Source organism: Rhodococcus tibetensis (assembly GCF_024438035.1).
Classification (GTDB): Bacteria; Actinomycetota; Actinomycetes; order Mycobacteriales; family Mycobacteriaceae; genus Rhodococcus_F; species Rhodococcus_F tibetensis.
This window is the reverse complement of record NZ_JANFQF010000006.1, coordinates 173,015-230,458: the sequence shown is the minus strand read 5'-3', so window position 1 is coordinate 230,458 and position 57,444 is coordinate 173,015. Positions and strand designations below refer to the sequence as shown.

Annotated in this window: 58 protein-coding genes (2 of these 58 only partly in view); 14 read left to right on the top strand and 44 right to left on the bottom strand. The window is 66.0% G+C overall.

Going from position 1 to position 57,444, the window contains the following annotated elements; genetic code table 11:
* From NOF53_RS09550 to pgsA, 4 genes are all read right to left on the bottom strand, one after another.
* Positions 1-773, bottom strand: partial view of a PspA/IM30 family protein gene (locus NOF53_RS09550; protein ID WP_255967631.1) — the 5' portion only. It extends 49 nt beyond the left edge of the window; the window shows 773 of its 822 coding nt (coding positions 1-773); its start codon is at positions 771-773; the stop codon falls past the left edge of the window.
* Between the two features lie 155 nt (positions 774-928).
* Positions 929-1,291, bottom strand: a complete 363-nt coding sequence (locus tag NOF53_RS09545; RefSeq protein WP_255967629.1) for a helix-turn-helix domain-containing protein — start codon at positions 1,289-1,291, stop codon at positions 929-931.
* A 70-nt stretch (positions 1,292-1,361) separates the two neighbouring features.
* Positions 1,362-1,862, bottom strand: coding sequence for a CinA family protein (locus tag NOF53_RS09540; protein WP_255967627.1), 501 nt, complete (start codon positions 1,860-1,862; stop codon positions 1,362-1,364).
* Entirely contained in the window at positions 1,859-2,521 is a 663-nt protein-coding gene (pgsA, locus tag NOF53_RS09535) for a CDP-diacylglycerol--glycerol-3-phosphate 3-phosphatidyltransferase (protein WP_255967625.1), read from the bottom strand. Before pgsA ends, NOF53_RS09540 begins: the two co-directional genes overlap by 4 nt.
* Positions 2,522-2,638: 117 nt before the next feature.
* Here pgsA and NOF53_RS09530 point away from each other — a divergent pair, with 117 nt between their 5' ends.
* Entirely contained in the window at positions 2,639-3,163 is a 525-nt protein-coding gene (locus tag NOF53_RS09530) for an amino-acid N-acetyltransferase (protein ID WP_255967623.1), read from the top strand.
* Positions 3,164-3,235: 72 nt separating this feature from the next.
* Complete coding sequence (locus NOF53_RS09525) at positions 3,236-3,520, top strand: YciI family protein (RefSeq protein WP_255967621.1); 285 nt, start codon at positions 3,236-3,238, stop codon at positions 3,518-3,520.
* A gap of 31 nt (positions 3,521-3,551) precedes the next feature.
* Here the strand turns inward: NOF53_RS09525 and NOF53_RS09520 are convergent, their stop codons facing one another.
* The 6 genes from NOF53_RS09520 to thyX all read right to left on the bottom strand — a co-directional run bounded on the left by NOF53_RS09520 (position 3,552) and on the right by thyX (position 11,808).
* Entirely contained in the window at positions 3,552-4,535 is a 984-nt protein-coding gene (locus NOF53_RS09520) for a TerC family protein (protein ID WP_255967619.1), read from the bottom strand.
* 207 nt (positions 4,536-4,742) lie between these two features.
* Positions 4,743-7,376 carry a DNA translocase FtsK gene (locus NOF53_RS09515; RefSeq protein ID WP_255967616.1) on the bottom strand — a complete coding sequence of 878 codons (2,634 nt, stop codon included), beginning with the start codon at positions 7,374-7,376 and terminating at the stop codon, positions 4,743-4,745.
* Between the two features lie 78 nt (positions 7,377-7,454).
* Positions 7,455-8,078, bottom strand: coding sequence for a TIGR03085 family metal-binding protein (locus NOF53_RS09510; RefSeq protein ID WP_255967615.1), 624 nt, complete (start codon positions 8,076-8,078; stop codon positions 7,455-7,457).
* 25 nt (positions 8,079-8,103) lie between these two features.
* Positions 8,104-10,107 (bottom strand): RNase J family beta-CASP ribonuclease, encoded by a 2,004-nt coding sequence (locus tag NOF53_RS09505; RefSeq protein ID WP_255967614.1) that lies wholly within the window; start codon positions 10,105-10,107, stop codon positions 8,104-8,106.
* Positions 10,104-11,012 carry a 4-hydroxy-tetrahydrodipicolinate synthase gene (dapA, locus tag NOF53_RS09500; RefSeq protein WP_255967612.1) on the bottom strand — a complete coding sequence of 303 codons (909 nt, stop codon included), beginning with the start codon at positions 11,010-11,012 and terminating at the stop codon, positions 10,104-10,106. The genes NOF53_RS09505 and dapA overlap by 4 nt, the downstream gene beginning before the upstream one ends.
* Before the next feature lie 43 nt (positions 11,013-11,055).
* Entirely contained in the window at positions 11,056-11,808 is a 753-nt protein-coding gene (thyX, locus tag NOF53_RS09495; RefSeq protein ID WP_255967610.1) for an FAD-dependent thymidylate synthase, read from the bottom strand.
* A gap of 153 nt (positions 11,809-11,961) precedes the next feature.
* Here thyX and NOF53_RS09490 point away from each other — a divergent pair, with 153 nt between their 5' ends.
* Together NOF53_RS09490 and NOF53_RS09485 are read left to right on the top strand one after the other, a co-directional pair.
* On the top strand, positions 11,962-12,441 hold the full coding sequence (locus NOF53_RS09490; RefSeq protein WP_255967608.1) for a toxin-antitoxin system HicB family antitoxin: 480 nt from the start codon (positions 11,962-11,964) through the stop codon (positions 12,439-12,441).
* Positions 12,442-12,544: 103 nt separating this feature from the next.
* The gene (locus tag NOF53_RS09485) at positions 12,545-12,979 is read left to right on the top strand and encodes an SRPBCC family protein (RefSeq protein WP_255967606.1); all 435 of its coding nucleotides are present in this window, start codon (positions 12,545-12,547) and stop codon (positions 12,977-12,979) included.
* Between the two features lie 3 nt (positions 12,980-12,982).
* On the opposite strand, the gene NOF53_RS09480 is transcribed toward NOF53_RS09485, so the two are convergent.
* Together NOF53_RS09480 and NOF53_RS09475 are read right to left on the bottom strand one after the other, a co-directional pair.
* Positions 12,983-14,215 carry a winged helix-turn-helix domain-containing protein gene (locus tag NOF53_RS09480; protein ID WP_255967604.1) on the bottom strand — a complete coding sequence of 411 codons (1,233 nt, stop codon included), beginning with the start codon at positions 14,213-14,215 and terminating at the stop codon, positions 12,983-12,985.
* Positions 14,216-14,255: 40 nt separating this feature from the next.
* Complete coding sequence (locus tag NOF53_RS09475) at positions 14,256-15,293, bottom strand: NAD(P)-dependent alcohol dehydrogenase (protein WP_308213794.1); 1,038 nt, start codon at positions 15,291-15,293, stop codon at positions 14,256-14,258.
* Between the two features lie 82 nt (positions 15,294-15,375).
* On the opposite strand from NOF53_RS09475, the gene NOF53_RS09470 reads away from it, so the two are divergent.
* Positions 15,376-16,044 carry a TetR/AcrR family transcriptional regulator C-terminal domain-containing protein gene (locus NOF53_RS09470; protein ID WP_255967602.1) on the top strand — a complete coding sequence of 223 codons (669 nt, stop codon included), beginning with the start codon at positions 15,376-15,378 and terminating at the stop codon, positions 16,042-16,044.
* Positions 16,045-16,063: 19 nt separating this feature from the next.
* Here NOF53_RS09470 and NOF53_RS09465 read toward each other — a convergent pair whose 3' ends face one another.
* From NOF53_RS09465 to NOF53_RS09425, 9 genes are all read right to left on the bottom strand, one after another.
* Positions 16,064-16,522 (bottom strand): flavodoxin family protein, encoded by a 459-nt coding sequence (locus tag NOF53_RS09465; RefSeq protein WP_255967600.1) that lies wholly within the window; start codon positions 16,520-16,522, stop codon positions 16,064-16,066.
* 28 nt (positions 16,523-16,550) lie between these two features.
* Positions 16,551-17,033: a hypothetical protein gene (locus NOF53_RS09460; RefSeq protein ID WP_255967598.1), complete on the bottom strand. Its 483-nt coding sequence runs from the start codon at positions 17,031-17,033 to the stop codon at positions 16,551-16,553.
* A complete protein-coding gene (gene dapB, locus NOF53_RS09455; protein ID WP_255967596.1) occupies positions 17,030-17,788 on the bottom strand; it encodes a 4-hydroxy-tetrahydrodipicolinate reductase in 759 nt (252 codons plus the stop codon). The genes NOF53_RS09460 and dapB overlap by 4 nt, the downstream gene beginning before the upstream one ends.
* Positions 17,789-17,908: 120 nt before the next feature.
* On the bottom strand, positions 17,909-19,015 hold the full coding sequence (locus NOF53_RS09450) for an alcohol dehydrogenase catalytic domain-containing protein (protein ID WP_255967594.1): 1,107 nt from the start codon (positions 19,013-19,015) through the stop codon (positions 17,909-17,911).
* A gap of 32 nt (positions 19,016-19,047) precedes the next feature.
* Entirely contained in the window at positions 19,048-20,394 is a 1,347-nt protein-coding gene (locus tag NOF53_RS09445; protein ID WP_255967592.1) for a M16 family metallopeptidase, read from the bottom strand.
* A 113-nt stretch (positions 20,395-20,507) separates the two neighbouring features.
* Entirely contained in the window at positions 20,508-21,179 is a 672-nt protein-coding gene (locus NOF53_RS09440; RefSeq protein ID WP_255967590.1) for a HemK2/MTQ2 family protein methyltransferase, read from the bottom strand.
* Between the two features lie 201 nt (positions 21,180-21,380).
* Complete coding sequence (locus NOF53_RS09435) at positions 21,381-23,654, bottom strand: polyribonucleotide nucleotidyltransferase (RefSeq protein WP_255967588.1); 2,274 nt, start codon at positions 23,652-23,654, stop codon at positions 21,381-21,383.
* A gap of 313 nt (positions 23,655-23,967) precedes the next feature.
* Positions 23,968-24,237, bottom strand: a complete 270-nt coding sequence (gene rpsO, locus NOF53_RS09430; protein ID WP_213571708.1) for a 30S ribosomal protein S15 — start codon at positions 24,235-24,237, stop codon at positions 23,968-23,970.
* Between the two features lie 112 nt (positions 24,238-24,349).
* Complete coding sequence (locus NOF53_RS09425; RefSeq protein ID WP_255967582.1) at positions 24,350-25,324, bottom strand: bifunctional riboflavin kinase/FAD synthetase; 975 nt, start codon at positions 25,322-25,324, stop codon at positions 24,350-24,352.
* Positions 25,325-25,486: 162 nt separating this feature from the next.
* Between NOF53_RS09425 and NOF53_RS09420 the strand changes: the two genes are divergently transcribed.
* Positions 25,487-26,200 (top strand): metal-dependent transcriptional regulator, encoded by a 714-nt coding sequence (locus NOF53_RS09420; protein ID WP_255967580.1) that lies wholly within the window; start codon positions 25,487-25,489, stop codon positions 26,198-26,200.
* Position 26,201: 1 nt separating this feature from the next.
* On the opposite strand, the gene truB is transcribed toward NOF53_RS09420, so the two are convergent.
* The 11 genes from truB to rimP all read right to left on the bottom strand — a co-directional run bounded on the left by truB (position 26,202) and on the right by rimP (position 37,376).
* A complete protein-coding gene (gene truB / locus NOF53_RS09415) occupies positions 26,202-27,116 on the bottom strand; it encodes a tRNA pseudouridine(55) synthase TruB (RefSeq protein WP_255967578.1) in 915 nt (304 codons plus the stop codon).
* Between the two features lie 92 nt (positions 27,117-27,208).
* On the bottom strand, positions 27,209-27,862 hold the full coding sequence (gene npt / locus NOF53_RS09410; protein ID WP_255967576.1) for a 4'-phosphopantetheinyl transferase Npt: 654 nt from the start codon (positions 27,860-27,862) through the stop codon (positions 27,209-27,211).
* A complete protein-coding gene (locus NOF53_RS09405; protein WP_255967574.1) occupies positions 27,859-28,788 on the bottom strand; it encodes a metallophosphoesterase family protein in 930 nt (309 codons plus the stop codon). Before NOF53_RS09405 ends, npt begins: the two co-directional genes overlap by 4 nt.
* Before the next feature lie 59 nt (positions 28,789-28,847).
* Complete coding sequence (locus NOF53_RS09400; protein ID WP_255967572.1) at positions 28,848-30,212, bottom strand: MATE family efflux transporter; 1,365 nt, start codon at positions 30,210-30,212, stop codon at positions 28,848-28,850.
* 12 nt (positions 30,213-30,224) lie between these two features.
* Positions 30,225-31,226: a DHH family phosphoesterase gene (locus NOF53_RS09395; protein WP_255967570.1), complete on the bottom strand. Its 1,002-nt coding sequence runs from the start codon at positions 31,224-31,226 to the stop codon at positions 30,225-30,227.
* A gap of 11 nt (positions 31,227-31,237) precedes the next feature.
* Entirely contained in the window at positions 31,238-31,726 is a 489-nt protein-coding gene (gene rbfA / locus NOF53_RS09390) for a 30S ribosome-binding factor RbfA (protein ID WP_255967568.1), read from the bottom strand.
* Positions 31,727-31,841: 115 nt separating this feature from the next.
* Positions 31,842-32,132 carry a DUF503 domain-containing protein gene (locus tag NOF53_RS09385; protein ID WP_109330827.1) on the bottom strand — a complete coding sequence of 97 codons (291 nt, stop codon included), beginning with the start codon at positions 32,130-32,132 and terminating at the stop codon, positions 31,842-31,844.
* Positions 32,133-32,233: 101 nt separating this feature from the next.
* Entirely contained in the window at positions 32,234-35,272 is a 3,039-nt protein-coding gene (infB, locus tag NOF53_RS09380; protein WP_255967565.1) for a translation initiation factor IF-2, read from the bottom strand.
* Positions 35,273-35,377: 105 nt separating this feature from the next.
* Complete coding sequence (locus NOF53_RS09375; RefSeq protein ID WP_255967563.1) at positions 35,378-35,731, bottom strand: YlxR family protein; 354 nt, start codon at positions 35,729-35,731, stop codon at positions 35,378-35,380.
* Positions 35,732-35,775: 44 nt separating this feature from the next.
* On the bottom strand, positions 35,776-36,807 hold the full coding sequence (nusA, locus tag NOF53_RS09370) for a transcription termination factor NusA (RefSeq protein ID WP_255967561.1): 1,032 nt from the start codon (positions 36,805-36,807) through the stop codon (positions 35,776-35,778).
* A complete protein-coding gene (gene rimP, locus NOF53_RS09365) occupies positions 36,804-37,376 on the bottom strand; it encodes a ribosome maturation factor RimP (protein WP_255967559.1) in 573 nt (190 codons plus the stop codon). The genes nusA and rimP overlap by 4 nt, the downstream gene beginning before the upstream one ends.
* A gap of 211 nt (positions 37,377-37,587) precedes the next feature.
* On the opposite strand from rimP, the gene NOF53_RS09360 reads away from it, so the two are divergent.
* From NOF53_RS09360 to NOF53_RS09340, 5 genes are all read left to right on the top strand, one after another.
* Positions 37,588-38,121 carry a hypothetical protein gene (locus NOF53_RS09360; RefSeq protein WP_255967557.1) on the top strand — a complete coding sequence of 178 codons (534 nt, stop codon included), beginning with the start codon at positions 37,588-37,590 and terminating at the stop codon, positions 38,119-38,121.
* Positions 38,118-38,561, top strand: coding sequence for a ferritin-like domain-containing protein (locus NOF53_RS09355; protein WP_255967556.1), 444 nt, complete (start codon positions 38,118-38,120; stop codon positions 38,559-38,561). The genes NOF53_RS09360 and NOF53_RS09355 overlap by 4 nt, the downstream gene beginning before the upstream one ends.
* A gap of 99 nt (positions 38,562-38,660) precedes the next feature.
* Positions 38,661-39,146, top strand: coding sequence for a nuclear transport factor 2 family protein (locus NOF53_RS09350; protein WP_255967555.1), 486 nt, complete (start codon positions 38,661-38,663; stop codon positions 39,144-39,146).
* Positions 39,143-39,970: an SDR family NAD(P)-dependent oxidoreductase gene (locus tag NOF53_RS09345; RefSeq protein ID WP_255967554.1), complete on the top strand. Its 828-nt coding sequence runs from the start codon at positions 39,143-39,145 to the stop codon at positions 39,968-39,970. Before NOF53_RS09350 ends, NOF53_RS09345 begins: the two co-directional genes overlap by 4 nt.
* An 80-nt stretch (positions 39,971-40,050) precedes the next feature.
* Positions 40,051-40,698, top strand: a complete 648-nt coding sequence (locus tag NOF53_RS09340; RefSeq protein WP_305086682.1) for an FHA domain-containing protein — start codon at positions 40,051-40,053, stop codon at positions 40,696-40,698.
* On the opposite strand, the gene NOF53_RS09335 is transcribed toward NOF53_RS09340, so the two are convergent.
* The 4 genes from NOF53_RS09335 to NOF53_RS09320 all read right to left on the bottom strand — a co-directional run bounded on the left by NOF53_RS09335 (position 40,699) and on the right by NOF53_RS09320 (position 46,251).
* Positions 40,699-41,661, bottom strand: coding sequence for an alpha/beta fold hydrolase (locus NOF53_RS09335; protein WP_255967552.1), 963 nt, complete (start codon positions 41,659-41,661; stop codon positions 40,699-40,701).
* 213 nt (positions 41,662-41,874) lie between these two features.
* Positions 41,875-42,336: an Hsp20/alpha crystallin family protein gene (locus tag NOF53_RS09330; RefSeq protein WP_255967551.1), complete on the bottom strand. Its 462-nt coding sequence runs from the start codon at positions 42,334-42,336 to the stop codon at positions 41,875-41,877.
* A gap of 370 nt (positions 42,337-42,706) precedes the next feature.
* Positions 42,707-44,437, bottom strand: coding sequence for an acyl-CoA dehydrogenase family protein (locus NOF53_RS09325; protein ID WP_255967550.1), 1,731 nt, complete (start codon positions 44,435-44,437; stop codon positions 42,707-42,709).
* Positions 44,438-44,505: 68 nt separating this feature from the next.
* Positions 44,506-46,251 carry a proline--tRNA ligase gene (locus tag NOF53_RS09320; RefSeq protein WP_255967549.1) on the bottom strand — a complete coding sequence of 582 codons (1,746 nt, stop codon included), beginning with the start codon at positions 46,249-46,251 and terminating at the stop codon, positions 44,506-44,508.
* 77 nt (positions 46,252-46,328) lie between these two features.
* On the opposite strand from NOF53_RS09320, the gene yaaA reads away from it, so the two are divergent.
* Positions 46,329-47,072: a peroxide stress protein YaaA gene (gene yaaA / locus NOF53_RS09315; protein ID WP_255967548.1), complete on the top strand. Its 744-nt coding sequence runs from the start codon at positions 46,329-46,331 to the stop codon at positions 47,070-47,072.
* Between the two features lie 51 nt (positions 47,073-47,123).
* Here yaaA and NOF53_RS09310 read toward each other — a convergent pair whose 3' ends face one another.
* Genes NOF53_RS09310 through NOF53_RS09295 form a run of 4 tightly spaced genes read right to left on the bottom strand, consistent with a single transcriptional unit; the run spans position 47,124 to position 50,593 of the window.
* Positions 47,124-47,510 carry a universal stress protein gene (locus tag NOF53_RS09310; protein WP_255967546.1) on the bottom strand — a complete coding sequence of 129 codons (387 nt, stop codon included), beginning with the start codon at positions 47,508-47,510 and terminating at the stop codon, positions 47,124-47,126.
* On the bottom strand, positions 47,507-49,066 hold the full coding sequence (locus tag NOF53_RS09305; protein ID WP_255967544.1) for a tripartite tricarboxylate transporter permease: 1,560 nt from the start codon (positions 49,064-49,066) through the stop codon (positions 47,507-47,509). The genes NOF53_RS09310 and NOF53_RS09305 overlap by 4 nt, the downstream gene beginning before the upstream one ends.
* Before the next feature lies 1 nt (position 49,067).
* A complete protein-coding gene (locus NOF53_RS09300; RefSeq protein WP_255967542.1) occupies positions 49,068-49,607 on the bottom strand; it encodes a tripartite tricarboxylate transporter TctB family protein in 540 nt (179 codons plus the stop codon).
* Positions 49,604-50,593: a Bug family tripartite tricarboxylate transporter substrate binding protein gene (locus tag NOF53_RS09295; protein WP_255967736.1), complete on the bottom strand. Its 990-nt coding sequence runs from the start codon at positions 50,591-50,593 to the stop codon at positions 49,604-49,606. The genes NOF53_RS09300 and NOF53_RS09295 overlap by 4 nt, the downstream gene beginning before the upstream one ends.
* A 66-nt stretch (positions 50,594-50,659) precedes the next feature.
* Between NOF53_RS09295 and NOF53_RS09290 the strand changes: the two genes are divergently transcribed.
* Positions 50,660-52,276: a sensor histidine kinase gene (locus NOF53_RS09290; RefSeq protein ID WP_255967541.1), complete on the top strand. Its 1,617-nt coding sequence runs from the start codon at positions 50,660-50,662 to the stop codon at positions 52,274-52,276.
* A gap of 30 nt (positions 52,277-52,306) precedes the next feature.
* Positions 52,307-52,981, top strand: coding sequence for a response regulator (locus tag NOF53_RS09285; RefSeq protein WP_255967735.1), 675 nt, complete (start codon positions 52,307-52,309; stop codon positions 52,979-52,981).
* Between the two features lie 35 nt (positions 52,982-53,016).
* On the opposite strand, the gene NOF53_RS09280 is transcribed toward NOF53_RS09285, so the two are convergent.
* The 4 genes from NOF53_RS09280 to NOF53_RS09265 form a co-directional block, all read right to left on the bottom strand.
* Entirely contained in the window at positions 53,017-54,543 is a 1,527-nt protein-coding gene (locus NOF53_RS09280) for a flavin-containing monooxygenase (RefSeq protein WP_255967539.1), read from the bottom strand.
* An 81-nt stretch (positions 54,544-54,624) separates the two neighbouring features.
* Complete coding sequence (locus NOF53_RS09275) at positions 54,625-56,022, bottom strand: MFS transporter (RefSeq protein ID WP_305086714.1); 1,398 nt, start codon at positions 56,020-56,022, stop codon at positions 54,625-54,627.
* Between the two features lie 131 nt (positions 56,023-56,153).
* Positions 56,154-57,380, bottom strand: a complete 1,227-nt coding sequence (gene cobA / locus NOF53_RS09270) for a uroporphyrinogen-III C-methyltransferase (RefSeq protein WP_255967535.1) — start codon at positions 57,378-57,380, stop codon at positions 56,154-56,156.
* A 47-nt stretch (positions 57,381-57,427) separates the two neighbouring features.
* Positions 57,428-57,444 carry the end of a cobalamin biosynthesis protein gene (locus NOF53_RS09265; RefSeq protein ID WP_255967533.1) on the bottom strand. Its footprint extends 364 nt past the window's final position, so the window shows 17 of its 381 coding nt (coding positions 365-381); its start codon lies beyond the right edge, outside the window; its stop codon occupies positions 57,428-57,430.

Here is a 57,444-nt window from a genome sequence, read left to right as displayed (position 1 = left end):
GTGGCGGGAGTGGCCGGGGCAGCGGACGCCCCACCGGAAGGGAGCGCATCACCCTTCATCGAAGCGCGAATCTGCTCGAGGCGGCTGTGGCCTGCCATCTGAATGCTGGCCTGCTGAACTTCCATCATGCGACCGGAGACCGAGTTCTGGGCCAGCTCAGCGGAACCGAGTGCGTCGGCGTAGCGGCGCTCGATCTTGTCACGCACGGCGTCGAGGCTGGGTGTGTTGCCGGGCGCCGACAACGTGCTGTCCATCGAACGCAGGGACTCACTGACCCGCTCCTGCATCTTGGCCTGCTCCAGCTGGCTGAGCAGTTTGGTGCGCTCTGCAACCTTGGACTGCAGTGCCATCGCGTTCTGCTCGACGGCCTTCTTCGCCTGTGCAGCGGCCTGCAGGGACTGGTCGTGCAACGCTTTGAGGTCTTCGACGCCCTGCTCGGCCGTGACCAACTGAGCGGCGAACGCCTCGGCGGCGTTGGTGTACTGGATCGCCTTCTCGGTGTCACCGGCAGCGTGCGCCTGATCAGCCAGGTTGACTGCCTGCCGGGCATTGGCGTTGAGCTTTTCGACCTCGTCGAGTTGACGGCTCAGCTTCATCTCGAGCTGGCGCTGGTTGCCGATGACAGACGCGGCCTGCTGAGAAAGGGCCTGGTGCTGGCGCTGCGCATCTTCGATCGCCTGCTGAATCTGAACCTTGGGGTCAGCCTTCTCATCGATCTTGGAATTGAAGAGCGCCATCAGGTACTTCCATCCCTTGACGAAAGGATTAGCCATGGGTTTGATCCTGCCTCCATCTGTTGCGCCGCGCGATGCGCGACCCGATGCGCGACCGTCACGCACCGGAACAAGGGCTGCGCCCCGACTGCCTGTCTGACCACCGAAGACGAGATCGGCGTTAAGTGAAATCTATCGGTTCGGCGGGTGGGGTGCTACGCGGCAGCGAGCGCCTGCGCCGTCGGCGCCGGAATCACAACCCTCGTGTCGCGGGCAATGGTCGTCGAACCAGGCCGTGCGGACACCTCGACCGCGGCCGATTCGGCCGCACGCTCGGCCGACGATCGATCGGACAGCGACTCGCTGACGTCGACCAGGACGTCGGACAGTGGAACTTCCAAGGCATCGCAGATCGCCGCCAAAAGCTCGCTCGAGGCCTCTTTCCGCCCTCGCTCGACCTCGGACAGGTACCCGAGGCTCACTCGCGCACTGTTCGACACCTCACGCAGGGTCCGGCTCTGCGAAACGCGCGTGCGCCGAAGACTGTCACCGATTGCCTCACGCAATAGCAGCGCCATCTCGCTCCTCCTTCATCCGTCACCTGTCTCGCCTACTCAACGCGCGAACAGGACCGATTGGTTCCCGACCTTAGCCTGCGGATGTTTCCTGCATGCGATCGAGGAGTTCCGACACGGCAGCAGAAACCGCTGATTTACGGATTCCCCATCTGTCGCCTGCCAATCGGAGCTTGTGCACCGAGTGTCCGCCGATACCGGAGATACCCAGGAACACCGTGCCTACCGGATGCCCGTCCTGCGTGTCCGGGCCTGCGACACCGGTCAGTCCTATTCCCCAATCGGCAGTGCAGCGGGAGCGCGCAGCCTCGGCAAGTCCGCTCGCGGTGGACGCGGAGACGGGTCCGTCTGCAGCAAGCGACACGGGGTCCACGCCCGCGAGCGTCTCCTTGAGGTCTGTGGCATAGACCACGAGGCCGCCGCGGAGGACCTTGCTGGCGCCCGGCACTCCGGCGATGGTCGCCGCGAGAAGTCCCGCCGTCAGCGATTCGGCGGTAGCCACTGTATCGCCGCGCCGGGACAGCAGGTCCACCAGTTCGCTCACGCGGGTGCCCGGGGTCAACGGGTCGGTCATGCCCCGGTGCCCGCATTCATCTCGACCTTGTGGACTCCGGCGCGCAGGCGAACGGCCTGGACGACATAGTCGAGCCCGGTGATTACGGTGAGCGCCACCGCAGCGCCCATCAGCACCCAGCCGGCGAGGTCGAAGGCGTCGGGTAGCGGCAGGAGGTAGAAACCGATCGCGATCGACTGCACGAGCGTCTTGAGCTTGCCTCCGCGGCCCGCGGGAATGACGGCGTGGCGCAGAACGGCGAAGCGAAGCAGGGTGATGCCCAGTTCACGTACCGCGATGATCACCGTCACCCACCAGGGCAGGTCGCCCAGAACGGAGAGACCGACCAGCGCGGCACCGATCAGCGCCTTGTCCGCAATGGGATCGGCGAGCTTGCCGAAATCGGTGACCAGTCCATATTTGCGCGCCAGCTGACCGTCGATCCGGTCGGTGATGGCCGCCACCGCGAAGACACCTGTCGCCGCCAGCCGCCACAGGGTCTCGTGACCGTCACCGATCAGCAGTACGACCAGGAAGACGGGCACCAGCAAGATCCGCAGGATCGTCAGAACGTTGGCGATGTTGAGGAGTGGTACGTGCGTATCACTCGCCGGCTCCACTGTGGGATTCGGAGCCGTCGGGTCCTCTGCCGCGGGCCGATCCTCACGCTGCGTACTCATCGGCCCACCGCAGCGTCGAACTGCACCCCTGGACGTCCTGGGGATCGGGGCGAAGTCGTACGTGGTACCGGCACGTGCCTAAGAATATCGGTACGGCGGTTGGCTAATGTTCACGACATGACATCTCGGACGCCGAACACCGTCGACAATCAGCTGATCGTGCGGCGAGCACGAACCTCCGACGTGCCCGAGATCAAGCGCCTGATCGACATCTACTCCGGCAAGATCCTGCTCGAGAAGAATCTCGTCACGCTGTACGAGTCCATCCAGGAGTTCTGGGTTGCCGAGCGCGAAGAAACCGTAATCGGTTGTGGCGCAATGCATGTACTGTGGGCCGACCTAGGCGAGGTGCGCACCATCGCGGTCGATCCTCAGGCAAAGGGTCAGGGTGCGGGCCATCAGGTGGTCGCCAAACTGATAGAGGTCGCGCGCGAGCTCGAACTCGAGAGACTCTTCGTCCTCACCTTCGAGGTCGATTTCTTCGGCAAACACGGGTTCGTCGAGATCGACGGCACACCCGTGACGGCCGAGGTCTACGCCGAGATGTGCCGCTCGTACGACACCGGTGTCGCCGAATTCCTCGATCTCAGCTATGTCAAACCGAACACCCTCGGGAACACCCGGATGCTCCTCACGCTCTGACGCATCCCGGCATCCGGGACGAAATCACGCGCGTCCCACCTCAATTTTTCCCAGCCCACAGAGAGCGAGAACATGTCCCTGTTCGTAGTGGAGTACACCTATTCGGACGAGACCGCTGCCGGCCGCGACGAACATCGCGCCGCCCACCGGGCCTGGCTCGGTGAGCTCGTCGAGCGCAAGACCGTCCTGTCGTCGGGTCCGTTCGCGGACGGCAGCGGTGCCTTCATCATCGTCGACGCCGCCGATGCAGAGACCGTGAAGTTGCTGTTCACCCACGACCCCTTCGCTGTCCACAATTTGGTGACGGCGTCCCGGATCGTCGAGTGGATCCCGGTACTCGGCGAATTCAGTCTCTGATCCGCCGAGTACCGGCCTCCGCCAGCGAACGCTACTTCGCGGGGGTCATGTTCCGCGTCTTCAAGAGGCTGGCCACAGTGGTGACGGCCAGCACCCCGACGATGACGGTCAGCGACATCCCTGTCGTGATCTCTGGGACCGCGACGTGGTCCCCGCCGTTGACGAAGCCGAGAGTGTTCTCGTGGAGGGCGTGCAACACGAGCTTGACGCCGATGAACGCCAGAATGATCGACAGGCCGTAGGACAGGTACACGAGCCGGTCGAGCAGCCCGCCGATCAGGAAGTACAGCTGACGCAGTCCCATGAGCGCGAACGCGTTGGCCGTGAAGACCAGGTACGGCTCCTGGGTGAGGCCGTAGATCGCCGGAATCGAGTCGAGGGCGAACAGCACATCGGTGAATCCGATGGCGACGAGCGCGAGTAGCAGCGGTGTGACCACCCGCTTGCCGTTGATCCGCGTAACGAGCTTGTCGCCGTCGTAGGAATCCGTGGTGGGGAGGATCTTCTTGGCGACCGCGACGATCTTGCTGTCGCGTTCCTCCTCCACCTCCTTCTCGTGCCCGTGGTCACGGACCAGCGTGTACGCGGTGTAGATGAGGAACGCACCGAACAGGTAGAACACCCAGCTGTAGGTGTTGATAGCCGCCGCACCGACGGCAATGAAGATGCCGCGCATCACCAATGCCATGACGATGCCGATCAGCAGCACCTTCTGCTGGTACTCCCGCGGCACGGAGAACGTCGCCATGATGATGACGAAGACGAAGAGGTTGTCGACCGACAACGCCTTTTCGGTGACGTAACCGGCGAAATACTCCCCGCCGTACTGGCTGCCCCAGAGCCACATCACGATCAGTCCGAACAGAATGGCGATGCCGATGTAGACCGTCGACCAGAAGGCCGACTCGCGGAACGTCGGGGCGTGCGGGGTGCGTACGTGGGCGAAGAAGTCGAAGACGAACAGTCCGAGAATCACCACACACGTGATGACCCAGACAAGCGGTGAGACATGCATATAGACAGACCTCCGGTAGACCTCATTCGGTACCGGAGGTCTCTCCCGCCGAGTCGCACCGAGGTCCGACCGACTGGCAGCCCCGGATCGGCAATGGTGCCGACCGTGCTGACGATGCTGCCACAGAGGTGGGGATACTCCCCTCCAAGTCGCTGACCATTCAACCACACCGCGCCGAAATCGTACATTCCGGGAGCGGCACGCGAGCTACTCGTCGGCAGGTGCCTCGTTCGGATCTCCACCGCGGATCGACCACAACAGGCCGTCCAACTCGTCGGGCTTGATCAAAACCTCACGCGCCTTGGACCCCTCGCTGGGTCCGACCACTCCCCGCGTCTCCATCAGATCCATCAGACGACCGGCCTTCGCGAACCCGACACGCAATTTGCGCTGCAGCATCGACGTGGAACCGAACTGGCTGGACACGACGAGTTCGACCGCCTGCAACAGCACGTCCATGTCGTCCCCGATGTCGGGGTCGACGTCCTTCTTCTCCCCCACCTTCGCTGCCGTGACGCCTTCGGTGTACTCCGGCTCCGCCTGGTTCTTACTGAAATCGACCACCGCCGAGATCTCTTCGTCGGTGATGAAGGCTCCCTGCAGACGGGTCGGCTTGCCTGCACCCATGGGCAGGAACAAACCGTCGCCCATACCGATCAGCTTCTCGGCACCGGGCTGATCCAGGATGACTCGTGAGTCGGTGAGTGAGGACGTCGCGAACGCGAGCCGCGACGGCACGTTCGTCTTGATCAGGCCCGTCACCACGTCCACCGACGGCCGCTGCGTGGCCAGCACGAGGTGGATGCCGGCTGCACGCGCCTTCTGGGTGATGCGCACGATCGCTTCTTCGACGTCCCGCGGAGCCGTCATCATGAGGTCGGCCAACTCGTCGACGATGGCGAGGATGTACGGATACGGGCGATAGACCCGTTCGCTGCCGAGGGGTGCGGTGATCTCGCCCGACCTCACCTTGGAGTTGAAGTCGTCGATGTGGCGCACCCGATTGGCCTGCATGTCCTGGTAGCGCTGTTCCATCTCCTCCACCAGCCACGCCAGCGCGGCTGCGGCTTTCTTGGGCTGGGTGATGATGGGCGTGATGAGGTGCGGAATACCCTCATATGGCGTCAATTCGACCATCTTCGGGTCGATGAGGATCATCCGCACTTCGTCAGGCGTGGCGCGTGAGAGCAGTGACACCAGCATCGAGTTGACGAAGCTGGACTTACCGGAGCCGGTGGACCCGGCCACCAGCAAGTGGGGCATCTTTGCCAGGTTCGCGCTGACGAAGTTGCCCTCGATGTCCTTACCGAGACCGATCACCAGAGGATGGTGATCCTTCCGCGTAGTGGGTGCGGTGAGGACGTCGGCAAGGCGCACCATCTCGCGGTCGGAGTTGGGCACCTCGATACCGACGGCCGATTTTCCGGGGATCGGTGCCAGCAGGCGCACGTTGTCGGTGGCGACGGCGTACGCGATATTGCGGGCCAGAGCGGTGATTTTCTCGACCTTGACGCCGGGACCGAGTTCCACCTCGTACCGGGTGACGGTGGGGCCTCGGGTGAACCCGGTGACCGCTGCATCGATCTTGAACTGTTCGAGGACCTCCGTGATCGCCTCGATCATCGCGTCGTTGGCCGAACTGCGCTTCTTCGGCGGATCACCGTCGATCAGCAACGACGTCGGAGGCAGCGTGTAGTCGCCCTCCACCACCCGGTCCGTCACGAACTTGTCGACCTCCGGCAGGGGCGGCTCCGGTTCGGGTTCCGGCTTGGGCGCGACCACCGGCTTGGTTTTTGCGCGGGCCGGTTTCGGTACCGGAACCGGCGGCGGCACCACCGGCTCCGCGGCGGTTTCGGCATCCCACAGTCCGAGTACTTCCGTCTTCGCCGTGTCGCTGACGGTGTACTCGTCGGTGGGATAGTTGTCGGCCGGCGCCCCCTTCGCTCCAGGCGCGTAGTCGTCCACCGGATAGCCGTCCGCGTCGAACAGCGTCGGGTCGTACTCCCCGTCGTCGTAGTACTCGCTGTCGTAGTCGGCATAGTGGTCACGGCCGAACGAGGTCCCGAAATACGCCTGCAATTTGCCGGGGACCTCGCGCACCGTGGTGCCGGTAACCAGCAGGATGCCGAACAGCGCTGCCATGAGGAGTAAGGGAGCCGACAACCACACGGTCAGCCCGTCGGTCAACGGACCACCTGCCGCGTAGCCCACGAAACCCGCGCCCTGCGCGCGGCCGTCGGCGTCGGTGGGAGCGCCACTCGCGATGTGCCAGAGACCCAGTGCGGGTAGCCCCACCAACAACGACCCGAGCACCAGTCGCGGCCGGATCTCGGGCTTCGGCTCCGTTCTCATGAGTACGACGGCAACGCCGACGCCGATCACGGGTAGCACCGCGGAGGCGCCGCCGAACACCGCACGGACACCCGTTTCGATCCATTCCCCCACGGGGCCGCCCGCGGAGAACCAAATACCTCCCGCGATGACAACACTCATGGCGATGAGCCCGAGGGCAATTCCGTCGCGCCGGTGTCCTTGTTCGATCTCGCCAGCCTTGCCCACGGTGCGGGTGGTGGCCCCGACGCCTTTGGCCACGAGCGACCATCCGGCACCGATGCCGCGGCCCACCGATTTCAAGGGACTCGAGGCGGTGGACTTCTTCGCAGCCGATTTCCTGGCGCCGCCGCGGGCAGCACCGGCGCGCGGTGAGGTGGGCTTGCGGGGAGTGCTGACAGTCCGGGTCGTTCGCGACTTCGGCTTGGACGGAGACGACGCTCCTCGCACGCCCGTCCTCGCCGTGGACGTCGTCGTGCTCGAACCGCGGGCGCTCGCCTTACCTGCCATGGTTGTCAGATTAGTCGCTGCGGCACCTTCCGGACCATCCGCAACACACGTAACACCCGTGGAGCTGTACCGAGCGCCTCAGAAACTGCGGTCCAGTGACATGACGGCGGCGGCGTCCTCGGCGTCCCCCTCGGTCTCGATCCGGACGGCGTCCCGGCCGAAGGCATGAAGCACCAGTTCTGCTGGTTCACCTCGGAGAATGACCCGCCGGGTCCCGGCGTTGCGCACCGTGGCCTGCTCGCCGGACGGGCGTGCGAGCACCACTGTGACCGAGGCGCTGCGGTAGCCGAGGCGCGCCACCTTGCGTGCCAAACCCCACAGAGCGTCCTGGCGCGGTGCCGGGAGAACCCGCGGCTCCCACCCTTCGTGGGCACGGCGAACGTCCTCGTGGTGGACGAACATCTCCCCCATGTTCACCTGGGCATCGACCCAGTACATCGGCGACCACCGAGGTGGACCGGTCCGGACCTCGTCCAGCAGCCGGCTCCACGGGCGCATCGCCGTCTCGTTCTGGACCCGCTCCGTGTAACCGGCGAGACGGCTGACGAGAATCCCGGGGGTCGTGTCGAGGCGTCGTTCGCGCACGATCAGGTGTGCGGCCAGGTCCCGGTTGGTCCACGTCCCGCAGAGGGTCGGGGCGTCGGGACCGAATTCGGCCATCGAATCGACGAGGGCGAGGCGTTCATCTCGGGCGAAGGTCACCTGACCGAATGTACCTGCCGGAGAACTACTTGCCCTCGGCAGACGGCACCGCGATGACGGTCGGGACGATCATCGGCCGGCGACGGTACTTGTCCGCCACCCATTTGCCGACGACGCGCCGGATCGCCTGGGCGATGCGGTGAGCGTCGTTGATGCCCTCGGTGGCCAGTCGCAGGAGTTCCGCCTCGACCAGCTGAGCCGCAGCCTTGAGGGCAGTCGGGTCGTCGGAGAATCCGCGTCCGGACACCTCCGGCGTGCTGACCGCACGACCCGTGTGATCGTCGATCACGACGTTGATCGCGATGAAACCGCCCTCGCCGAGAACCAGTCGATCGGACAACGTGGAGTCGCCGACGTCGCCGACCGACAGACCGTCGACATAGACGTGTCCGACCGGGACCTGCCCGACGATCTCGGCGAGACCGTCCACCATGTCGACCACCACACCGTCTTCGGCGAGCACGATGCGCTCTTCCGGGACGCCGGTGGCCTTCGCCAGCGCAGCATTGGCGCGCAAATGCCGCCATTCGCCGTGCACCGGCATGGCATTCGTAGGCCGGACCGCGTTGTACAGGTAGAGGAGCTCGCCTGCCGACGCGTGACCGGAGACGTGCACCTTGGCGCTTTGCTGCGTGACCACGGTGGCACCGCGCTTGGCGAGACCGTTCACCACCGCGAAGACGGAGTTCTCGTTACCGGGAATCAGTGACGAGGCCAGGACCACCAGGTCATTCGCCCGGATGTTGATCTGACGGTGTTCACCGCGCGCCATCCGCGACAACGCCGACAGCGGTTCACCCTGCGAGCCGGTGGAGATCAGCACGAGGCGATCGTCGGGCAGGTTCGCCGCGGTGTCGATGTCGACCACCAGACCGTCCGGCACGGTCAGGTAGCCGAGATCCTGCGCTATCTGCATGTTGCGGACCATGGAACGGCCCACGAACGCGACCCGGCGGTTGTAGCGGTGTGCCACGTCGACCACCTGCTGGATACGGTGCACATGGCTGGCGAACGACGCCACGATCACTCGCTGCTTCGCCTTGCCGATGACATTGTCGAGTACGCCGCCGATCTCACGTTCCGGTGTGACGAATCCGGGGACCTCGGCGTTGGTCGAGTCGACCAGGAAGAGATCGACCCCTTCATCACCCAGGCGGGAGAATCCGGCGAGGTCGGTGAGCCTGCCGTCGAGCGGAAGCTGGTCGAGCTTGATGTCACCGGTGTGCAATACGACTCCGGCATCGGTGCGGATGGCAACCGCGATCGCGTCGGGAATCGAGTGGTTGACGGCGAAGTATTCGCATTCGAACGGCCCGTGTGCCGTGCGCTGCCCCTCGGTGACCTCGACGAGGTTAGGACGCTGGCGGTGTTCCCGGCACTTGGCTGCGACGAGCGCGAGGGTGAACCGTGACCCGATGACCGGCAGATCCGGTCGCAGGCGGAGCAGGAACGGGATCGCGCCGATGTGATCCTCGTGACCGTGCGTGAGGACGACGGCCTCGACATCGGCCATGCGATCCTCGATGTGCCGGAAGTCCGGCAGGATCAGGTCGACACCAGGCTGCTGATCCTCGGGAAACAGCACGCCGCAGTCGACGATGAGCAGTTTGCCCTGATGCTCGAAGACGGTCATGTTGCGGCCGATTTCGCCGATACCGCCGAGGGCTACCACTCGCAGCCCCTTGAACGGGGCCTTGGGGGGAGCGCCGAGCCGCGCGGTCGGATCGGGAGTTGCCACCCGGTTGTCCGGACGCTTGTTACCGCCATTGCCCCCGCGCCGGGAACGGGACGGCGACTTGCCGGTGGCGCCCGTCTTCGTGGACGCGGCCTTGACCGGCGCGGATTTCGCCTGCTTCGGGGCGGTGGGGCTCTCTGCGAGCACGGGCGCGGATTTCCGATCCTGTGCTTGCTCCGCGGCGGGCGCCGACGGCGGCTCCGACACGGACGGTGCCGACGGCTGCTCAGCCGGGGCGGGAGACGGCGGTCCGGCCTGACGGCTGGCGCTGCGACGACGGGCGGGACGGGTCATGCGAGTACCCCCGCAGCGTGGAGGTCGGCTGCCAGGAGATCGAGCTGGTCGTGGGTGGGTGCCACTTGAGGAAGCCGGGGCTCCCCCACGTCGAGACCTATCAATCGCAATCCTGCCTTCGACGCACTGACGCCGCCCAACCGCGCGACGGATCGGATGACCGGAATCAGGCTGAGATTGATGGCGCGGGCCCGGGCGATGTCGCCGGCCGCGAATGCCGTGTGGAGTTCACGCAGCCGGGACGGCACGAGGTGCCCGATCACGCTGACGAACCCGGTGGCGCCGACCGACAGCCACGGCAGGTTCAGCGGATCGTCGCCCGAGTAGAAGAGAAGGTCGGTGGTGCCGATCAGCTCGGCGCCGGCGTTCAAGTCGCCCTTGGCGTCCTTGACCGCGACGATGCGCGGGTGCTCGGCGAGGCGGCGGATCGTCTCGGTCTCGATGGGGACCACGGAGCGCGGTGGAATGTCGTAGAGCATCACCGGAAGATCGGTGGCATCGGCGACAGCGGTGAAGTGGGCGTACAGGCCCGCCTGTGGCGGACGTGAGTAGTACGGCGTGACGACGAGGAGCCCCTGCGCCCCGGCGCGGGCGGCGTCGCGCGCGAGTTCCACACTGTGGGCGGTGTCGTTGCTCCCTGCCCCTGCGATGATCTTCGCACGGTCGCCGACCGCATCGATCACGGCGCGAAGCAGCTCGAGCTTCTCGTTCTCCGTGGTCGTCGGCGACTCACCGGTGGTACCGGCGAGCACGAGAGAGTCGCATCCGTTGTCGACGAGGTACGCCGCGAGGCGGACACCCGCGTCGACGTCCAGCTTTCCGTCGGAGGTGAAGGGCGTCACCATCGCAGTGGAAACGGTGCCGAACGGACGCTCGACGTGAGAAGCGGAATCACCGTAGGTCATGGTCAGAAGGCTACCCGGTGGCCCAGGTACTTTCGCACACCACTCACAGGTCCGCGGAAAACGTGCTCCGCGCCACTTCGGATCCGTCGCCCCAGTCGACGATCTCGAAGTCACCGAACACATTCGGTGCCGCTTCCTGCAACTGCCTGAGGCATTCGACGGCGAGTCGGCGAATCTCGACGTCGGCGTGCTCGGTAGCCCGCATGGAGACGAAGTGGCGCCATGCCCGGTAGTTCCCGGTGACCACTACCCGGGTCTCCGTCGCGTTGGGCAGTACGGCCCGCGCGGCCTGGCGCGCCTGCTTGTTCCGCAAGGGAAGGCTCGAGGTTTCCGCGAGCTTGGACTCGAGCGCGACGAGCAACTCGCCGTATGCCGCCCGGCTCGCATCCGTTGCCTTGGCAAAGAGCGCCTCGAGTTCGGGATCACCGGCGATCGCTGGCGGCGCGACCACGTTGGAATCGTTCTCCCGCACGAACCGCTGCGACAGCTGCGAGTAGGAGAAATGCCGGTGGCGGATCAGCTCGTGAGTGCACGAGCGGGAAATTCCGGTGATGTAAAAGGTGACGCTGCCGTGTTCCAGGACGGATTCGTGCCCCACTTCGAGGAGGTGGCGCAGATACCCGGCGTTGGTCGCGGTGCGCGGGTTGGGCTTCGACCAGCTCTGATAGCAGGCGCGCCCCGCGAACTCGGCCAGCGCCTCACCGCCGTCCGCGTCGGTCTCCCACGGGATGTCCGCAGGCGGAAAGAACTCCGTCTTCGCGACGAGCTGCACCCTGAGCGACACCGTCTGAGGCACTGCCTGATCCTCCTACCGGACCCCCGAACGGATCCACCACTGATGCATGAACACTAGTGGCGCCGCGATCCGGACTCCGTGCGGGTGGGGCACCGACTGCCGGCGACCGACCCAGCCCTTGACTGACGTCATTAGTGACGTCAGGATGACGTCATGAACCTCGACAGTTATGTCGCCCGGCTGCGCGACGACCTCACAGCAGCCGCCGCCCTCGGCGACGACCGGACCCGGGACACCGCGGCAGCGCTCGCGGCCGCGGTCGAACCTGCGACCCGGCTCCTTCTCCTGTCCGCGCTCACCGAATTCGCTGGTGAAGTGTCGTCCGAACTGGAGAGTCGCACGGTAAAAGTGCGACTCGACGGCGATCAGGTCGGGGTGGACATCTCCCGCACAGCCACAACAGCTGCGGGAGCCGGGGACAAAACCACCACGACCGCCGAAGACATCAGCGCCGCCTTCAACGACGCCACCGGTGACATCAGTCGCGTCACCCTCCGCCTGATGGATCAGATCAAGTCGAAGGCGGAGGAGGCTGCGTCACAGAATGGGGTGTCGTTGAACTCGTGGGTGTCCCAGGCAGTGAAGGGCGCACTCGAGGACCATATGCGCCGCAACCTCGGCAACAACTTCTGAACCCCGCGCAGCACCGCTCCACGCAGCCGACGCCGACGGTGGTCTAATTACGTCGCAACAGCCACACGGTGAGAGTCGCCACGGGCTCGAAGGAGCGAAAAATATGGCCGTTTCCGGCGTCAAAGAGTTCGAGATCAAGGCCGATCCGGCCACGGTGATGGCCGCGATCGCCGCGGTGGATCGGCTGCCCGAGTGGTCATCGGCTCACAAGTCGGTGACCATCGAAAGCACCCACGACGACGGCCGCCCCCACCGTGTTCGGATGAACGTCTCCATTCTCGGCATCAGCGACGAGCAGGTGGTCGACTACACCTTCGACGGTGACGACACCGTGTCGTGGCACCTCGTCGAGAGCGGTCAGCAGAACGCGCAGGACGGTTCGTACGTCCTGACCGAGTCCGGCGCCGGCACCAAGGTGACTTTCGAGCTGACGGTCGATCCCAAGATCCCGTTGCCCGGTTTCCTGGTGAAGAAGGCGCAGAAGACCGCACTCGAGACGGCCAGCAAGGGTCTCACCAAGTTCGTCGAAAGCCTGTAGTTCTCACACTTCTCGCGGTCGCTTCGCGGCGACCGCGAGGAGTTGGGCGAGATCTCCTCGCTTGTCGACCATGACGTGTTCCAACCCCAGCCACTCCGCCATCCTGCGGAGTTCCGACAGCAGCGGCTCCACCACCTGTGCGGGACGCGCTCCCGTTTCGGCGAAAGCCGACCGGACCTCGAGCGTTTTCCTCGGCCGGTCCGCTTTCAGATCGACTCTGGCTACCAATGCGCCGTCGAGCAGGAACGGAAAAACGTAGTACCCGTGGACCCGCTTGTGCGCCGGAGTGTAGATCTCGAGGCGATACCGGAAATCGAAGATCCGCTCCGTCCGCGGTCGGCAGAACACCAGCGGATCGAACGGGCACAACAACGCCGCCGCCTCCACCCGCCGCGGTGTCCGGACGTCGCGGTGCACGAAGGCAGGAGTGTCCCAGCCTCGGACGGTGACGGATTCGAGCACACCGTCCTCGACGAGATCGTCGACAGCGGGCTTGCTCTGCGCCGGAGACAGCCGGTAGTAGTCACGTAGATCCGACTCCGTAGCCACTCCCAGTGCCCGTGCGGACCGACCGACGAGCCGGCGGATCGACTCCTCCTCCGAAAACGCCTGTGCGAGAATCTTTTCCGGAATGACTCGTTCGGTGAGATCGTAGTGACGGGTGAACGCGACTCGTTTGTCGACCGCGAGGGCACCGGAGGCAAACAGTTGCTCGCACACGACCTTGGTGTCGCTGCGGTCCCACCACGGTCCTTTGCGATCGGGGCGGTCGACCTCGAGGTGTTTCTCTACGTCGCGGGCGCTGCAGGGACCCACCCCTCGGATCACGTCGAGCACATCGGCGGCAAGGGTGGGGTTGCGGTCCAGCACCCGGGCCTCGCCTGCCCACCTTCCGTGCCGGTAGCGGTGCATACGCCAGCGGAACAACGGCCAGTCCTCGATCGGGATGAACGCCGCCTCGTGTGCCCAGTACTCGGCGAGCAAGCGCGGCGTGCGGGCGCTGTGTGACCACGCCGCCGAGTCGAGCAGTCCCCGGTCATACGCGCCGATTCTGCTGAACAGGGGAACGTAGTGGGCCCGCGCCGCCACCGAGACCGAATCGATCTGGAATAGCCGGAGCCGGTCGAGCACCGAGCGGACGTGCCGTCTGGTGGGCACACCCGCCGGCTTGGCGTCGGCGAACCCCTGCGCCCACAGCGCCGATCTCCTGGCCGCGGCGGCGGTCATCTCACGCATGACCGCATCCTGTCAGCAGTGACCGACAACCCGAGGGGGATTACACCGTCACGACGATCTTCCCTCGCGCGTGCCCGTTCGACAGATCGTCGATCGCCGCAGCGGTCTCGCTCAGGGGGTAGGTCCTTCCGACGACCGGCACAACTTTCCCCGACTCGATGAGTTCGGTGAGTTCGAGCAGATCAGCCGCGTTCTCCGAGGAGACGAACGTCCCCATCTTCTGGCGGAGGAACGGCGAGAGCACCATAGCCCGGATCTGGCGGTCGGTACCTCCGAGCCATCGCCCGCCCGTTTCGGATCCCACGATCACCAGGGTCCCCCGAGGCGCCAGCGCACGTCGCATATCGGTCAGCGATCGATGCCCGCCGGTGTCGAGGATGACGTCGTACCGCTGCCGTCCGTCGGCGAAGTCTTCGGCGAGATAGTCGATGACGTGGTCCGCGCCGATCGACCGCACCGTGTCGGCCTTCGACGTGCGGCATACCCCGGTGACGACGGCACCGAACGCCTTGGCGATCTGGACAGCGAACGAGCCGACGCCGCCGGATGCGCCGATGATCAGGACTCTGTGCCCCGCAACCACCTTCCCGCGGTCACGCAGACCTTGCAGGGCGGTGAGCGCGGAAACAGGAATGGCCGCCGCTTGTGCGAATGTGAGGTTTACCGGTTTCGGAGCCAGCTTGGACTCTTGTGCGGCCGCGTACTCCGCGAAGGAGCCGGCCGCGATGCCGAACACCTCGTCACCCACGTGCAGTCTGGTCACCTTCCTGCCCACCGCGACGACGTCACCGGCAACATCGAGTCCGCGCACGCGATTCTTCGGCGCCCGAATACCGTAGCCGGCCAGGCGGACCGGGTACGGGAGCCCAGCCATGACGTGCCGGACTCCCCTGTCCACCCCGGCCGCCCGAACCCGGAGAAGCACCTCGTCGTCACCGATCTCGGGCCGCTCGATCTCCTCGAGACGCAGGACGTCCCCGGCCTCGCCGTACTTGTCCTGGACGATCGCTGTCATCGTCTTCGGCGCCACCGGAACTGTCTTCGCCCCGGTCGAACGATCTGGCTGCGCTTCGGTCACCACTCACCCCTTACGGTGTAAGTTTACAGTGTCAGTAGTACGCTTACTTCGTAAGTGCTGTCAAGAGGAAGGTTCTCGGTCGATGACGCCACAGGACGGCCGCCGGCCCCGGGCCCGGCTGAACCGTAACCTGGTCCTGCGCGCCGCCATCACCCTCGCCGACGCGACGGGGCTCGAGTCACTCACCATGCGCAAGCTCGGTGTGGAACTCGGCGTCGAGGCGATGTCGCTGTACAACCACGTTGCAAACAAGGACGACCTTCTCGACGGCATGATCGACAGTGTCTTCAGCGAGATCGCGCTCCCTCCCGAAGGAGCCGACTGGATCTCGTCCATGCGCGGGCGCGCGATATCGGCGCGCGAAGTCCTCGCCCGGCATCCCTGGGCCACCGGACTGATGGGCTCGCGAACCACACCCGGACCCGCAACATTGCGTCACCACGATGCGGTAATCGGAACGCTCCGCACTGCAGGATTCTCGGTCGCGATGGCTGCCCACGCCTTCTCCGCCGTGGACAGCTATCTCTACGGGTTCGCCCTGCAGGAGGCGAGCCTGCCGTTCGATACCCCAGAGGACACCGCGGCGGTGGCACAGACCATCCTGTCGCAATTCTCGTCCGGGAAGTATCCACACCTCACCGAACTGGCCATCGAACACGTCCTACAGCCGGGTTACGCCTACAGAGATGAGTTCGAGTTCGGACTCGACCTCATTCTGGAAGGGCTCGAGCGCAGTCGCACCACGGGCTGATCACGCACCAGAGCAAACCTCACATGCCCTCGGCGAGAACGACTGCCACTGTCGCACCGAGTTCATAACACCGCTCGCGCGCGGCTGCGTCGATCGCGCCGGTGAGTTCGAGCGCCTCAGCCGCCTTCGTGAGTGCGAGCCCGGTGACGATCTTCTGCACCGACTTCACCGCGCCGGCGGTGTCGTTGTTGCCGTGGACCCACAGCCCATAGGGGCGCCCCGCGACCGCGTCGAGGCACGGGTAGTAGACGGTGTCGAAGAAGTGTTTGAGCGCCCCCGACATGTAGCCGAAGTTGGCGGACGTTCCGAAAAGAAAGCCGTCGGCGGCAAGGACGTCGGGCACGGTGGCGCCGAGCGCGGGTATCGACCGAACCTCGACGCCCTCGATGTCGGGGTCTCGTGCACCCTTCACTACCGCTTCGAGGCACTCGCGGGTCACCGGCGACGGAGTGTGATGGACGACGAGGAGTGACTTCACAGTGGTCAGCGTACGACCGGTCCCCGCACTACTGCCCGCCCTCGCCTTCCCGTTCGATGCGCTCGAGTTCCACGGCCCGCTTCATCGTCTCCCGGGCGCGGCCGCGGTCTCCGGCGTAATCGTAGGCGCGGGCGAGCCGGTACGAGCTCCGCCAGTTGTCCGGATCCGCTTCCCATTCGGTCTTGATCTGCTGGAAGAGGGCGTCGGCGGCGTCCCGGTCGATCCGTCCGGACGGACGCTTCGGCAGATCCGTGACATCTAGTTCGAGACCCTCGTCGAAGATGCGACGGGCGAGCTTCTGATGTTGCAGACCTGCGCGGAGCGTCGCGTAGACGATCCACGCACCCAGGAACGGAAGGAGGAGAACGCCGATGCCGAGACCGACTGCGGCGAACCCGCCGTCCTGGATCAAGGCGATCCCTCGCTGCCCGAGCAGGACGAAGTAGAACACGAGCGCCGCCACCAGCAGTGCGATCGTGACGACGGTCTTGGTCGACTCGTTGTTCTTCACAGGTCGAGTAGCGGGTCGATACCCACCGTGAGGCCGGGACGGGATGCGATCTGCCGCACACCGAGGAGCACGCCGGGAGCGAAGGAATTGCGATCGATCGAGTCGTGTCTGATGGTCAGTGTCTCCCCTTGCGTTCCGAGGATGACTTCCTGATGCGCGACGAGCCCGGCGAGCCGGACGGAGTGCACTCGGACTCCGTCCACGTCGGCGCCGCGGGCACCGTCGAGTTCGGTGGTGGTGGCGTCCGGACTGGGCCCGACACCCGCCTTGCGGCGCGCCTCGGAGATGAGCGCGGCGGTCCGGTAGGCCGTTCCGGACGGTGCGTCCGCCTTGTTGGGGTGATGCAGCTCGATGACCTCGACGGAGTCGAAGAATCGTGCCGCCGCCTCCGCGAAGCGCATCGACAGAACGGCGCCGATCGCGAAGTTGGGAGCGATCAGGACCCCGACCGACGGCTGGTCCGACAACCATGACCGCACGGTGTCGAGGCGGACGTCGTCAAACCCCGTGGTTCCCACGACGGCGTGAATGCCGTTCGCAACCAAGAAGTTCAGATTGTCCATCACCACATCGGGGTGCGTGAAGTCGACGACCACCTGGGTACCGGTGTCCACGAACGACTCCAACCGGTCGCCGTGATCGACCTCGGCCACGAGCTCGAGGTCAGGCGCCTGCTCCACCGCCTCGCAGATCGCTCGGCCTACCTTGCCCCTGGCTCCGAGAACCCCGACCCTGATGGGTGCTGCTGCGCTCACTGCTCCACGCTCCGTCCAGTCACATCGATTCGCCCGGAAGCCTACGCAACCACCAGGTGACGGCCGAAGCGCAGGTGCCGACCGGGAGATCTTCGTCTCGTCGCGGGCGGGTGGGTGCGATCAGTCGAAGGCGATGATCTGGCGAATCGCACGGCCCTCGGCGAGCTCGTCCATGCCGTGGTTGATCTGGTCGAGTGAGATACGGGACGAGATCAGCTTCTCCACCGGCAGCTTTCCCGAGCGCCACAAATCCTCGTAGACGGGGATGTCCCGGGAGGGAACCGCTGATCCGAGGTAGCTGCCGATGATCGTGCGGGCCTCGGCCACAAGGGTCAGCGGTGAGATCGACGAACGCGCTTGCGGGGACGGCAGTCCGACGGTGATCGTCTTTCCGCCGGGGGCGGTGGCGGACACGGCGGATTCGAATGCCCGCGCATTACCCGCGGCCTCGATCACGATCGGAGCCCGGACGCCCGCCTGCATCAGTTCGGCCGGCGTGTAAACCGACGTCGCTCCCAGTTCGAGTGCGGCCTGGAGCTTCTCCGGCACCGAGTCGACCCCGATGACCTCTCCCGCACCCCGTGAGACCGCGGTGAGAATCGCGGCCATCCCGACACCACCGAGACCCACCACCATCACGGCCTGACCGGGCTGCGGATCGCCGGCATTGAGAACGGCGCCGCCTCCGGTGAGGACAGCGCATCCGAGTACCGCGGCCACATCGGCGGGCACGTCGTCACCGACGGGAACGACCGAGCGGCGGTTGACCACGGCATGCGTGGCGAACCCGGACACTCCGAGGTGGTGATGTACCGCTTCCACGCCTCTATGAAGGCGTGAGCCGCCGTCGAGCAGTGTTCCGTCATTGTTGGCTTTCGTACCCGGCACGCACGGCATCCGACCGTCGGTGGCGCAGCCTTCACACTCACCGCAGCGCGGCAGAAAAGTCATGACGACCCGTCGCCCGACCGTGAGGTCGTCGACACCGGCGCCCAGCTGCACGACTCGCCCTGCTGCCTCGTGACCGAGCAACATCGGCACCGGTCGGACCCGGTTGCCGTCGACGACGGACAAGTCCGAATGACACAGTCCCGCAGCCTCGATCCGGACCAGGATTTCACCGGGACCCGGCTCGTCCAATTCCAGTTCGGCGATCGAGATGGGCGCGGACTCCGCGAAGGGACGTCTTCGGCCGATCTCTTCGAGTACTGCTCCACGAATTTTCATCTCGCACGCCCTCCTGCCGTCGGGATAGCTCGCTACCGGACGATGCCACGCACCGAGGCGGGCAGGTCTCGTTTGCGCCGATACGGTCCTACGACGGCGGCGCCGAAGGGGCGCTGCAGAAGCACCCTCGCCACATCGCGAACCTCGTCGGTCGTGACCGCATCGATCTTCGCCAAGGTCTCGGCGATACTGCGATGGTTGCCGTAGTTCAACTCGCTGCGGCCGATGCGGTGCATCCGCGATCCCGAATCCTCGAGGCCGAGAACCAGGCCCCCGCGCAAAGACCCCTTCGCGCGGGCACATTCGGCGTCCGTGATCCCCTCGGCGGCGACGTTGGACAGCACCTCCCGGATGACCGTGGTGACCTCGCCGAGGTTCTCGGGCTGGCAGCCGGCGTAGACCGAAAACGCGCCGGTATCGGAGAACGTATCGACGCCGGAGTACACGGAATACGCCAGCCCGCGGATCTCGCGCACCTCCTGGAAGAGACGGGAACTGAGCCCGCCGCCGACGGCGGCATTGAGCACCGACAGCGCCCAACGATGCGACTCGTGCCGGCCGAAAGCCCGTACGCCCAGAGAGAGGTGTACCTGTTCGCTGTCCCGGTTGGTGATGCTGAGAGTGGGCGCGGTGCGCAGCCGCAACGCACCGGCGCGGCGAGGAGCGGGTTCGGCCGCATGCTCGAGGTGCCCGGCGAAAGCCCGGCGCACCATCTCCACCGTGTGGTCGTGGTCGACGTTTCCTGCAACCGCCACCACCATCCGCGGCGGTGTGTACCGGCGAACGTGGAACGAGTGCAGCTGCGTGCGGGTCATCGATTCGATCGACTCGACGCTGCCGATCACGGGGCGGCCCACGGGGTGGTCGCCGTACAGGGCCGTCAGGAAGGCATCACCGAGCAGGTCTTCCGGATCGTCGTCACGCATGGCGATCTCCTCGAGGACTACCTGCCGTTCCACGTCGACATCCGACGAGCGACAGCGCCCACGGAGCACCACGTCGCTCACCAGGTCGACCGCGAGCGGCAGATCCTCGTCCAGCACGTGCGCGTAGAAGCAGGTGTGTTCCTTCGAGGTGAACGCATTGAGTTCACCGCCGACACCGTCCATCACTTGCGCGATGTCGAGGGCACTGCGTGAGGGTGTCGCCTTGAAGAGCAAGTGCTCGAGGAAGTGCGCTGCCCCCGCGACCGTGGGTTGCTCATCTCGGGATCCCACACCGACCCAGACGCCGACGGATGCGGATCGGACACCGGGAACGTATTCGGTGACGACCCGCAGGCCGCCGGAGAGCACGGTGCGTTCGACACCGGGCTCGGATTCACGCAGGGTCGACGCTGCAGTGGGGGCCGCAGTGCGGCGGCGATCGATCTTGGCCATGTAGTGGTTCAGCGGTCCTCGGAAGCTGGGCGACGTCGAACGCCAAACTTTACACGGAGACACCGACCGACCCGTTTCCCGCCTCCGGCACACACCGACTCGTCGAAGCCGCCTCAGCGAGCACGGTCTCGCGACCGCACATCAGTGGCCGCGAGAACGACGATTCGCTCGGTTCGCTGCCCCGGGAGGATCATCCCCCGCTCCTCCAGCATCCGCGTGCGGCCGGAGAGTGCCGGACCGAAGGGGACGTCCTCGGACGCCACCACCTCCACGCACAGCCCTCGCTCCTCGAGCATGGTTCGCGACTTCTCCACGCTGTTCAGGGCGGACTGGACGAGGAGAAGAGTGCCGCCAGGAGCGAGGAGTTGCGGGACCTCGACGCAGATGCGGTCGAGGACGGCGCGCCCGTCGATTCCGGCGTCCCAGGCCAGCCCGAGGACGCGCCCGGGTGTGGCATCGTCCGAAGCCGGCGAGTACGGCGGATTGGCCACGACCACGTCGAAGCGCAGCGTCCGCACAGGTTCGACGAGATCCCCCCGTACCACCCGCACGGTCCGGCGGTTCAGCTTGCAGTTGAGCCAAGTACTGATCGCGGCGCGACGGGACACGTCGACGGCGGTGACCCACCCCGCACCCGCCTCACACGCGGCGACGCTCAATGCGCCGGTACCACAGCACAAATCGAGCACACGCGTGCCTGGACCGAGTTCTCGTCCGGTCAGTTCTCCGGCGAGCAACCAGGTGTCGCGCTGAGGCCGATACACCCCCGGCAGGCGAAACAACATGATCGGCTCCCTCCCTCACCGTTCCTACCAGGTTGGGAGGTACCCGCAGTTACATGCAACTCGACTGGCCGCATTTCACCCGGTGTTCACGTCGGATCGCAGCCGAGCCGGCACGGCACCCGCCGCTGACAGACGTCCCGAACACGCGAGCGGCCCCACACGAGTTACGTGCGGGGCCGCTCGGCACGAGCCGGAAGTAATCTACTTCTCGGCTACCTGCTCTTCGCTCTGCTCGGTGGCCGGCGCAGCGCCGTCCTCCTCGACCGGGATCAGCGAGATCTTGCCGCGGTTGTCGATGTCGGCGATCTCGACCCGCAACTTGGAGCCGACGCTCACGACGTCCTCGACCTTGGCAATGCGCTTGCCGCTGCCCAGTTTCGAGATGTGCACCAATCCGTCGCGGCCGGGGAGGAGCGACACGAACGCACCGAAGGCGGTGGTCTTGACGACCGTGCCCAGGAACCGCTCGCCGACCTTCGGCAGCTGCGGGTTGGCGATGGCGTTGATCATGTCGATCGCGGCCTGCGCGGACGGGCCGTCCGTCGCACCGACGAACACGGTGCCGTCATCTTCGATGGAGATGTTGGCGCCGGTCTGTTCGGTGATGGAGTTGATCATCTTGCCCTTGGGGCCGATGACCTCACCGATCTTGTCGACGGGGACCTTGATGGCCGTGACGCGCGGGGCGAACGGGCTCATCTCGTCGGGGGTGTCGATGGCCTCGGCCATGACCTCGAGGATCGTCGCACGCGCGTCCTTGGCCTGCGACAGCGCGCCGGCGAGGACCTTGGACGGGATGCCGTCGAGCTTCGTGTCGAGCTGCAGGGCCGTGACGAAGTCCTTCGTGCCCGCGACCTTGAAGTCCATGTCGCCGAAGGCGTCCTCGGCACCGAGGATGTCGGTGAGCGCGACGTAACGGGTCTCACCGTCGACCTGGTCGGAGACGAGGCCCATGGCGATACCGGCGACCGGGGCCTTCAGCGGCACACCGGCGTTGAGCAGTGCGAGCGTCGAGGCACACACCGAACCCATCGAGGTGGAACCGTTGGAGCTCAGAGCCTCCGAGACCTGACGGATGGCGTAGGGGAACTCCTCGACGCTCGGCAGCACGGGCATGAGTGCCCGCTCGGCCAGGGCGCCGTGGCCGATCTCGCGGCGCTTCGGCGAACCGACGCGTCCCGTCTCACCGGTGGAGTACGGCGGGAAGTTGTAGTGGTGCATGTACCGCTTGCTCGTCTCGGGTCCGAGCGAATCGACCTGCTGCGCCATCTTCACCATGTCGAGGGTGGTGACACCCAGGATCTGGGTCTCGCCGCGCTCGAACAGAGCGGAACCGTGTGCACGCGGAACGATCGCGACCTCGGCCGACAGTGAACGGATGTCCGTGATACCACGGCCGTCGATGCGGAACTGGTCACGCAGGATGCGCTGGCGGACCAGCTTCTTGGTCAGCGAGCGGAACGCTGCGCCGATTTCCTTCTCGCGCCCCTCGAACTTCGGTGCCACCTGCTCGAGCACCTCGACCTTGACCTCGTCGGTCTTGTCGTCGCGCTCCTGCTTGCCGGCGATGGTGAGTGCGGCACTCAGCTTCTCGGCGGCAGCCTCTTCGACCGCGGCGAACACGTCGTCCTGGTATGCCGGGAAGACGGGGAAATCACCGGTGGGCTTGGACGCCTTGCCCGCGAGCTGCTGCTGAGCGGTGCACAGCCGCGCGATGAACGGCTTGGCAGCCTCGAGGCCCTCGGCCACGATCGACTCGGTGGGAGCCTGCGCGCCACCGTCGATCAGCGAGATCACGTTGTCGGTGGCCTCGGCCTCGACCATCATGATCGCGACGTCGGCGTCGTCGCCGGAACCGGAGACGATTCGGCCCGCCACGACCATGTCGAAGACTGCGTTCTCGAGCTGCGCGACCGTGGGGAATGCCACCCACTGGCCGGCCTTGTTCTCCTCCGAGGTGATGAGCGCGACCCGCACACCACCGACGGGACCGGAGAACGGCAGACCCGCGATCTGGGTGGATGCCGACGCCGCGTTGATGGCGACCACGTCGTAGAGGTCCTGCGGGTTGAGGCTCATCACCGTGACGACGACCTGGATCTCGTTGCGCAGGCCGTCGACGAACGACGGGCGCAGCGGGCGGTCGATCAGACGGCAGGTGAGGATGGCGTCGGTGGAGGGGCGGCCCTCACGACGGAAAAACGAGCCTGGAATGCGGCCGGCTGCGTACATCCGCTCCTCGACGTCCACCGTCAGGGGGAAGAAGTCGAAGTGCTCTTTGGGGTGCTTGCTGGCGCTCGTAGCCGACAGCAACATGGTCTCGTCGTCCAGGTAGGCGACGACTGCGCCGGCGGCCTGCTGAGCGAGGCGGCCGGTCTCGAATCGAATGGTGCGGGTGCCGTAGGACCCGTTGTCGATCACGGCGGTGGATTCGAACACGCCCTCATCGATCTCTACTGCTGAATTTTCTGTCATCTCTTCTTTTCACTTCCCTCTCGTCTTCGCCGTACCCGCGCGGGCGTTCTCACCCTCCTGGCGAGAACTGCGCACCTGAGGGACATCCCCCTCTCGAGTTCTCGGGATGTCGCTGTGCGGAGGCGGCCGTCGATCGAAGTCCCCCGGACCGTGTCCGGAAGACCACTACCGAAGACCGACACCACATTCTCGGGTGCATACGGTAGTGCTGCCCTACGGCAGCGAACGCCGATAGCCAGCGAGGCCCAGTGTAAGCAAGGCCACGCCGGCTACCGGAGTGATTGGCGATCGAAAGATCGCCGTGCCACGAAACTCAGCGACGCAGGCCGAGACGCTCGATCAGCGAGCGGTAACGCTCGATGTCGACCTTCTGGACATACTTGAGCAGACGACGACGGCGTCCGACCAGCAGCAGCAGGCCGCGGCGGGAGTGGTGGTCGTGCTTGTGCATCTTGAGGTGTTCGGTGAGATCGACGATGCGCTTGGTGAGCATTGCCACCTGCGCCTCCGGCGAACCGGTGTCGGTCTCGTGCAGGCCGTACTCGCCCAGAACCTGCTTCTTCTGTTCGGTGGTCAATGCCACTGGTTTCACTCCTGGTAATGACGTTCGCGTGCAAAGGATCGATATTCGACGCGGCCACCGCGAACCGCAGCACACGCCAGCGGACCACTTTACCAGCTGAAATGAGGCTAGTTTACGGCGCGCTATCCGAGGCTGACAGGATCTCGCGCGACCGCTCCGCGTCGCGTCCCATCGCGACGATCAAATCGTCGACGGAATCGAACTTCTCCATCCCGCGCAGTCGCTCCACCAGGTCGACGGCGACGTGCTGCCCGTAGAGGTCGGCCTCGCGATCGAGAACGAAGGCCTCCACAGTGCGGGTGCGGCCCGAGAAAGTGGGGTTGGTGCCGACCGAGACGGCCGCCATGTAGCGCTCCCCCGAGGTGACCGTTCCCAGATCGACCCCGTGCCCGAGCACGGTGAACCAGGCCGCGTACACCCCGTCCGCCGGAATGGCCGCGTACATCGGAGGCGCGACGTTGGCCGTAGGGTAGCCGAGCTGACGCCCCCGGCCGTCGCCGTGGACGACCACCCCTTCCACGCGGTGCGGCCGGCCCAGGGCCTCCGTCGCGGCGGCCATGTCGCCGGCGTCCACGCACGATCGGATATAGGTGGAGGAGAACGTCACGGCATGCTCGGCGAGCAACGTCACGCCGTCGACCGCGAAGCCGAACCGGTCGCCGATCTGACGCAGCAGGTCGACGTTGCCGGCAGCCTTCTTGCCGAACGTGAAGTTCTCACCGACGACGACCTCCGCCACATGCAGGCGCTCCACGAGGATCTCGTGGGCGTAACGCTCCGGCGTCAGCTTCATGAATTCGGCGGTGAACGGCATGACGCAGAACACGTCGATACCGAGGTCCTCCGCGAGTTCGGCTCGCCGGGCCAGCGTCGTCAGCTGGGCGGGATGACTGCCCGGGCGAACCACTTCCATGGGATGTGGGTCGAAAGTCATGAGCACGCTGGGTATTCCACGCTTGCGTGCAGCCGACACCGCCCGGCTGATCAGTTGGGCGTGACCTCGGTGCACGCCATCGAATACGCCGATCGTGAGTACACAACGACCCCAGTCGGCAGGAACCTCGTCGAGACCACGCCATCTCAGCACGACTGGCAGCCTACGGTGCGGCGCGCCGATGTTCATCTCCGGACCGGGCGTCACCCGGTTTCGCGTAGGGGAAGTGGCGCCACCCCGCCGTTCGGCCTGCGCAACCCCGCCGTCCAGGTGTGTCGATGTGTCTCCACGGTAAGACTTGCCTAAGCTCGGGGCGTGGCCGGAAACAAAAATGACCAGATCGCGACCGAGGACTCGGCATCGGAGACCGGCTCCCTGTCGGCAGTGGCGCAGGACTACCTCAAGGTCATCTGGACCACTGGGGAGTGGTCCCAGGAGCGGGTGTCAACCAAGCTGCTGTCCGAGAAGATCGGCGTGTCGGCATCGACCGTCTCGGAAGCCATCAGGAAGCTCTCCGATCAGGGACTGGTCGATCACGCCCGGTACGGTTCGATCGCGCTCACCGAGGCGGGCAGGGTTGCCGCCATCGGAATGGTCCGTCGCCACCGGCTCATCGAAACGTATCTGGTGCGCGAACTGGGGTACGGCTGGGACGAAGTGCACGACGAAGCTGAAGTACTCGAGCACGCCGTGTCCGACCTGATGATCAACCGGATGGACGCCAAACTGGGTCACCCCGAGCGGGATCCGCACGGGGACCCGATTCCCTCGGTCGACGGTTCGGTTCCTACTCCCCCGGCCCGCCAGCTCAGCGACTTCGGTAACGGCGAGAGCGGCAGGATCGCGCGGATCTCCGACTCGGACCCGGCCATGCTGCGCTACTTCGATTCGGTCGGAGTGGCACTGGACGTCGAAGTGACCGTGCTGGAACGACGCGACTACGCGGGGACGGTGTCGGTCCGGCTCGACGCCGGTCCGGACTCGGTCGATCTGGGTAGTCCGGCAGCCCAGGCCATCTGGTTGGTGTGAGCTATCTCAGCGTTGCCGGACGAACCACCATCACCGAACTGGCACGCTTCCCGCGCTCCTGCAGCAGTGCAATGGTCGAGCCGCCCGGATCGATGGCGGCGTACACACCCTTGATCCCGACCGGCTCGAGCCACCGGCCCTGACTGATGGACTCGGCCTCCGCCTCATCGATGAGGCGGTGCGGAAACGCCGTCTGCGCTGCGGCGTCGATATCGAGGCTGACCGCCGGCTCCTCGGCCAACTGCTCGAGGGTGCGGGCATGCTCCAGAGTGAAGGGGCCGACACGCGTTCGCCGCAGAACCGTGAGGTGACCACCCACCCCGAGCGCCGCGCCGAGATCGCGGGCGAGGGCGCGAATGTAGGTACCGGAAGAACACTCCACCTCGACCTCCAGATCGACGAACGCGTCCTCGTCGCGTCGCGCAACGACGTCGAAGCGGGAGACCGTCACCGACCGCGCCGCCAGTTCCACTTCCTCGCCCGCACGGATCCGGGCATGGGCACGCTGCCCGTCGACCTTGATGGCACTGACGCTGGCGGGGATCTGCGAGATCTCACCCGTGAGGGCCGCCACCTGTTCGGCGATCTCCTCGTTCCGCACGGCCGAGGCATCGGCCGACGCCAGAATCTCACCCTCGGCGTCGTCAGTAGCGGTCGACTGCCCCAACCGGATCGTCGCCGTATACGCCTTCGTGGTCAGCGCCAGAAGCCCGAGGAGCTTCGTCGCCCGCTCCACGCCGAGAACGAGGACGCCCGTCGCCATCGGATCCAGGGTGCCTGCATGCCCGACCTTCCGGGTACCGAGTAGCTTGCGGCACCGGGCCACGACATCGTGACTGGTAATTCCGGCGTCCTTGTCGACAATGAGCAGACCGGCGCCGACGAGACCGGAAGAAGGCTTTTCACGCGCAGACACGTGATCCGATTCTGCCAGTCCGCCGCACTGCGCCGAAATCACCGATCGCTGCCGAACACACCCTCACACTGTGTGCACCGCAATCGCGGCTGTCACTGCACCGCAATTGTTGTGATGATCAGGCCGTCCGACACCATCCAACGCCCGTCGAACGACGCCAGCGGCGGTCCTTCGAGGGTCTCCCCCGAGATCAGAAGATCCGAATGAAAAGTGCCCGTGCCGCCGTCCCCCGCCTCGAAGGTGATGTGCGCGTCCTCGAAGCCGAGCCACCTCCCGGTGAGGGGGAACCACGCCTTGTACGTCGCCTCCTTGGCACAGAACAGCAGTCTGTCCCAGTGCACCGAGTTGTCGGTCCCCGACAGCCATTTCCGCTCCGCTTCGAGGCTCACCGCGTCGAGCACACCGTCCGGCAGGGCTTCGTGCGGCTCCGCATCGATTCCGACCGACCGCACCTGCATCGCATATCCGAGCACGGCGCCGCGGTAGCCGTCACAGTGCGTCAGACTCCCGACGACACCGCGAGGCCACACCGGGGAGCCTTTCTCGCCCCGCAGAATCGGGGCCGGATCCACACCCAGCTTCGCCATGGCCAGTCGCGCGCAGTGCCGGGCGCTGGTGAACTCGCGGCGACGCTTCTCCACCGCACGCCCGATCAGCGCCTCCTCCTGCGGATGCGGACGCAGACCCGGGGGGTCTTCGAAGAGTTCTGCCGATACCACACCGGAGGGCAGGATTCTCTCGATCACAGAGCCCCCCTCGCCCGCATTTTCTCCACTTCCGCTTCCTGCTCGGGGGTGACCTCGAAGTGACCGCCCCACTTGTTGAGCGTTCCGGGCGGATACTCCGGCACCGGCATGATCTGCCGGAGCAACTTCTCCGGAAGGCCACGCCGCTGCCATTCCCGCGGATAGCCGAGAGACACCTCTTCGAACCGCACGCCGTCGTAGTAAGTGGTGCGCGGAATGTGCAAGTGCCCGTAGACCGCGCAGACAGCGTTGTACCGGGTATGCCAGTCCGCCGTCATCTCGGTGCCGCACCACAGCGAGAACTCTGGGTACCACAGCACCTGAGTCGGTTCCCGCACCAAGGGGAAATGGTTGATCAGCACCGTTCGGGTGCCTGCCGGCAGAGCATCGAGCCGGTCTTTCGTCGTCTTTACGCGGTGACGGCACCACGCGTCCCGGGTGGCGTACGGATCGCTCGACAACAGGAACTCGTCCGTGGCCACCACGTTCTTCTCCCGCGCGATCGCGAGACCTTCCGCCTTGGTCGTAGCTCCATCAGGCAGAAACGTGTAGTCGTAGAGGAGGAACATCGGAACCAGGGTGACCGGGCCGTCCTCTGCCTCCCACACCGGGAACGGGTCCTCGGGGGTGACGACGTCGATTTCGCGGCACATGGTGACCAGGTAGTCGTAGCGTGCGGCGCCGTGCATCTGGACCGGATCCTTGGCCGTCGTCCACAACTCGTGGTTCCCAGGCACCCAGATGACCTTGGCGAACCTGCTTCGAAGCAGCTTCAGGGCCCAGCGAATGTCGTCGGTCTTCTCGGAGACGTCGCCTGCAACGATAAGCCAGTCGTCCGGCGAATCGGGGTAGATCTCCTCGGTGATCGGGCGATTTCCCCGGTGTCCGACATGGGTGTCGCTCACGGCCATCAACTTGGCTGCCACGTCCACTCCCTTTCCCGATCATGTTTCCTGGTCGATCGCTTGTTCCACCGGCTCGCGTTTCACACCGCGTCAGGACCCGAGAGGGGCCGCACCTGTAGGTCGGCACCGGTCACCGCCCAGCGACCGGTTCCGACGCGCCAGACAACCGCGAGCATCCGAAGCATTATGAACACGGTAAGTCCCGTCCAGATTCCCGTCAGGCCCCAGTCGCGGAGCATCGACAACCAAATCAGGGGCAGAAAACCGACCAGTGCGCAGGCCAGGGTGGCGTTGCGGAGAAACGCGACGTCTCCTGCCCCGAGAAGCACTCCGTCGAGGGCGAACACCACTCCGGCAACGGGAATGATGGCGACGAAGAACCACCACACCACCGCCATGCTGTCCAGCACCGCAGTGTCGGAGGTGAACCATTCGGGTACGACGCCGTGACCGAGGGCGAACATCAGGGCCAACGCCGACGCAAAAACTGTGGACCAGCGCGTGATGCGCCACGACAGGCGGGTTGCTCCGCGAGCGTGCCCGGCGCCCAACGCCGCACCTACCAAGGCCTGGGCGGCGATCGCGAGGGAGTCCAGGGTCAGGGCGACGAGATTCCACAACTGCAGGACCACCTGATGTGCGGCGACAGCTGCGGCCCCGAACCGGGACGCCACTGCGGCCGCCGAGAGGAAGCACGCCTGGAACGCCAGGCTCCGGAGGATGAGATCCCGGCCGAGGACCATCTGAGCGCGCATCACGCGCCACTGTGGTCGCATCGGTACCCGTTCGATCACCAGCGCGCCGACGAAGAGGCTCGCCGACACGGCCTGGCCGGCAACATTCGCGACGGCCGAACCCGCGAGTTCCAGTCGCGGTGCGCCCCACAGTCCGTGCACGAGGACCGGGCACGCGATCGCCGACAGGAGAAGACCCGCGATGACGAACCGCAGAGGCCTGACGGTGTTCTGCATGCCGCGCATCCAGCCGTTGCCCGCCATGGCGATCAGGATCAAGGGGGCGCCGAACACGGCGATGCGCAGCCAGCTCTCCGCCGCGTCCGCGATGTCGGAGCCACCGGCGATCACCGACGTTACGGGACCTGCCAGCAGTTGAGCGACGGCGACGACCGTCACGCCGATGGCCAGCGCCAGCCACGTCGCCTGGACACCCTCGCGGACGGCGCCACGCTCGTCACCGGCACCGTGCATCCGGGATGCGCGGGCGGTGGTCCCATAGGACAGAAAGGTCAGCTGAGTGCTGACCTGCGCCAGGATCAGTCCCCCGACCGCGAGTCCCGCAAGTGCCAACGCGCCGAGCCGGCCGACGACGGCGATGTCGAACAGGAGATAGATCGGTTCGGCAGCAAGCACCCCCAGAGCGGGCAACGCGAGACCGAACACTGTCCGGGCCGTGGCATCACCCGAAACCTTCGAGACTTCTGCCAACAGACCCGACCCTCAGCCGAGCGACTCGACGAGTGCCGCAACGATCTCGTCGACGGACGCGACCGCGGTGTAACCGGCCGCGAAGCGGTGCCCCCCACCGCCGAGGTATCCGGCGACGAGCGATACGTCTACATCGGACTTCGATCGCAACGACACGGACCAGGTGCCGTCGGCGGCCTCTTTGAGGACCGCGGCGACCTCGGCTTCCGATGTCGTACGGACGATGTCGATGACGCTCTCGATTTCCTCGGAGCGCAGACCGTGGACATCGGCCTGTCGAATGACGGCATAGACGAGACCCCGGCCGTCTGCTGCGCCGGGAACGAAGGTGGCCGAGCCCAGCACGGTGGACAGCATCGGCAACCAGCCGAAGGGATGGGTATCGAGCAGTCTCCGGGCGATACGGGCGCCGTCGATGCCGGTCGCGAGAAGTCGCTCGGCGAGGGTGTGAGTGCCGGGCTGGACCCAGCGGAACGAACCGGTGTCGGTCACGAGGCCGGCGTAAAGACAGTGCGCGAGATCGGCGTCGATCTCCACGCCCCACAGATCGAACATCTGCGCCAGAACGGCTGTAGTCGATTCCGCCGACTCGTCCACCAGATTCATCCGTCCGAAACGGGTGTTGGACCGGTGGTGGTCGATGACGAGTGTCTCGCCGGCATCGTCGAGACGGCCGGCCAGCGTGCCGAGCCGACCTGCGCTGCCACAATCGACGGTGACCAGCAGATCGACGTTGCGCTGCACCTGATCCGCCGGCACCAGCAAATGGGTGCCGGGCAGTTCACGCATCGACTCCGGCAACTCGTCCGGAGCAGCGAACGCCACCTGCACCGGAATGCCCTTGCGCTCGAGGACCAATCCGAGCGCAAGACCGCTGCCGATGGTGTCGGCATCGGGCTGGACGTGACACAGAACCGTCACCGATGTCGCGTTCTCGAGGACGGCAACCGCCTGCGGCAGATACACCTCGTGGCGATCGAGATCAGACAGGGACGTCTCCTGAGTGTGTGTCATTTCGGTCCGCGTCAGTCCGCCTGGCGTGAACCGGACGGCTCGTCGACATCCACGTCGTCGGCATCCTCGGTTCGTGGCTCCTTGTACGGATCCGGATCACCCGCTGGGGACGCCGCGGCCGCGACGCGGGCGACCTCGTCGTCCGCGGCACGAGCGCGAGCAAGAAGTTCCTCCATATGACGGGCCGTGTCCGGCACCGTGTCCGCGACGAACGTCAGTGTCGGCGTGAATCTCACGCCGGTACCCGCACCGACCTTCGAGCGCAGAACACCCTTGGCCTTCTCCAGACCCGCGGCAGCGGCGGCGAGATCCGGTTCGGACTCGAGGTCGGCGCCCATCACCGTGTAGTACACGGTGGCGTCGTGGAGGTCGGCCGTCACCTTGGTGTCGGTGATGGTGACGAACGCCAGGCGTGGGTCCTTGATTTCGTGATCGATTGCCGTCGCGACGATGGTGCCGATGCGCTTGGCGAGCTTGCGTGCCCGGGCGGGATCCACCATGACAATCAGACTCCTCTCCCTGGCCGCTCGAAACGTTGTGGTCCTACTTTTGCGTTGTCTTTCTCATTCTGCACGCCGGGGCGTCGCAACCTCCCGGCGGGCACCGCACACCGAGTCAGTCCTCGGGTCCGAAAATTCTCCGCCGCACGGCAAGGAGTTGCAGCTCCGGAAGATCGGCAACATGCCGTTCGCAGGTGTCAAGCACCTCGTGTACGTGATCGACGGCCGAACTCGCCATGGTGACGCCGAGCATCGACCGGCGATACCGGTCTTGTTCTCCGGTTTCCGCCGCAGAAACGCCGTAGCGACGCAACTCCGCGAGAACCGGTTTGACCATTGCACGCTTCTCTTTCAGAGATCGCACGTCACCGAGCAAGATGTCGAGCTCGAGCGCACCGACGTACAAACTTTCCTCCTTCGGGGAGACGTGCGCTCCCCCGGCCGATCGAGTCGGCCGGGAAGCGCACGCCGGATAACGCTGCTACGTCACCCACTCGGAAGGGGAGATCAGTCGCGCGGCTTTTCCCGAAGCTCGTAGGCCTCGATGACGTCACCGACCTTGATGTCGGTGTAGGTGACCGTCAAACCACACTCGTAACCCTCGCGTACCTCGACGACGTCGTCCTTCTCCCGCTTCAGCGAGGAGATGGTGACGGTCTCGGCGACAACCGTGTTGTCACGCAGCAGCCGGGCCTTTGCATTGCGACGGATGCTACCCGAGGTCACGAGGCAACCGGCAATGTTGCCGACCTTGGACGAGCGGAACATCGCACGGATCTCCGCCTGCCCCAACTCGACCTCTTCGTAGATCGGCTTGAGCATGCCCTTGAGGGCCTTCTCGACCTCGTCGATCGCCTGGTAGATCACCGAGTAGTACCGGATGTCGACGCCCTCGCGGTTCGCCAACTCGGTCGCCTTGCCCTCGGCGCGGACGTTGAACCCGATGATGATCGCGTTCGACGCAGCGGCCAGGTTGACGTTGGTTTCGGTGACGCCACCGACACCGCGGTCGATGACGCGCAACTGCACCTCGTCGTCGATCTGGATGCCGTGCAGCGCTTCCTCGAGAGCCTCCACCGTTCCGGAGTTGTCACCCTTGAGGATGAGGTTGAGCTGCGACGTCTCCTTGAGGGCCGAATCGAGGTCCTCGAGGCTGATCCGCTTGCGGCTCTTCGCGGCCAGAGCGTTGCGCTTACGCGCATTGCGCCGGTCGGCGATCTGACGGGCGATGCGATCCTCGTCGACCACGAGCAGGTTGTCGCCTGCACCGGGAACCGACGTGAAACCGACCACCTGCACGGGACGTGAGGGCATTGCCTCGAGTACGTCCTCGCCGTGCTCGTCGACCATCCGGCGTACACGGCCGTAGGCGTCGCCGGCGACGATCGAATCACCGACCCGCAACGTTCCGCGCTGGATGAGCACGGTCGCGACGGGTCCGCGTCCACGGTCGAGGTGTGCCTCGATGGCGACACCCTGTGCGTCCATGTCCGGGTTGGCCCGCAGGTCGAGGGCAGCGTCCGCCGTCAACAGCACCGCGTCGAGCAGTGCATCGATGTTGGTGCCCTGCTTCGCCGAGATGTCGACGAACATGGTGTCTCCGCCGTATTCCTCGGCCACCAGCCCGTACTCGGTGAGCTGCTGCCGGATCTTGTCCGGGTTCGCGCCTTCCTTGTCGATCTTGTTCACCGCGACCACGATCGGCACGTCGGCCGCCTGGGCGTGGTTGATCGCTTCCACCGTCTGCGGCATGACGCCGTCGTCGGCGGCAACGACCAGGATCGCGAGGTCGGTGGCCTTGGCACCACGGGCACGCATGGCCGTGAAGGCCTCGTGACCGGGGGTGTCGATGAACGTCACGAGACGCTCGTTGCCATCGAGCTCGGTGAGCACCTGGTAGGCACCGATGTGCTGCGTGATGCCGCCGGCCTCGCCCTCGCGGACGTTGGCCTTACGGATCGTGTCGAGCAGTCGGGTCTTACCGTGGTCGACGTGACCCATGACGGTGACCACCGGCGGACGTGACATGAGGTCCTCTTCGCCGCCTTCGTCTTCACCGTAGGTGAGGTCGAAGCTGTCGAGCAGCTCACGGTCCTCGTCCTCCGGGCTGACGACCTGGACGACGTAGTTCATCTCGCCACCGAGCAGCTCGAGCGTCTCGTCGTTGACCGACTGGGTCGCCGTCACCATCTCGCCGAGGTTGAACAGTGCCTGCACGAGGGCGGCCGGGTTCGCGTCGATCTTCTCCGCGAAGTCCGAGAGGGAGGCACCGCGGGCGAGGCGAATGGTCTCACCGTTGCCACGGGGCAACCGCACGCCACCGACGGCGGGCGCCTGCATGGAGTCGTATTCCTGGCGCTTCTGACGCTTGGACTTGCGACCACGACGTGGTGCGCCACCGGGACGACCGAACGCGCCTGCCGCAGCACCGCGCTGACCGGGGCGTCCACCGCCACCGGGACGACCGCGGAAACCACCTGCGGGTGCGCCGCCACCGGGAGCACCGGCACCGGCACCTGGGGCACCGCCGCCGCGGTATCCACCGCCGCCGCCGGCACCACCGGGACGCCCACCGGGGGCGCCACCGGGACGGCCGGGGCGGCCACCACCGGGTGCGGGGCGTGCCGAGCGTGCGGGCATCGCGCCCGGGTTCGGACGGGGAGGCATCGAGCCGGGGCTGGGACGGGGACCGCCCTGACCCGGAGCCGGACGAGGTCCACCCTGACCCGGAGCCGGACGAGGACCGCCCTGACCCGGAGCCGGACGAGGACCGCCCTGACCCGGAGCCGGACGAGGTCCACCCTGACCCGGAGCCGGACGAGGACCGCCCTGACCCGGAGCCGGACGAGGCGCGCCGGGACGGGGTGCACCGGGAGCCGGACGCGGCGCCGGACGCTCGGCCGGAGCCGAAGAATACGGGTTGTTACCGACACGAGGCGGCTTGGGACCCGGACGGGGTCCACCCGGCTTTGCGCCTGTGGACGGAGCCGCGGGCGCGTTGGCAGCCGGAGCCGACGACGTGCTGGCGGCCGGAGCCGACGGTGTGCTGGCGGCCGGAGCCGACGGTGTGCTGGCGGCCGGAGCCGACGGCGCAGCGGGCGCCGGAGCAGCCGGAGCCGGACGACCCGGCTTGGGTGCATTGCCGGCGGGAGCTGCCGGAGCGGCTGCTGCGGGTGCCTGCGCCGGAGCCGGTGCTGCCGGAGCCGGTGCTGCCGGAGCGGGTGCTGCCGGAGCGGGTGCTGCCGGAGCGGGTGCTGCCGGAGCGGGTGCTGCCGGCTTGGGGCCGGGACGGGGTCCGCCCGGCTTGGCCGACGTCGTCGACGGTGCGCTCGCCGCGGGTGCGCCGGGCTTGGCCGCCGGGCCTGCCGCGGATTCGGCGGACGAAGACTTCGGGAACGACTCCCGCAGACGTCGGGCGACGGGCGCCTCCACCGTGGAGGACGCCGACTTCACGAACTCGCCCTGCTCCTTGAGCGTTGCGAGTAATTCTTTACTAGTGACACCGAGTTCTTTAGCCAACTCGTGCACGCGGGCCTTGCCTGCCACTGCTCTCCTCACTGATGAGGTCGAGCAGGAGGCTCCCCTGAAGGGGGCCCGCACGACCTCGGGTTATCTCCGATGGACGATCATCGCTGGTGCTTCACGGTGTGCTCATGAGTGCTTGTGCCTGTTCTGTTCGAGAGGTACTGCTCTGCGTGTGCGTTCTGCTCGTACCCAATGTTCGATCTCTGACGAATCCACACTTCCGGCGACTCGCAGCGCTCGGCCGAAAGCTCGGCGTCGTTCCGCGAGACTCAGGCAAGCCTGATCGGGGTGCAGCCACGCACCTCGTCCGGGAAGCCTGCGTCGTGGATCGGGGACGAGTATATGACCTTGCGGCCCACTCTCACCTACCACGACCCTGAGCAGATCGAGAGCCAACGCGCGCTCCCTACATCCTATGCATGTTCGTACCGGCGAACCGGCACTGGCGCGCGTGAAATCCGGGAGCTCGTGCTGAACCATTGACCACTCTACCGCCGACTCGCCCCGATCTCTGCATTCCACGCTCAACGAGTGGTCGCAGCGGGTCCGTCGGCCGACTCCGGGGTGGGCGCCGCGTCACTGCGGATGTCGATCCGCCAACCGGTCAGGCGTGCAGCGAGACGGGCGTTCTGCCCTTCCTTCCCGATCGCGAGGGACAACTGGAAGTCGGGTACGACAACACGCGCCGCGCGCGCATCCGCGTCCACCACTGTGACGGAGACCACCTTCGATGGCGACAGTGCGTTGCCGACGAACCGGGCGGGATCCTCGTCGAAGTCGATGATGTCGATCTTCTCGCCGGCGAGTTCACTCATCACGTTCCGCACGCGCTGGCCCATGGGACCGATGCACGCGCCTTTCGCGTTGAGGCCCGAGACGCGCGACGCGACGGCGATCTTCGATCGGTGACCCGCCTCCCGCGCGACGGCGATGATCTCCACCGAGCCGTCCGCGATCTCCGGAACCTCGAGGGCGAACAGTTTCCGGACGAGATTCGGGTGTGTCCGCGACAACGTGATCTGCGGACCGCGCTGTCCGCGCGCCACGCCCACGACGTAGCACTTGAGCCGCTCGCCGTGCTCGTAGGTCTCACCGGGAACCTGCTCGGCGGGCGGGACCAGCCCCTCGGCGCCGTTGGCCTCGCTGCCGATCCGGACCACGACCATCCCGCGGGAGTTCGCCCGCGTGTCGCGCTGGATGACGCCGCCGACGATCTCCCCCTCATGGGTCGAGAACTCCCCGAAGCTCCGCTCGTGCTCGGCGTCGCGCAGGCGCTGGAGGATGACCTGACGCGCGGTGGTCGCAGCGATCCGGCCGAAGCCCTCGGGGGTGTCGTCCCACTCCTCGCCGACCATGTTGCCGTCCGCGTCGACGTCGTGCGCCATCACACGCACGATGCCGCTCTTGGTGTCGACGTCGATCCGCGCGTGGTTCTTGTGGCCTTCGGTGTGCCGATAGGCCGTCAGGAGCGCCGTCTGGATCGTCGAGATGACGGTTTCGATCGAGACACCCTTGTCGGCCTCGATGGCGCGCAGCGCCGCAATGTCGATATTCACTTGTCCAACCCCTCTACTACTTCTTCCTCTTCCGACACATCGGAGTCGGACGGCGACACCCGACCCTCGGGTATTCCACCTGCAAGCTCCAACTCTCGTGGGTCGGGCTTCGAAAACTCGACCTGCACAACAGCTTTCACGATGTCCGATACGGGCACTCGCCGAACCTCCGGCCCGGAGCGCGATCCGATCACCACCTCGACTGCGTCGCCGTCCCACCGACCGATCCGACCGACGACGGTCTCGTTCGCGAGGTCGATGCGCGCCTTGCGGCCGCGAGCGCGGCGCCAGTGCCGCTCGTGCGTGAGCGGACGGTCGATACCGGGAGAGGTGACCTCGAGCGTGTACGGAGTCTCACCGAAATCGGGAACCGCGTCGAAGACCTCCGAGATCGTGTGACTCAGGCGCGCCACGGCGTCGAGTTCGAGCCCGGCGTCGCTGTCCACCATGATCCGGACCGCGCTGTGCTTGCCCGCAAGGTTGACGGCAACGTCCTCCAAGTCGTAGCCCTGGCGGTGTACCAGGTCGGAGATGAGCTCCGTCACCCTCTCCTTGGATGGAACCGGCATCGGGAAAGCTCCTCGTTTCAGTTGTCGTTCGTCGGTCAGGTCGTTCGTCGGGCAGGTCTTCGGGCGGGCGCAACTCGTGCTGGGCGCACGTAGCACCGCTACCCGTCGTGACGGGGTTCGGGCATCTAAGAGTAGCGCCGATCGGAGGCTTCCGTGACCAGCCCCGCTCGCCGATTCCCGGCTTCGCCGCCCGACCTGGCACCATGGACCGGTGCTCACGCCCACCGCCTCCCGACCGCCGACGTTCGGCCCGGTCGTGTCCCGGCGCGCCGCTCTCCGGTTCGCAGCAGTCTCCGCCATCGGTGCCACCGGCGTCGCCCTCTTGGCGGGATGCGCCGAGGACACGAATACCCAGGCCGAGGTCGATTCCCTCGTCGCCCAGGCGCGGCTGGCCCGGCGGGACGCCGCCAGCGCGGCGGCGGCGATCGCGCTGCTCCCCGAGCGCGGCGCAGCGCTCGACCTCGTCCGTTCCCAGCGCACTGCGCACGCCGACGCCTTGGATGCCGAAATCGCGAGGGCCGCAGGTACTTACCCGGACGGGACGACGCCGACCACGTCACCATCCGCGTCTCCGGCCCCCGCGGCACCGACACCCCCACCGAGCATTGATCAGCTGCGCGCCGAACTCGCCGAGTCTCAGCGCAGCGCAGCTGATTCGGCTAGGAACCTGAGTGCGTATCGCGCCGGACTCTCGGCGTCGATCAGTGCCGCCTGCGCCACCTATCTGGCGGTGGTGCTGCCGTGACGGTTCCTACCGAGGCCGAGGGACAAAGCCTCTCCGACGCGCTGGTCGCCGAGCATGCCGCGGTGTTCGCCTACGGAGTGGTCGCCGCATTCTCCAACCCGGTTCGGGCGGATCAGGTAGCTGCCGGCGCCGCGGGTCACCGGGCACGTCGCGACGCGCTGATCGACGCATTGACGGCCGCAGGGATGGCGGCCCCGGCCGCCGAGGCCGGGTACACCCTGCCGTTCCCGGTCACGGACCCGGTCTCGGCGGCCCAGCTCGCCGCTCGAGTAGAGGCCGATACGGCCATCGCCTGGCGGGCCGTGGTCGAGCAGGGTGAGACGGGGGACACGCGGTCGCTGGGTGTCGCCGGCCTGACGGAGTCGGCGATCCGAGAGGCCGGCTGGCGTCTCGCCCTCGGGACGAATCCCACGACGGCGGTCTTCCCCGGCCAGCCGTAGCCGCACGTGAGTTCCCGCCCACTGGGATTGTGGACCCACACGACTCGCTACCGGCCTAGCGTCTCAGCCGGACGGCTGGCGGAACGGGAGGACGACGGCGTGGACGAGCGTTCGGTGGAACAGCGGCTGGGGGACCTCGAGAGAGTCGAGGCCATCAAGGCACTGAAGTACCGGTACTGGCGCGCGTGTGACGGTAAGGATCCGGGCGCGTTCCGGGCCTGCTTCGTCTCGTGGGGCGCGTCGATCGATTTCGGCGTCCTCGGCCGGTTCGACGACGCAGACCGCATCACCGAGGTGTTCACGGACATCGCCCTCCGTGAGGTGAACGGCCGGCCGGTCATTTACGACATGCATCACGGGTTCCATCCGCACATCGAGTTGCACAGCGAGAGCGAGGCGACGGGCGTGTGGACACTGGCGTTCCGTCAGGTGAACCTGCTGAACGGCACGGAGACGGTGTCCTCGGGCGAATACGACGACGCATATCGATTCGAGGACGGCGGGTGGCGGATGTCGCGGTGCCATTACACCGTTCGGTGGTCGATTACCCGTCCTTTGGCTTCGGACACGGTGGTGATGCAGTGACGGCGCGCGTTGCGTTGGTCACCGGGGCGAGCCGGGGCGTCGGCAAAGGGGTGGCCACGGCTCTGGGCGCGGCGGGATGGACGGTGTACCTGACCGGGCGGGGCCCGCTACCGGACGGCAGTCCCCTCGTTGCCGCTGCGACGAAGGTCACCGAGCACGGGGGCACCGGAGTAGCGGTCGAGTGCGATCACCGAAACGACGACGACGTGCAGACCGTGTTCCGGCGCATCGCCGACGAGCAGGGCGGCCGACTCGACCTGTTGGTCAACAACGTGTGGGCGAGTCCCCCCGGGTTCGGTGGATTCGACGCGCCCTTCTGGGAACGACCGCTCGACGACTGGGACTCCCTCATCGGCGTCGGTCTGCGCGCACATTACGTCGCCTCCGTGGAGGCTGCCCGGCTGATGGTCCCCCGCCGCCGCGGCCTGATCGCGAATATCTCGTCGTTCGGCACAAGGAGTCATCTTCATTCCGTCCTCTACGGTATGTCGAAGGCGGGGCTGGACAAGATGGCGAGTGACATGGCGGTCGAGCTGGCGCCGCACGACGTGCGGGCCGTGTCACTGTGGCCGGGAATCGTCCGGACGGAGATGATCGTCGCCAGTGGCCTCGACTCCATCGCCGGATTTCCTGTCGCGGACGCCGAGTCACCCCAGTTCGTCGGCCGGGTGATCTGCGGGCTCGTCGACGATCCGGCCCTTCCCGAACGCAGCGGTCACACCTTCGTCACGGCGGAACTCGCGCGGGAGTACGGAATTGCCGATACGAACGACCGCACCCCACCCTCCCACCGTGAGGCGTTCGGCGGCGGACCGCTGTTCTGACCTGGCGGCGCTCCCGACACGACACGCTGACCAGCTGCAGCCACACATGATCTTGCTCAGCACACCCGCGGCGGGGCAGGATGGTTACGTGCCGAAGGGTTGTCGCCGTGGACCGAGACACTGAATCTCGTCTGAGCTACGCGGATCGGGAAGGTCACCACCACACCGTGGACCTCTCCCCCGCTTCGCCGCGTGTCACCATCGGTCGATCGCCGGGATCCGACTTGCCCCTCACCGAAGACGATGAGGTGTCGCGACTCCATGCCGTAGTCGAGTGCGTGGGTTCACACTGGACCATCCTCGACGACGGGCTGTCCCGCAACGGCACCTTCGTCAACGGCGAACGCCTCGCCGGACGGCGGCGACTTCGCCAGGGCGACAGCATCCGCATCGGTGCCACCCGGATCCGCTATCAGGAGTTCGGTGGCGGTCCCGACGAGGCGACCCGGATGGGAACCGATATGCCCGACGTCCGGTCTCTGACGGAGACGCAGCGCGGAGTGCTCACGGCACTGTGCCGGCCTTACAAGCACGGCGCCGCCTTCGCGAATCCCGCATCGAATCAACAAATTGCGCAGGAGCTCTTCCTCAGCGTCGACGCGATCAAGACCCACCTGAGAACGTTGTTCGCCAAGTTCGGGGTCGGTGATCTGCCCCAGAATCAGAAGCGCGTTCGCCTGGCAGAGCGGGCGATGCGCAGCGGCATCATCAACGAACGCGATCTCTGATCAGCCGACCGCCATCAGTTCACGTCCGGAGGCAGCGGGTGTGCTGTGCGCGATCCGCTCGACCAATCCGATGATCGCGACCGCCACATCGGCTGCGCGTTCGAGAATGACCGAGTGTCCCGCCCCGTCGACACTGACCAACTCCGATGCCGGCAGCACCGACGCCATGGCAGCGGAATGCTGGAACGGCGTGAGCATGTCCACCGAGCCGCAGAGAACCAACGATGGGATCTGCGCGAGGGCGGCGAGGGAGGCGCGCTCGTCGAAGCCGAGAAGCGACTCGAGGAAGCTGGACATCGTCACCACGGAGGTCGTGTTGACCATGGCGGCAACGAGAGCGGCGAGCCGTGGGTCGACGGGGCGGTTGCGCGCCCCGGCCGCTCTCGCGAGTGCCGTACCGACTGTCCGGCCGAGCTTCTTCGACCCGTGCACGACGCGCGGCGCCCGTCGAACAGCGCTGCAGAGCAACGACACTGCCGGGCTGCGCAGATGGCGGGCGAGGCCGGCCTCGGCGAGATCGTATGCGGCCGTCGAGATGAGGGCCATCCCGACGATGCGCGAACCGATCGTGTGCGGATTCTGCCGCGCATACGACAGCGCGGTCATTCCCCCCATCGAGTGCCCGACGAGCACGATCGGACCGCGCGGTGCCACGGCGTTCAGCACCGAACCCAGGTCACGCCCGAGTTGATCGATGGTATAGGTCGACGCAGGCGCCTCGCCGGATTCGCCGTGCCCGCGATGATCGTAGAAAACCATCCGCACCTCATTGCGCCAGAAGCGGACCAGCTGCTTGCGCAGCGCCCACCAGGACTCGGTACGGAGGCAATGCCCGTGGACGAACACCACGGTCGTCGGCGCATCGGGTGACCCGAACTCGCGCACCGCGAGAGAAATCCCGTCATCGGTCCGGACCGTGAGCCGGCGACCATCGTGCTGGGATGCAACCGGGGTGTTCGACATGATGGCCTCCTCGGTATCTTCGCTCGGGACGGGTGGAGTGTTACTGCTCCTTGCCTGCCTTTCACCCTGCCTCCCGGCAACCGAACCCTCCAGCACCCTCAGAGGTGGCACCTGCACCCGAAGGTGTCGTCCTGTGCACCCTTGGGTGGGGCGACGACATGGCGGAGCCCCCTCGGCGAGGGGGCTCCGCGGACGATCCTTCCGTCCGCTCGATCAGCTCGAGTCACCACCCGCAGGACCAGCTTCGATCGTCTGATGCTCACCGGCGCCTAGGCTGGATACTTCGATCCGGCGCGGCTTTGCCCGTTCGGCGACCGGGATGGTCACACTCAGGACCCCGTTCTCGTACGACGCCGAAATCCTCTCGGAGTCGATACCTTCGCCGAGTGAGAGCTGCCTCCGGAAAGTGCCGGTGAACCGTTCCGAGGCGATCCACTGCACGTTCTCCTCGGACTGAGCGCTCCGATGAGCCGTCAGCGTGAGCGTCCCGTTGTCGACACTGACGTCGACCGAACCCGGATCGATACCGGGCAAGTCGGCGTGCAGAACGTAGTGGTCGTCGACCTTGTAGAGATCCATGGGCATGAATCGCGGCACCCGGGCGGAACCGACCGGAGAGCCGAGCATGCTCTTCGTCATGGATTCGAGATCACTGAAGGGGTCGAAGCGAAGCACAGCAACACACCTCCCATGTCTCCTACTGCGCCCGCCACCTCGACGGGCAGCCACCATCACTGTGCACTAAAAATTTAGCACTCGATGCCCGAGAGTGCCAGCATGAATTCGCCCGAAAACCGCCGCCTTCTGGGAGCGGATTTCGGAGACGTCCGCCGCGAAAGGTCAACCGGTCGGGTCTGATTCGCGCCTGTCGTATCCACCGTGCGTGGTGAGAAGTCCGTGCCGCCACTTCAGAATGCAGTGCCCACACCTCCGAGGCCAGCCACCCTGGGGTGAACCTTCCCCCACTCCCCGGTGCCGGCCTCTCCGCGCCCGAAGTCGCAACCGCTGACACTCGCGCCCCGGAGAAGGAGCCCCGGAACTTGCACTACGCGCGCATCTCGTAAGCCCCGTCGTAGCTCTCCACCTGGGTCCACACTCGCGAGAATCGCTCCGCGTCCACCACCGGGCGGCGTATCGCGCCGAGCGCCCACTTCTGCTGCGCCTCGGTGGCGGAGGATTTGCCGTACAGCGCAACGGCATAACCGGAAAAGTCGCGGATCTGGAAGTCGAAGATCTGGTCGATCAGAACGCGATCGATGCCGGCGATCACGGATTGTTCGAGGATCAGGTGCCCGTAGACCACGAGCGAGAACAGGTGCCCGAGGTCGAGCAGGAAGTCGAGATCCTTCTGCTGGGCCGCGTCGGGCGGGGCGGTGGTGAGCAGTTCCCGCAACGCGGTCGCCTGCTCGGAGAACCGGGCCACGTTGGGGACGTCCGAGTGCGCATCATAGGTTTTCGTCCAGTCGTGGAACTGGATCTTGCCCGCACCGCGGGTCGGACCCTGCGCCCAGAAGAAGGTGTCGTCGGCGGCGTCGAGCCGGGTGCCGATCTCCGGGTATTCCGCCGGGTTGAGCAGGTAGTTCGGCATGAACTTCAGAATGAGGCCCACGTTGACGTGCACGGTGCCCTCGAGCTTCGGGAGGGTGCCGATCAACTGGGCGGCCTCGCGGAAGTAGGTGTTCTTCTCGTACCCCTTCGCCGCGATCACGTCGTGCAGGAGCGCGATCACCTTCTCCCCTTCGGAGGTGACCTTCGCCTTCGTCATCGGGTTGAACAGCAGGTACCGGCGATCGCCACGACTCGCGCTGCGGAAATAGTCGACGGAGCGCGCGCTGAACAGCTTCATCGCAATCAGCCGGCTGTAGGCGTCGACGAAGTTTCCGCGCACGTGCGCGAAATCGGTGACCGGGTTGCCGTACAGAATCCTGTTGTGCGCGTGGGTGATCGACTCGTAGAACGCATGCTCGGAGATCCCGATGGAGCCCGTGCACAGGTTGAACTTGCCGACGTTGACCGTGTTCAGCGCCGCCTCGAACGCGGCGACCCCGGTGTGGAGAATGTCTTCTTCCCGCACCGGGTAGTCCTCGAGCCGGAACGTGCTGACGTACATCTGGCCGTGCACCACATTGCCCTGCAGGTGGTATGCCGGGTGGCGGCTGTCCGCGAGAAAGAAGACGTACCCGTCGCTGCCCTCCACATCGGTACGCCTGCCGAACACCGACACCATGCCCGCGACGTTGCCGTTGCCGATGTAGTACTTGTCGCCGCTCGCGGTGAACGCGAGGCCCGGGTCGTTCTCCGCAGGGGTCAGCAGCATGTCCGTCGAGTAGACGTCCGCGCCGTGTTCCTTCTCCGACAGCCCGAACGCGAGCACCCCGCCGTCGTCGAGGAGCGTCGCGGCCCGTTCCTTCGCGGCACGGTTCCCGCTCATCCAGATGGGGCCGAGACCCAGAATGGTCACCTGCCACGCGTACCAGTACGCCAGACCGTAGAAGCCGAAGATTTCACTGAGGGCGGCGTTGCGTGCGGCATCCCAGCGCTTGTCCGGGTCGCCGCCCGCCAGGTCGGCAGGCGTGAGGAACTTCGCGAACAGCTTCTCCCGTTTCACGAACTCCAGGAAGTCGTCGGGCCACGCGGCCTCGAGATCGTCCTCGAGCAGCCGCTTCTTGCCCCGCGACTCGAACCACTCGATCAGCGCCCGCAGCAGTCTGCGCGTCTCCGGATCGAAATGCTCGGGATCGTAGGAGGTCGGATCGAACAGCAGGGCATTCGTCACAGCAAGCCTTTCGTCCGGACGTGTCAGGCCAAGCTAACAGTCCGGACGAAAGGCGTGGGGCGGTTTGATCAGCCCCTGACAGCCTTGACGATCTCGCTCAGCGCGGACTCGGCGGCCACCTCGCGGCTCTCGCCGGTGAAGCGGTCGCGGACCTCGACCTTGCCCTCGCCCCAGCCGCGGCCGACGACCACGACGAGCGGGACACCGAGCAGTTCGGAGTCCTTGAACTTCACGCCGGGCGACGCCTTGCGATCGTCGAGGATCACCTCGAGACCGGCCTTGTCGAGTTCGGCGGCGAGCCCCTCGGCGCCTTCCCGGGCGGTCTCGTCCTTGTTGGCGATCACCACGTGCACATCCGCGGGCGACACCTCGGCCGGCCAGCGCAGACCCTTCTCGTCGTGGTGCTGTTCCGCGATCACGGCGACGAGGCGGGAGACGCCCACCCCGTAGGAGCCCATGGTCGGGCGGACGGGCTTGCCGTTCTCGCCGAGCACGTCCACGGAGAACACGTCGGTGTACTTGCGGCCGAGCTGGAAGACGTGACCGATCTCGATGCCCCGGGCCGCGACGAGCGCACCGGCTCCGTCGGGTGACGGGTCGCCGTCGCGAACCTCGGCGGCCTCGATGGTGCCGTCCGGGGTGAAGTCGCGGCCCGCGACGAGCCCCACCACGTGCTTGCCCGGCTCGTCGGCACCGGTGATCCAGCTGGTTCCGTCGACGATCCGCGGGTCGACGAGGTAACGAACACCGTTGGCTTGCAGCGCCTTCGGTCCGATGTAGCCCTTGACCAGGAAGGGGTTGGCCGCGAAGTCGGCCTCGGTGAGTAGTTCGAACTCCGCGGGCTCGAGGGAAGCACCGAGACGCTTGTCGTCCACCTCGCGGTCGCCGGGAACACCGATGCCGAGCAGTTCCCACTTCCCACCGGGCTGCCGGGTCTTGACCAGGATGTTCTTCAGTGTGTCCGCGGCGGTGACTTTCCAGCCGAGGTCGGCGCCGTTGGCCCAGTCGACGAGCGTCGCGATCGTGGGGGTGTCCGGTGTGTCGTGCACCTTCGCGGCAGGCAGTCCGTCGAACGGGACGGCGTCGGGAGCCAGGGTCTTCACGGCCTCGACGTTGGCGGCGTAACCGGACTCGAGGCAGCGGACGTAGGTGTCCTCACCGATCTCGCTCTCGGCGAGGAACTCCTCCGACGCGCTGCCACCCATCGCGCCGGACGTCGCGGACACGATCACGTACTTGACGCCGAGACGGGTGAAGATTTTCGCGTAGGCGTCGCGGTGGGCCTGGTACGACGCGGTGAGGCCGTCGTCGGTGAGGTCGAAGGAATACGAGTCCTTCATGATGAATTCGCGGCCGCGGAGAATTCCGGCGCGTGGCCGCTCCTCGTCGCGGTACTTGGTCTGCACCTGGTACAGAGTGACCGGGAAGTCCTTGTAGGAGTTGTACTCACCCTTGACGGTGAGGGCGAACAGCTCCTCGTGAGTGGGGCCCAGCAGGTAGTCCCCACCCTTGCGGTCCTTGAGGCGGAACAGTCCGTCGCCGTACTCGGTCCAGCGGTTGGACGCCTCGTACGGTTCGCGCGGCAGCAGCGCGGGCAGGGAGATTTCCTGGCCACCGATCGCGTTCATCTCTTCCCGCACCACCCGCTCGACCTCGCGCAGTACGCGCAGACCCAACGGCAGCCACGAGTACACACCCGGAGCGATACGACGGACGTATCCGGCGCGGACCAGCAGCTTGTGACTCGGGACCTCGGCGTCGGCGGGGTCGTCGCGCAGGGTGCGGAGGAACAGGTGGGAGAGGCGGGTAATCACGGGTCATCAGAATAGTCCGCTGATGGCTGCACCACTGCGTCGGCACTGCTTCACCGCCGATCGGTAGGGTTTCGGCCGTGCTGGTGTTACTTCCTCCCTCAGAAACCAAGTCCGACGGTGGTGCCGACGCACCCCTCGACCTGGCCGAGTTGTCCATGCCGCAGCTCACCGAGACTCGCGAGGTGCTGGTCTCGGCACTGGTGACCCTCGCCGCCGATGCGGAGGCGTCGCAGGAGGCACTGGCCCTCGGCCCCACGCAGGCCGACGAGATCGAGCGGAACGCCAAGCTGTGGGTGTCGCCGACCCGGCCGGCGTTGGAGCGATATACCGGCGTCCTCTTCGACGCGCTCGACGCGAAGTCCTTCACCAAGGCCCAGAGGTCGAAGGCGCTCTCGCGCCTCGCGATGGGATCCGCCTTGTTCGGCGCGGTGCGCGCAGGTGACCTGATCCCCGCCTACCGGTTGTCCGGCGGGTCGAAGCTGCCCGGCGTGGGAACTCTCCGCGCGCTGTGGAAACCGCAATTGAGCCGGGCAATCACCGCGGAAGCAGATGGCCTCGTCGTCGACCTACGATCCGGGACGTATCAGCAGCTCGGCCCGATCCCCGACGCAGTGATCGCCACCGTGCTCACCGAGAAGTCGGACGGCACCCGCACCGTCGTCAGCCATTTCAACAAGCACCACAAGGGCCTGCTCGCCCGCGCACTCACCCTCTCCCGAGCCGAACCTCACGACGTACGCGGAGTGGCCCGGGTGGCGTCGAAGGCCGGACTCCGCGTCGAGGTCGCCTCGAAGCGGGAGTTGATCATCCTCACCGACTGAACCGTGCGTACTTGTCAAGATCGCGGGTAGTTGACAAGTACGCACAGGTGGTCAGTCGGGCTTGACGGCCAGGACGGGCCTGCGGCAGGACAGCAGCAGGCGTTGCGCAGTGCTTCCCATCAGCAGCTTCCCGACCGGGGTGCGGTCGCGGATGCCGATGACGAGCATCTCGGCGGTCGGCGCGGTCGTCGCCTCGATGATCACGTCGACGACCTCGTCGCCCACGATCTGCCGGACCTCGTGTTCGACGCCGCTGGCCGCCAGCCGATCCTCCAACTTCTGCAGCTGAGTGTGGTCGGCGAACGACTGATCGGCGAGGGAGTCGCCCTTCGACGAGTTGATCACTACCAGCGACGTGTTCCGCAGCCGTGCTTCCGCGAGGCCGTGTTCGAGAGCCGCCTCTCCGTACCGGTCCGGGGTGTAACCGACGACGATCATGCGTGGGCCTTCTCTCTGGTGTCCGAGGAGCCGTCGCCGGACGGTCCTTCGGGGAAATCGAATGTGGGAACGGGCAACCGCGAACGGATGAACTTCGCGACGAGCGGGGCGAGAAGCAGAAGCACGATGATGGCGTAGACGATGATCGCCACCGGCTCGGTGAACAGACTTCCCCAATCGCCGCCACCGAGCTGCAGGCTCTGCCGCAGTTGGCGTTCGATGCGCGGTCCGAGGATGACGCCGATGATCAGAGGCAGCACGGGCAGTCCGAACCTGCGCATCATCAGACCCATCAGGCCGAAGATCAGGAGCAGCGCCAGGTCGAGCCACTGGAGATTGACCGCGAAGACACCGAGTGCGGCGAAGAAGAGGATTCCCGCGTACAGATACGGGCGCGGGGTGCGGAGCAGCTTTGCCCACAGCGGTGCGAGCGGGAGGTTCAGGACCAGCAGCAGAAAGTTGCCGATGAACAGGCTCGCGATCAACGTCCAGATGAGAAGCGGTTCCTTCTCGAACAGAGTCGGCCCAGGCTGGATCCCATACGAGACGAAGGCGGTGAGCATGACTGCCGCGGTCGCGTTGGTGGGCAGACCGAGCGACAGCATGGGCACGAGCGTGCCGGCCGCCGAGGCGTTGTTGGCTGCCTCCGGTCCTGCAACCCCTTCGATGGCACCCTTGCCGAATTCGTCCTTGTGCTTCGACAGCTTCTTCTCGGTGATGTAGGAGAGGAAGGTGGGGAGCTCGGCGCCGCCTGCGGGAAGAGCACCGAAGGGGAATCCGTATGCGGTGCCCCGCAGCCACGGCTTCCACGACCGTTTCCAGTCCTTCTTACCCATCCACGGCCGCCCCACTGGAATGACCTCGGCCGGTCGGCGGCGGAGGTGCGCCGCGACCCAGAGGGCTTCGCCGAGCGCAAAGACGGCGACAGCCACGACGACGATATCGATGCCGTCGGACAGCTGCGGAATTCCGAACGTGGCGCGCGGTTGCCCGGTGAGGAAGTCGATTCCGACCAGTCCGATCGCGAGCCCGAGCAAGAGCGAGATGCATCCGCGGAGTTTCGAGCTCCCCAGCACCGCTGTGACGGCGACGAGCGCAAGCAGCATGATCGCGAGGTAGGACGGGGCTCCGAGGGTGACCGCGAAACTCGACACCATGGGTGCGAACAGCACCAGGAGCATCGTGCCGATCGACCCGGCGACGAACGACCCGATCGCGGCGGTCGCCAGGGCCTGCGCGGCCCTGCCGGCTCTCGCCATCTTGTTGCCCTCGATCGCCGTGATCACCGACGACGACTCCCCCGGCGTGTTCAGCAGGATGGACGTGGTCGAGCCGCCGTACATGCCGCCGTAGTAGATGCCGGCGAACATGATGAACGCGGCGCTCGGGCTGACGTTGTAGGTGACGGGAAGCAGGAGGGCCACGGTCATGGCCGGTCCGATGCCCGGGAGCACGCCGACCGCCGTGCCGAGGAGTACGCCGATGCACGCGTAGAGCAGATTCATGGGTGTGGCTGCTTGCTCGAACCCCTGCAGCAGCCAGTTCAGATTGTCCATGTCAGAGAATTCCGTCCAGAATGCCTGCGGGCAGCGGTATTCCGAGCCCGACGTAGAACGCGTAGAAGCTGCCGAATCCGAGCACGGCCCCGATGGCGATGTTCCGCACCCAGTGGTGGCTGCCCAGAATGGTGGCGGCCCCGGCGAACAGAACGGTGCCGATGATCGCCCAGCCCAGGAAGTCGACGAGCGCGATGGTCACCACGAACAGCCCGACGAGCAGGCCCACCGTCCGCCAGTCACCCGAGGAATCGAGGTCGACGTCCTCACCTCCATCGGCCTCGCCTGTGGAACCGCGCAGGATCGCGAAGCCGAGTCCGACCGCGAGGACGAGCAGACCCGAACCCACCACCAACGGAAACAGCTGCGGGCCGACGGGGTCCACCTTCGCGAAGCCGGCGCTCAGGGTCAGTGCGTCGACGATGAGAAATCCGCCCACCGCCAGCATGACCGCACACACGATGAACTGCGCCAGGTCGCGCTTCCGTGACGCTTTTGCCGCGTCGGGGGCGTCGGCCGGCGGTTGAACGGGCGCGTTCATGCCAACCCCAGTTCGGTCAGGGTGGACGAGACTCGCTCGTCCTGCTCGCGCAGGAACTGCTCGAAATCCGGTCCCGTCATGAAGGCGTCACTCCAACCGTTCTTCACCAGGGCCTCCTTCCACTCGGGTGTGTCGTGCAATTTCTCGAGCGCCTCCACCATGTCCGCCTTGGCACTGTCCGAAAGGCCGGGCGGCGCAAGGACTCCGCGCCAGTTGGTGAAGGTGAGATCGATTCCCGCCTCCGACAGCGTCGGCGCGTCGATGCCCTCGACCCGTTCGCTGCCCGACACCGCGAGCACGCGCACCTGACCGGCTTCGATCTGGTCGACGTACTCCCCCAGTCCCGAAGTGCCTGCGGTGATCTTCTGCCCCAGCAGCGCCGTCAAAAGATCACCACCACCGTCGTAGGAGACGTAGTTCACCGCGTTGGGATCCACTCCTACCGCGCGGGCAGTCTCCATCGGGAACAGGTGATCCGGCCCGCCCGGAGACGATCCACCGCCGATCGTGATCGAGGCCGGGTCGGCACGCCACGCCGCGACGAAGTCGTCGATGGTGCGCAGCGACGAATCCGCGGGCACAAGAATCCCTTCCTGCTCCTCGACCACCTTCGCCAGCGCGGTCGCGTCGGACACACGGGCAGAGGATCCGTTGGTGTAACCGGCGCCGACGACCCCGAGGCCCATCATCATCATGAGGTCGTCGTTGCCGGCTTCGTTCATCAATCGAGCCATGGCGACTGTTCCACCTGCGCCGATGACGTTGAAAACCTCGACTCGTCCGGTGATGCCCTGGTCTTCCATGATCTTCACCGCAGTCCGCGCGGTGAGGTCATAACCGCCGCCAGGGCTGTTCGGCACCATCATCCGCACCCGGTGCAGGCCCTCGTCCTCGCCACGGGTAACTCCGCACGCGGCCACGAGAAGGCCTACGAGCGCAAGCAGGAGCACCGCGCGTACGCTGCTTCCGCTACCTGTTCTCGACATCGTTCCCCATTTCGCCATCAATGTGATCCTCGGCAATACTGGTCCCATCGGTGACGCACGTCACCTATGCGAACGAAATGGAACTTAAGTTCATTGTGGTCACCACTTCACCCCCGTGTGCGCAGTCTGGCCGGGCAAGTCCTGCTGCTCCAACTGGTGGTCGTCGGCGTCGTGCTCCTCGCGGTCGCCGCCGTCTCGGTTCACCAGTCGACCGTGGAATTTCGCGAACTGCAGGGTCAGCGCATGATCGCCGTGGCCGAGAATGTCGCCTCGACTCCTGTGGTGCGTGACCGACTGTCGGACCCGTCGGTGGAACGTGTCCTCGCCCCCGAGGTAGATCGGGCAGTCAATCTGTCGGGCGCGACACTGGCGGAGATCATCACACCGGACGGCGTGACGGCAGTGTCTTCCGATCCCACCCGGATCGGGCTCCCCGCGGAACTCGGTGGCAGCGACGTGCTGACCGGTCGCGCCTGGTCGGGTGACGTCCTGGTGGACGACCGGCGCGCGATCGTCGGCCACGTTCCTATTCTGACGGCCACCGGCGACGTCCTCGCTGCGGTGTCGGTGAGCGACGACTACCCGTCCACCTGGGCACTGCTCAGCAGTGCCGGTGCGCGCCTGATTCTCTACCTCGGGATCGGCGCCGGCCTGGGGTTTCTCGGCTCCTGGCTCCTGTCACGCCGAATCAAGACGCACACCCGTGGACTGGAGATCGCCGAAATTGCCAGCCTCGCCGACCACCGGGAGGCCTTGCTGCACAGTATTCGCGAGGGGGTGGTCGCGGTGAACACCGACGGCATCATCACCCTTCTCAACGACAGCGCCCAGGAACTTCTCGACCTCAGCGGGGACGTGGTCGGCAGGCATGTCGACGACGTCCCACTCGACCCAGGCGTCCGCCGCTATCTCCTCCGAGGCGAGGACGGCCGTGACGTGGTGCTGTCGACGTCCTCACGCATGCTCGCGCTCAGCCGGCGAGCCGCGACCAGCCAGGGGCACAAGATCGGCACCGTCACCACCATGCGCGACAGCACCGAGCTGGCGTCGATGCAAAGCCAGCTGTCGTCTCACAAGAGCGTCACCGACACACTGCGGGCTCAGACACACGAATTCGCCAACCAGTTGCACACCATATCGGGCCTCACTCAACTCGGTGACTATGACGCCGTGACCGACTTCGTCGGAACCCTGACCCGTCGTCGGGCCGAGATCAGTGATGCTGTGACGCAACGGATTTCCGATCCCGCCGTGGCTGCCCTCCTGATCGCGAAGACCTCGTTGGCCGCCGAGACCGGGGTGTCCTTGACACTCGAGCCGGACTCGCGCCTGCACGCACTCGACCCCGAGCTCGCCACGGACGTCATCACCGTCGTCGGAAACCTCATCGACAATGCCGTCGACGTGTCGGAAGGCGGACCCGACGCGAGGATTTCGATCCGGATCACGGACGACGACGGCATTTCGATCGAGGTCGCCGACTCGGGTCCGGGCGTGCCCGAGTCGATGCGCGAGGAAATCTTCTCGCGTGGCGTCACGTCCAAGACCGGCGTGCCCGGCGGTCGCGGGATCGGCCTGGCCCTGGTGCGACTCGTCAGCGCACAGCACGGCGGATTCGCCACCGTGTCGGACGCGCCTGGCACCGGAGGCGCATTGTTCACCGTCCACGTTCCCCGTAGTTAGACTTTCCGACCATGACCGTTCGGCGTGACGATGTATGAGGTAGTGGTCGTCGACGACGACTTCATGGTCGCGGAGATACACCGCCGCTTCGTCGACAAGACGCCGGGGTTCACCACCGTCGCAGTCGCGCGTACCGCCGCCGACGCTCTCGACACCGTGCGCTCACGCCGACCGGATCTCGTGCTCCTCGACGTGTATTTGCCGGACATGTCCGGACTCGATGTCCTCCAGGCTCTTCGCGCCGAAGGCAATCCCGTCGGAGTCATCATGATCACGGCCGCCCGAGAGATCGACACCGTCAGCCGGGCATTGCACGGCGGCGCGTCCGACTACCTGGTGAAACCGTTCGAGTATGCCCACCTGCAGGAGAAGCTCGAAAACTTCCGGCGGCGGGCACGTGCACTCGAATCCCAATCCGGAGCGGATCAGTCGTTGATCGACTCATTGTTCGGCAGCGCAGGCAAGAATGCCGAACCGGGCCGTCTACCCAAGGGGCTCAGCGTCGAAACCGGCCGACTGGTCCTCGACATCGTGCAGGAGCGGGGCGAGCTGTCGTCGACCGAATGCGCCGAGCACGCAGGGCTGTCCCGGGTGAGCGTACGCAGGTACCTCGAGCACTACCTGTCCGAGGGTCTCCTCGAAGTACGCCTCGAGTACGGCGGCGCGGGCAGACCTGTTCGCCGGTACCGTCCCGTTCGCCGCTGAGACCCGAGCCTGCATCAGAAGTGCGCATGCATCTTCTACCGCACCGCCGCGTCCGCAGACACTTCGTACGCCGCCAGGTCGAAACGCTGTGTCTGGCGGCGGAATTTGAAGGTGAAGTCGGGCCACAGGGTGGTGTTGTTGCCGTGCCGATCGAGGTACCAGCTGGCGCACCCGCCGGTCATCCAGACGCTGTTCGACAGCTTCTCCTGGAGGTCCCGGTTGTATGCGTCCTGTACCTCCTTGCGGATCTCGACAGTGCGAATCCCGTTCTCCTCCAACGCTGCAATGGCATCGGTGACGTAGTTGATCTGTGATTCGATCATGTACACCATCGAGGTGTGGCCGAGGCCCGTGTTGGGGCCGACGAGGAAGAACATGTTGGGAAAGTTGGCAACGGCCGCCCCCTTGTAGGCCTGCATGCCGGCTTCGCCGAAGACCTGCGCCAGACTGCGCCCGTCCCGCCCGAAGACGACCTCGAACATCGGCGAATCCGTCACCTGGAATCCGGTGGCGATCACGATGGCATCGACCTCACGCACTGTGCCGTCCCTCGTCACCACCGCGTGCTCACGTATCTCCGCGATCGGGTCGGTGACGAGGTCGACATCGTCCCGGTCGAGGGCCGCGTAATAGTCGTTGGAGATCAGCATTCTCTTGCAGCCGATCCGGAACTGCGGCGTGACCTTTTTGCGCAGCTCGGGATCCTTGATCTCCGTCCGTATTTTCAGTCGCGCCAGCCATTCCAACGGTTTCATGAAGACCGGCGCCTTGGCGAGACCGACCACTTGCACTTCCCGGCCACCGTAAATGCCGGCGCGGAGCAGTCGCTGAACGCCCGGCACGTGGTGGAAAGCCCACCGCTCGACCCGGGTATATGCCCGGTCGAATCGCGGCAACAACCAGGGCGCGGTGCGCTGATACACGTCCATGTGCTGCACCTGGTCGACGATGGCCGGCACGATCTGGATTGCCGACGCCCCGGTACCGATTACTGCCACCCGTGTGCCACTGAGGTCGGCGTCGTGATTCCATTGCGCGGAATGGAAGATCTCCCCGTCGAACGTGCTGATCCCGGGAATGCTGGGCAGGGCCGGCTCGGCCAGCGCCCCGAACGCGCAGATCACCGTGTCCGCGGAGTACCTGCCGCGACTGGTTGTCAGCTCCCAGCGCGAGGCGCGGGAACTCCAGCGCGCCTCGGTGACGTCGCACTCGAAGACGTGCTTCCCGAGTACGTCGTACTTGCGCGCAACACTGCGGATGTAGTGCTGGATCTCTGGTTGCGTCGAGAACGACCGTGACCATTCAGGGTTGAGGGCGAACGAGTAGGAGTACAGGTGCGACGGCACATCACAGGCCGCGCCGGGATACGTGTTGTCGCGCCAGGTGCCTCCGACGTCATCCCCCCGCTCGAGGACGAGGAAGTCCTCCCTTCCGTCCTGGCTGAGTCGAATCGCCGCACCGAGCCCCGCGAAACCGCTGCCGATGATCAGCGTGCGAACGTGCCGCACACTCTCTTCGGGAACGGCGCCGACCGCAACAGTGTCTGTTACCCGGTCATTCATGTAAATGACCCTAGACACTCACGGAATGCGAAGCACAGCTATTTGCGGGATCGTTTCGCCGAACGTCGGTGAGCCCGGTATTCAGGCCTGTTGCGCTGCCTTTTCGGCGGCTTGTGCCTGCGCGACCTGTTGCGGGGTGAACCGGATGAACAGTGCCGCCAGACCGGCGATCAGCGCACAGACGGCGCTCCCTACCAGGGCGAAGGTGTACCCCTCGCCGAGCGCAGTGATCTGAGTGGGCGTCATGTCGGCGATCTTGCCCGACACCCCGCCGAGGGAAAGGGTGCGGGACGTCGCCATGGCACCGATGACGGCAAGGGCGAGTGGTCCGCCCAGCGTCTGCGCGACCTGAGCAATGGCAGCCAGCGGTCCGATCTCCGTCTCCGGCACGCCCGCGATGGCACACAGCGGGAGGGGGACGACGGCAAGTCCGACACCGAAACCGATTCCCACGACCGGCACGAACAGGTTGATCGGATACGTCGCCGACGCGTGCAGGGTGGAACCGTAGAGCAGACCCACGACCATGATCGTCGCCCCGGCGATCACCAGCCAGCGTGGCTGGATCCTGACGGCGAGTTTCGACGCCACGAAAGCCGCGGCCCCGAGCCCGAATGCGAACGGAATGAAAGCCAGGCCCGCTTCGAGTGGGCTGTAGCCGAGGATGTCCTGGACGAACAGCGCGACGAAGGCCGCGACCGTGAACATCACGGCGCCTGCGAAGAAGATAGCGACGAAGGTGGCCACCCGGTTCTTGTCGGTGAACAGTGAGAACGGCAGCAACGGGTTGTCGGCGGTGCGCTCGACGTAGAGGAACGCGACGAACAGCAGCAGACCGGCTATCAGCGCCCCGATCACGAAGGGACTGGTCCACCCCAGTTCCGGTCCTTCGGTGAGGGCAAACACCACACCCGTCGCCGCAACCGTCGCCAGAACCGCGCCCGGTACATCGAGCGTGAGGCGCTCACCCGCCGTCTCCTTCAACGCCTTGAAGGCGCACAGCACGATGACCACACCGATAGGCACGTTGATGAGGAAGATCAGACGCCACGACACTTCGGTGAGCGCACCGCCGATGATCAGCCCCGCGATCGATCCGATCCCCGTCATCGCAGCGAAGATCGCGATGGCCTGGTTGCGCGCGGGACCGGCGGCGAACGTCGTGGCCACCAGAGCCAGCGCGGTGGGCGAGGCCACCGCAGCGCCCACGCCCTGCAGAAAGCGGGCACCGATCAGCATGATCTCGCCCACCGCGAGTCCGCACAGCAGGGAGGCGACCGTGAAGAGCGCGACGCCACCGATGAACATCTTCTTCCGGCCGAAGGCGTCACCGAGCCGTCCACCGAGGAGCATGAGACCACCGAATGCCAGCGCATACGAGGTCAGCACCCAGTTGCGGCCGCTGTCGCTGAGACCGAGGTCTGCTTGCAGCGGAGCCAGTGCCAGGTTGGCGACGGTCCCGTCGAGGACCACCATCATCTGCAATCCGCTCAGCACGATGATGGCGAGACCCAGCACGCGGGTGGCCGCGGCCGGGACCGCTGCGGCATCTGCCGCAGAGTTCACTGAAGCAGATTTCGGCACTCGGGAATCAGACACGAGGGTTCACGTTACCCAGCGTCCACGCTAAACCCTGCCACCGGCCCGATGACCACGATGGCGGGCGGCCGAATCTGCTCTTCCTTCACCCGGGCCGCGACACTCTGCAGATCCGCACGGACCGTGCGCTGAGTGCGCAGAGTGCCCTCCTGGATGACGGTGACCGGGGTATCCACGGGGCGGCCGCCTGCCATCAGGACCGTCGCGAACGCATCGATGCGTTCGACCGCCATCAGCAACACGATGGTGCCCTTCAGCCGGGCCAGCGCGGACCAGTCGACGAGCGAATCGGGATGATCGGGGGCCACGTGCCCACTGACGACCACGAACTCGTGGGTGACGCCTCGATGCGTCACCGGAATCCCTGCAGCCGACGGGACCGAGATGGCGCTGGTGATTCCGGGAACGACAGTGACCGGCACGCCCGCTGCGGCGCACGCCTCGAGTTCCTCGTACCCGCGCCCGAACACGTACGGGTCACCGCCCTTGAGGCGAACCACGAACTTACCGGCCTTGGCGTTGTCGATCAGGGCGGCGTTGATCGCCTCCTGTGCCATCGCGCGGCCGTAGGGAATCTTCGCGGCATCGATCACCTCGACATCGGGACCGAGTTCGGCCAGAAGTTCGGGCGGGGCCAGGCGATCGGCCACAACGACGTCTGCGCGCGAGAGCAGTCGGCGGCCACGGACGGTGATGAGATCGGGGTCGCCGGGACCGCCGCCCACCAGAGCGACACCGGCAGCGGGCGCCTGGTCGGTGTCGGGAACGATTCCGGACTGCAGGCCTTCCACCAGAGCGTTTCGCACGGCCGCGGAGCGGCGATGATCACCGCCCGCCAGCACGCCGATGCTCAAGCCGTCATATCCTGCACTGGCCGGGGTGACGGCCGTGCCGTACCGGGCGTTGTCTGCCCGGACACAGAACACCCTGTTCCGTTCGGCCTCGGCGACAATCGCCGCGTTGGTGTCGGGTTCGTCCGTGCAGGCGATGGCGTACCAGGCCCCGTCGAGGTCACCGTCCTGATAGTCGCGCAGTTCCAGGGTGATCTGCCCGGACGTCGCCATCCCCTCGACGGCAGGAGTGACAACGCGACTGATCAGGTGCACGCGCGCTCCTGATGCGATGAGCAGGCCCAGTCGGCGTTGTGCGACGCTTCCGCCACCGATCACGACCACACGGCGATCGGTCAGATTGAGGCCGACCAGGTAGTTGGTCTCGTCTCCGGTGGCGGCAGTCACGCGCTATCCCCGTTTCTCCAGATTTTCCGATAAGTCTTGTCTCGAACCTACGAAACTTTACGGG

Coding starts and splice junctions, on each gene's coding strand:
- NOF53_RS09340 (WP_305086682.1), top strand. CDS start 40,051: ATGGTTACGTGCCGAAGGGTTGTCGCCGTGGACCGAGACACTGAATCT.
- NOF53_RS09470 (WP_255967602.1), top strand. CDS start 15,376: ATGACGCCACAGGACGGCCGCCGGCCCCGGGCCCGGCTGAACCGTAAC.
- NOF53_RS09275 (WP_305086714.1), bottom strand. CDS start 56,022: ATGATGGTGGTCCTCGACGGGACCGTCGCCAACCTGGCACTGGCTCCG.
- NOF53_RS09290 (WP_255967541.1), top strand. CDS start 50,660: ATGCGAACGAAATGGAACTTAAGTTCATTGTGGTCACCACTTCACCCC.
- NOF53_RS09300 (WP_255967542.1), bottom strand. CDS start 49,607: ATGAACGCGCCCGTTCAACCGCCGGCCGACGCCCCCGACGCGGCAAAA.
- NOF53_RS09445 (WP_255967592.1), bottom strand. CDS start 20,394: ATGGCCAAGATCGATCGCCGCCGCACTGCGGCCCCCACTGCAGCGTCG.
- NOF53_RS09280 (WP_255967539.1), bottom strand. CDS start 54,543: ATGAATGACCGGGTAACAGACACTGTTGCGGTCGGCGCCGTTCCCGAA.
- NOF53_RS09530 (WP_255967623.1), top strand. CDS start 2,639: ATGACATCTCGGACGCCGAACACCGTCGACAATCAGCTGATCGTGCGG.
- pgsA (WP_255967625.1), bottom strand. CDS start 2,521: ATGAGTACGCAGCGTGAGGATCGGCCCGCGGCAGAGGACCCGACGGCT.
- NOF53_RS09375 (WP_255967563.1), bottom strand. CDS start 35,731: ATGGTTCAGCACGAGCTCCCGGATTTCACGCGCGCCAGTGCCGGTTCG.
- NOF53_RS09435 (WP_255967588.1), bottom strand. CDS start 23,654: ATGACAGAAAATTCAGCAGTAGAGATCGATGAGGGCGTGTTCGAATCC.
- dapA (WP_255967612.1), bottom strand. CDS start 11,012: ATGACCTACGGTGATTCCGCTTCTCACGTCGAGCGTCCGTTCGGCACC.
- NOF53_RS09440 (WP_255967590.1), bottom strand. CDS start 21,179: ATGTTGTTTCGCCTGCCGGGGGTGTATCGGCCTCAGCGCGACACCTGG.
- NOF53_RS09335 (WP_255967552.1), bottom strand. CDS start 41,661: ATGTCGAACACCCCGGTTGCATCCCAGCACGATGGTCGCCGGCTCACG.
- rbfA (WP_255967568.1), bottom strand. CDS start 31,726: ATGGTGGATCCCGCCCGGGCACGCAAGCTCGCCAAGCGCATCGGCACC.
- NOF53_RS09490 (WP_255967608.1), top strand. CDS start 11,962: ATGAACCTCGACAGTTATGTCGCCCGGCTGCGCGACGACCTCACAGCA.
- NOF53_RS09545 (WP_255967629.1), bottom strand. CDS start 1,291: ATGGCGCTGCTATTGCGTGAGGCAATCGGTGACAGTCTTCGGCGCACG.
- NOF53_RS09515 (WP_255967616.1), bottom strand. CDS start 7,376: ATGGCAGGTAAGGCGAGCGCCCGCGGTTCGAGCACGACGACGTCCACG.
- NOF53_RS09450 (WP_255967594.1), bottom strand. CDS start 19,015: ATGAAAATTCGTGGAGCAGTACTCGAAGAGATCGGCCGAAGACGTCCC.
- NOF53_RS09485 (WP_255967606.1), top strand. CDS start 12,545: ATGGCCGTTTCCGGCGTCAAAGAGTTCGAGATCAAGGCCGATCCGGCC.
- NOF53_RS09540 (WP_255967627.1), bottom strand. CDS start 1,862: ATGACCGACCCGTTGACCCCGGGCACCCGCGTGAGCGAACTGGTGGAC.
- NOF53_RS09480 (WP_255967604.1), bottom strand. CDS start 14,215: ATGCGTGAGATGACCGCCGCCGCGGCCAGGAGATCGGCGCTGTGGGCG.
- NOF53_RS09505 (WP_255967614.1), bottom strand. CDS start 10,107: ATGACCCGTCCCGCCCGTCGTCGCAGCGCCAGCCGTCAGGCCGGACCG.
- NOF53_RS09285 (WP_255967735.1), top strand. CDS start 52,307: ATGTATGAGGTAGTGGTCGTCGACGACGACTTCATGGTCGCGGAGATA.
- NOF53_RS09395 (WP_255967570.1), bottom strand. CDS start 31,226: ATGACACACACTCAGGAGACGTCCCTGTCTGATCTCGATCGCCACGAG.
- NOF53_RS09305 (WP_255967544.1), bottom strand. CDS start 49,066: ATGGACAATCTGAACTGGCTGCTGCAGGGGTTCGAGCAAGCAGCCACA.
- NOF53_RS09310 (WP_255967546.1), bottom strand. CDS start 47,510: ATGATCGTCGTCGGTTACACCCCGGACCGGTACGGAGAGGCGGCTCTC.
- rimP (WP_255967559.1), bottom strand. CDS start 37,376: ATGCCGGTTCCATCCAAGGAGAGGGTGACGGAGCTCATCTCCGACCTG.
- NOF53_RS09525 (WP_255967621.1), top strand. CDS start 3,236: ATGTCCCTGTTCGTAGTGGAGTACACCTATTCGGACGAGACCGCTGCC.
- NOF53_RS09295 (WP_255967736.1), bottom strand. CDS start 50,593: ATGTCGAGAACAGGTAGCGGAAGCAGCGTACGCGCGGTGCTCCTGCTT.
- NOF53_RS09520 (WP_255967619.1), bottom strand. CDS start 4,535: ATGCATGTCTCACCGCTTGTCTGGGTCATCACGTGTGTGGTGATTCTC.